Source organism: Syntrophales bacterium, assembly GCA_035363115.1.
Classification (GTDB): domain Bacteria; phylum Desulfobacterota; class Syntrophia; order Syntrophales; family PHBD01; genus PHBD01.
The window spans coordinates 1-45,116 of the sequence record DAOSEM010000013.1 but is presented as its reverse complement, the minus strand read 5'-3'; the positions used below and the strand labels follow the sequence as shown (position 1 = coordinate 45,116).

At 62.3% G+C, this 45,116-nt stretch carries 35 protein-coding genes; 5 read left to right on the top strand and 30 right to left on the bottom strand.

All coding sequences use genetic code 11. The annotated features are described in order from the left end of the window. A partial coding sequence (locus PLO63_17365) for a fatty acid--CoA ligase (protein HOI75913.1) occupies window positions 1-245 on the top strand: 245 nt, incomplete at its 5' end. Between the two features lie 108 nt (window positions 246-353). On the opposite strand, the gene PLO63_17360 is transcribed toward PLO63_17365, so the two are convergent. The 3 genes from PLO63_17360 to PLO63_17350 form a co-directional block, all read right to left on the bottom strand. Continuing rightward, window positions 354-1,013: a hypothetical protein gene (locus PLO63_17360; protein HOI75912.1), complete on the bottom strand. Its 660-nt coding sequence runs from the start codon at window positions 1,011-1,013 to the stop codon at window positions 354-356. Window positions 1,014-1,176: 163 nt separating this feature from the next. Continuing rightward, window positions 1,177-1,623, bottom strand: a complete 447-nt coding sequence (locus tag PLO63_17355) for a MaoC family dehydratase (GenBank protein HOI75911.1) — start codon at window positions 1,621-1,623, stop codon at window positions 1,177-1,179. Further along, window positions 1,623-3,542 carry a PAS domain S-box protein gene (locus tag PLO63_17350; GenBank protein ID HOI75910.1) on the bottom strand — a complete coding sequence of 640 codons (1,920 nt, stop codon included), beginning with the start codon at window positions 3,540-3,542 and terminating at the stop codon, window positions 1,623-1,625. Before PLO63_17350 ends, PLO63_17355 begins: the two co-directional genes overlap by 1 nt. Window positions 3,543-3,664: 122 nt before the next feature. Between PLO63_17350 and PLO63_17345 the strand changes: the two genes are divergently transcribed. Continuing rightward, on the top strand, window positions 3,665-4,048 hold the full coding sequence (locus tag PLO63_17345; GenBank protein ID HOI75909.1) for a hypothetical protein: 384 nt from the start codon (window positions 3,665-3,667) through the stop codon (window positions 4,046-4,048). Between the two features lie 30 nt (window positions 4,049-4,078). On the opposite strand, the gene PLO63_17340 is transcribed toward PLO63_17345, so the two are convergent. The 22 genes from PLO63_17340 to PLO63_17235 all read right to left on the bottom strand — a co-directional run bounded on the left by PLO63_17340 (window position 4,079) and on the right by PLO63_17235 (window position 32,971). Next, complete coding sequence (locus PLO63_17340; protein ID HOI75908.1) at window positions 4,079-4,984, bottom strand: glycyl-radical enzyme activating protein; 906 nt, start codon at window positions 4,982-4,984, stop codon at window positions 4,079-4,081. A gap of 21 nt (window positions 4,985-5,005) precedes the next feature. Then, on the bottom strand, window positions 5,006-5,449 hold the full coding sequence (locus tag PLO63_17335) for a hypothetical protein (GenBank protein HOI75907.1): 444 nt from the start codon (window positions 5,447-5,449) through the stop codon (window positions 5,006-5,008). A 25-nt stretch (window positions 5,450-5,474) separates the two neighbouring features. After that, a complete protein-coding gene (locus PLO63_17330; GenBank protein HOI75906.1) occupies window positions 5,475-6,641 on the bottom strand; it encodes an acyl-CoA dehydrogenase family protein in 1,167 nt (388 codons plus the stop codon). 43 nt (window positions 6,642-6,684) lie between these two features. Then, entirely contained in the window at window positions 6,685-8,052 is a 1,368-nt protein-coding gene (locus PLO63_17325; protein ID HOI75905.1) for an MmgE/PrpD family protein, read from the bottom strand. A gap of 204 nt (window positions 8,053-8,256) precedes the next feature. Continuing rightward, a complete protein-coding gene (locus PLO63_17320; protein ID HOI75904.1) occupies window positions 8,257-9,057 on the bottom strand; it encodes a CoA-transferase in 801 nt (266 codons plus the stop codon). A gap of 105 nt (window positions 9,058-9,162) precedes the next feature. After that, window positions 9,163-10,098 (bottom strand): CoA-transferase, encoded by a 936-nt coding sequence (locus PLO63_17315; protein HOI75903.1) that lies wholly within the window; start codon window positions 10,096-10,098, stop codon window positions 9,163-9,165. 37 nt (window positions 10,099-10,135) lie between these two features. Next, window positions 10,136-12,517, bottom strand: a complete 2,382-nt coding sequence (locus PLO63_17310) for a formate C-acetyltransferase/glycerol dehydratase family glycyl radical enzyme (protein HOI75902.1) — start codon at window positions 12,515-12,517, stop codon at window positions 10,136-10,138. Between the two features lie 76 nt (window positions 12,518-12,593). After that, window positions 12,594-14,048: an aldehyde dehydrogenase family protein gene (locus PLO63_17305; GenBank protein HOI75901.1), complete on the bottom strand. Its 1,455-nt coding sequence runs from the start codon at window positions 14,046-14,048 to the stop codon at window positions 12,594-12,596. A gap of 69 nt (window positions 14,049-14,117) precedes the next feature. After that, window positions 14,118-15,299 (bottom strand): iron-containing alcohol dehydrogenase, encoded by a 1,182-nt coding sequence (locus tag PLO63_17300; GenBank protein HOI75900.1) that lies wholly within the window; start codon window positions 15,297-15,299, stop codon window positions 14,118-14,120. Window positions 15,300-15,308: 9 nt separating this feature from the next. Further along, complete coding sequence (locus tag PLO63_17295) at window positions 15,309-16,145, bottom strand: SDR family NAD(P)-dependent oxidoreductase (GenBank protein HOI75899.1); 837 nt, start codon at window positions 16,143-16,145, stop codon at window positions 15,309-15,311. A gap of 70 nt (window positions 16,146-16,215) precedes the next feature. Then, a complete protein-coding gene (locus PLO63_17290; GenBank protein ID HOI75898.1) occupies window positions 16,216-17,202 on the bottom strand; it encodes an NAD-dependent epimerase/dehydratase family protein in 987 nt (328 codons plus the stop codon). Between the two features lie 42 nt (window positions 17,203-17,244). Continuing rightward, complete coding sequence (locus PLO63_17285) at window positions 17,245-17,778, bottom strand: PadR family transcriptional regulator (GenBank protein ID HOI75897.1); 534 nt, start codon at window positions 17,776-17,778, stop codon at window positions 17,245-17,247. A gap of 272 nt (window positions 17,779-18,050) precedes the next feature. Then, complete coding sequence (locus tag PLO63_17280) at window positions 18,051-18,503, bottom strand: YiiD C-terminal domain-containing protein (GenBank protein ID HOI75896.1); 453 nt, start codon at window positions 18,501-18,503, stop codon at window positions 18,051-18,053. Between the two features lie 66 nt (window positions 18,504-18,569). Then, complete coding sequence (locus PLO63_17275; protein ID HOI75895.1) at window positions 18,570-20,501, bottom strand: FAD-dependent oxidoreductase; 1,932 nt, start codon at window positions 20,499-20,501, stop codon at window positions 18,570-18,572. Between the two features lie 349 nt (window positions 20,502-20,850). Beyond that, complete coding sequence (locus tag PLO63_17270; GenBank protein HOI75894.1) at window positions 20,851-21,477, bottom strand: TetR/AcrR family transcriptional regulator; 627 nt, start codon at window positions 21,475-21,477, stop codon at window positions 20,851-20,853. A 272-nt stretch (window positions 21,478-21,749) separates the two neighbouring features. Further along, complete coding sequence (locus PLO63_17265; protein HOI75893.1) at window positions 21,750-23,267, bottom strand: FAD-dependent oxidoreductase; 1,518 nt, start codon at window positions 23,265-23,267, stop codon at window positions 21,750-21,752. A gap of 81 nt (window positions 23,268-23,348) precedes the next feature. Further along, window positions 23,349-24,893, bottom strand: a complete 1,545-nt coding sequence (locus PLO63_17260; GenBank protein ID HOI75892.1) for an AMP-binding protein — start codon at window positions 24,891-24,893, stop codon at window positions 23,349-23,351. A 95-nt stretch (window positions 24,894-24,988) separates the two neighbouring features. Then, on the bottom strand, window positions 24,989-26,341 hold the full coding sequence (locus PLO63_17255) for an FAD-dependent oxidoreductase (GenBank protein ID HOI75891.1): 1,353 nt from the start codon (window positions 26,339-26,341) through the stop codon (window positions 24,989-24,991). 14 nt (window positions 26,342-26,355) lie between these two features. Then, window positions 26,356-27,912, bottom strand: coding sequence for a class I adenylate-forming enzyme family protein (locus PLO63_17250; GenBank protein ID HOI75890.1), 1,557 nt, complete (start codon window positions 27,910-27,912; stop codon window positions 26,356-26,358). 112 nt (window positions 27,913-28,024) lie between these two features. Further along, window positions 28,025-29,860 carry an acyl-CoA dehydrogenase gene (locus PLO63_17245; GenBank protein HOI75889.1) on the bottom strand — a complete coding sequence of 612 codons (1,836 nt, stop codon included), beginning with the start codon at window positions 29,858-29,860 and terminating at the stop codon, window positions 28,025-28,027. 196 nt (window positions 29,861-30,056) lie between these two features. Beyond that, window positions 30,057-31,184 (bottom strand): NAD(P)/FAD-dependent oxidoreductase, encoded by a 1,128-nt coding sequence (locus PLO63_17240; protein HOI75888.1) that lies wholly within the window; start codon window positions 31,182-31,184, stop codon window positions 30,057-30,059. Further along, on the bottom strand, window positions 31,181-32,971 hold the full coding sequence (locus PLO63_17235) for an FAD-dependent oxidoreductase (GenBank protein ID HOI75887.1): 1,791 nt from the start codon (window positions 32,969-32,971) through the stop codon (window positions 31,181-31,183). Before PLO63_17235 ends, PLO63_17240 begins: the two co-directional genes overlap by 4 nt. A gap of 553 nt (window positions 32,972-33,524) precedes the next feature. Here PLO63_17235 and PLO63_17230 point away from each other — a divergent pair. The 3 genes from PLO63_17230 (at window position 33,525) to katG (ending at window position 37,276) form a co-directional block, all read left to right on the top strand. Next, window positions 33,525-34,178 (top strand): TetR/AcrR family transcriptional regulator, encoded by a 654-nt coding sequence (locus tag PLO63_17230; GenBank protein HOI75886.1) that lies wholly within the window; start codon window positions 33,525-33,527, stop codon window positions 34,176-34,178. A gap of 309 nt (window positions 34,179-34,487) precedes the next feature. After that, window positions 34,488-34,952, top strand: coding sequence for a Fur family transcriptional regulator (locus PLO63_17225; GenBank protein ID HOI75885.1), 465 nt, complete (start codon window positions 34,488-34,490; stop codon window positions 34,950-34,952). A 113-nt stretch (window positions 34,953-35,065) separates the two neighbouring features. Next, entirely contained in the window at window positions 35,066-37,276 is a 2,211-nt protein-coding gene (gene katG / locus PLO63_17220) for a catalase/peroxidase HPI (protein ID HOI75884.1), read from the top strand. 107 nt (window positions 37,277-37,383) lie between these two features. On the opposite strand, the gene PLO63_17215 is transcribed toward katG, so the two are convergent. From PLO63_17215 to PLO63_17195, 5 genes are all read right to left on the bottom strand, one after another. Beyond that, window positions 37,384-38,907: a class I adenylate-forming enzyme family protein gene (locus PLO63_17215; GenBank protein ID HOI75883.1), complete on the bottom strand. Its 1,524-nt coding sequence runs from the start codon at window positions 38,905-38,907 to the stop codon at window positions 37,384-37,386. Between the two features lie 281 nt (window positions 38,908-39,188). Further along, a complete protein-coding gene (locus PLO63_17210) occupies window positions 39,189-40,664 on the bottom strand; it encodes an aldehyde dehydrogenase family protein (GenBank protein HOI75882.1) in 1,476 nt (491 codons plus the stop codon). A 17-nt stretch (window positions 40,665-40,681) separates the two neighbouring features. After that, window positions 40,682-41,146 (bottom strand): hypothetical protein, encoded by a 465-nt coding sequence (locus PLO63_17205; protein ID HOI75881.1) that lies wholly within the window; start codon window positions 41,144-41,146, stop codon window positions 40,682-40,684. A 90-nt stretch (window positions 41,147-41,236) separates the two neighbouring features. After that, complete coding sequence (locus tag PLO63_17200) at window positions 41,237-42,454, bottom strand: iron-containing alcohol dehydrogenase (GenBank protein HOI75880.1); 1,218 nt, start codon at window positions 42,452-42,454, stop codon at window positions 41,237-41,239. A 306-nt stretch (window positions 42,455-42,760) separates the two neighbouring features. Next, the gene (locus PLO63_17195) at window positions 42,761-44,758 is read right to left on the bottom strand and encodes a sigma 54-interacting transcriptional regulator (protein HOI75879.1); all 1,998 of its coding nucleotides are present in this window, start codon (window positions 44,756-44,758) and stop codon (window positions 42,761-42,763) included. Window positions 44,759-45,116: the final 358 nt, after the last annotated feature.

Here is a 45,116-nt window from a genome sequence, read left to right as displayed (position 1 = left end):
TCTTCTCCGCCGTCATCGGCGTGCCCGACGAGATCTACCAGGAGGTCGGCTGGGCTTTTGTCATGCCCATGCCGGGCCAGGAGGTCACGGAGGAGGAGCTCCGGGAATACTGCAAGGGGAAGATGGCCAATTACAAGGTCCCGAAGAAGTTCATCATCCGTCCGCTTCTGCCGCTCCTGGCCAACGGCAAGGTGAGCAAGCTGGCGCTGAAAGACGAGATCCGGGAGATGATGAAGGAAAAATAGGACGGATTGTTTGCCGCGCATCAAAAAAATATCGAAAGAAAATGGGGGTCGATTTGAAATCTGCCCCCATTTTTTGATGCAGTGCATAAACACATCTGACCGGTTGTTTCATTCCTTGTCCGGGCCGACCCAGGGGGCGGCCGGGCCGATGACCAGGAAGGGGGCCGGGTTGATCGAGCCGCCGCCGAGCCCCATGTAGCCCATCCCCAGCATGAGGTTGTCGTTGATCCTTCTCAACTCGTCGTGCATGGAACGAACGGTCCCCGCGTTGTAGGGACTGTAGTCGAGGTGAAACGACTCTTTCCCGTCGATATTCGACTTCCCGATGCCGGTATTCATTTTCCTGGTTCGCGCGATCGCTTCTTTCCCGTCTTTTCCCTTGCCCGAGAACAGATTGTATCCCCACCCCTTCTCTTTCTCCGCCGGGAGAAAGGCCTTCCCCACCCAGCGTCCGGGGCCAAAGAAGTTGTGCGTGTAGAAATCGGCGGATGCTGCCAGGATTCCCACCGGGAGCGTTTTCGCGTTGTATTCGCCCTTCACGTCCTCGAATTTCGGCGCCGGGGCGGCGTAGAAGAGCTGGAAGACGGCCGCCTTGTCGAGCTTCTCGATGTCCTTGTCCGTGGCCTTCGCCGGATCGACGCCGAGGATCTGCTCCATGGTCTGTCCCTTGTAAGGTCCGCCCTTCTGCCAGATGTTGATGCCCGTCAGGGCGAGCTGAACGACGACGAGTACGACGACGAGCGCGAGAACGATTTTCAGTGCTTTCAAGAGATTTCCTCCAACGGATGATTTGCTGGGACTGGAATGGAGAGACGCTTCATGGACGACGCCCGCGGAAGAGCGTCCACGACGGCGGAAGCCCCGTGGCAGCCCCAGCGCCCCGACGCATCCATCCGGTGCGCCATTGCGGCCTCTGATCCTGTGACCATTGTCATTCGGATTGGACCGGCTGTCGGCGAATCATCAGGTTGCAGACGATCGTCTGGACGGTCTCGCTGCGCTGGTTGAGCGTGGCGATCCTCATGCGAACGATGCCGCGGTCCTGGTGGGAGCGATGGGGTTTCGTCTCGAGCACTTCCGCCATCGCCCGCAGCGTGTCGCCGGGACGGACGGGCAACAGCCAGCGCAGCTCGTCGAAGCCGGGCGACCCCAGGTTGTTCTTGAGCACGCCCGTCATCAGGAAGAGCCGGAACGTCACGGCGATCGTGTGAATCCCGCTGGCGATGAGACCGCCGTAGATGGACTCCTTCGCCGCTTCCGTATCGAGATGAAAGGCCTGGGAGTCGAATTGCAGGGCAAAATCGATGATGGAGCTCTCCGTCATCGTCAGACCGGGCGATTCGAAGCGATCCCCGACGTGGAAATCGTCGAACCGCATCAGGCAAGTGCCTCGCGGATCTTTTCCGAGAGCATCTGCAGCGTATACGGTTTGTTGATGAAGCCCCTGCATCCCCGGCCGAGGATCTGTCTCGCCTCGCCGTCAATGCTGTATCCGCTGGAGAGAATGACGCGGACCGCCGGGTCCATTTCCTTGAGCCGGTCGAACGTCTCCCCGCCGCTCATTTTGGGCATGATCATGTCCAGCAGGATCAGGTCTATTTCTCCCTTGCGGCTGGTAAATACTTCCAGCGCCTCGTTTCCGCTTCTCGCCACGATGACCTGGTAGCCCAGGTGCTCCAGCATCTCGCTGGCAACCGTTGCGACAACCTCTTCATCGTCCACGATGAGCACCGTCTCTCTTCCCTTCTTCGTCTCTTCGGTCATGACTCTCTCTTTCTCCTTTGCCGCCCTGCCTTCGGAGGCAGGGAAATAAATGTGAAAGCTGGTGCCATGTCCCTTCTCGCTGTAGACCTGGATCGTGCCGCCATGGCCGGTGACAATGCCGTAAACGGTGGCCAGGCCCAGCCCCGTTCCCCTGCCCATCTCCTTCGTGGTGAAAAAAGGCTCGAAGATCCTCGCCTTGGTTCTGTCATCCATCCCCATGCCCGTGTCGGTGACCCCGATCCGTACATACCTGCCCGCGGGCAGACCGAGGGCCTGGGCCTCCTCCTGCTCGAACTCCATGTTATCCGAGTGCAGGTACAGGCTTCCCCCGCCCGGCATGGCCTGCGAGGCATTGACGTACAGGTTGAGGAGAACCTGCTCAATCTGGTTCCGGTCCACGTTCGCTGACCAGAGGCCCGTTCGAAGATTCGTGTGAATCGTGACCTCCCGTCTCGTCCGCCCGAACATGGAAGAAGTTTTCTCAATGATGTCGTTTATATCCGTCAGGATGACCTGGAATTTCCCGCCTCGCGCGAATTCGAGGAGCTGCCTTGCCAGGTCGGCGCCGTTCTTTACCTGCCTCTCGATCCCCCGCACCCGCTCCCGCAACGGATTTTCCTCTTCGAGCTCCTGCAGGATCAGGGAGGCATAGCCCTGGATGCCCATGAGCAGATTGTTGAAATCGTGCGCGATCCCTCCGGCAAGCGTTCCGATGGCCTCCATCTTCTGCGCCTGGAGCAGGCGTTTCTCCAGTTCCTTCCGGGGCGAGATGTCCCGGATGAAGCAAAGCGCCCCCGGCCGGTTCTTCCACGTCACCGGGATGGAGTTGATCTGCACATCCAGTTCCCGGCCCTCCCGGTTGACGGCCCGGAACTCGTACAGCGAGGGCGCCTCCTCCTTCTTGAGCCTCTTGAGATACCGCCCGTAGACAAGCTCGCGATCGTCGGGATGGATGAACTCGACAAACGGCAGTCCGGCGATCTCTTCCCGCGTGTAACCCAGGACGTCTTCCGCCATACGGTTGGCGAATTTCATCGTTCCATCCTGGACGACAAAGACCGCGTCCAGCGCGTTTTCCACAAGGAGGCGGTACTCCTCCTCCGAATCCTTCAGTGCTTTCTCCATCTCTTTTCGTTCCGTGATGTCCGTAACGACCCCTTCGCAGTACCGGATCCGCCCGCCTTCATCCCGGACACAACAGATACTGACGGAGATCCAGATGATTTGTCCGTCTTTCCGGCAGGCCTTTGTCTCCAGGCTCACAGGACCGTCCGTCTTCTCGACGGCCTCCCGGAGTCTCTTCCCTTCGGCCGGATCGACGAAGAGTTGCCCGGCCACGTCCATGACGGTCCGCATCATCTCTTCCGGTGAATCATATCCGAAGATGCGGGCCATGGCAGGATTCAGGAGCAGGTATCGGCCGTTTTCCGCGATTCGGAAAAACCCCTCCCGGGCATTCTCGAAAAACTGTCGAAAATCGTCTTGATTCCGCTCTGTTTCTGAAGATATCGCCGGAAGACCGTCTCGATCCATCGCTGCTCCATAAAACGTGCCATATTTTATATCGGAAACGAATCAAGGCGTCAAACACGCCTTGCGGCCATTTCCAGAACGGCGGATTCATGGTAGGAACAGGGAAAAAAGAGAGGGATTCCATGAAAACCCTTACCACAGCGGTCCCAGTGTTCCTGCTTGTCCTGTTCCTGGCACCCCTGCCCTGCCTCGGGCTGACGCCGGATCAGGTCCTGAAGCTGAAAAAGGCCGGCGTCAGCGACCGGACGATCCAGCTCATGATCGAGCAGGAACGGGAGGCGAAAGAAAGTCCGTACGATACGATGGGAGTCCGGGAGATCACAGACAAGAGCGGGAAGACAGTGGTCGTCCATTCGACGGGCCGGTCGAAGATCGACCCCGGCGAGGAGGAGCGGAAAAGAGTGGAGAAGGCCTGGGAGATCCTCCGGAACATCGTCGTCGACGACCGCCGGAGGGAGCCGGCGCCGCCGGCAACGGCACCTTCCTCGGGAACGACCGCCCCGTAGACAGGAAGGGGAGATTCCTCCTTCATCCGTTCAGCGTCCGATGGACGAGGCGACACCCTCCGCTTCGACGATGCGCCGGAGCCTCTCCACGCGCCGGTCCGTCGGCCGCCTTCCTTGAAATCCTTCGATTCTGCGACCGATCTGCCGGTTCTTGTCCCGTCCCCCCGGATGGTACGGGAGCAGGCTGATTTGTTCCACCCCCAGCTCCCGCGCCAGGGCCGCGATCCCGCGAATCTCATCCTCTCCGTCGTTCACGCCCGCCACGAGGGGGACCCGGAACCAGGTCCGGACCCGGCTGGCAGCGAGCCCTGCATTATCGAGTATGAGGGCGTTCCCGACGCCTGTGCATGCCCGGTGCCGCCCGTCGTCCAGCGTCTTGATGTCGTACAGGACCAGGTCGGCATGTGCGATCACCGCCCGCAGAACGTCGGGATCGGCGCATCCCGACGTGTCCAGGGCCGTATGCAGCCCTGCTTCCCTGCAGCGCGCCAGCAGGCGGACGGCAAATTCGGGCTGCAGGAGGGGCTCTCCCCCGGAGAGGGTCACGCCGCCGCCGGAAGACTCGTAAAAGGCGCGGTCCCGTTCCAATTCATTCACGATCTCCCCGACTGTTGCTTCCCGGCCGGAAATGGAGAGTGCCCCCGTCTCGCAGGCCTCGACGCAGCGGAGACACTGCGTGCATTTCTTCCAGGCGATCCGCCGGCGACTTTCCTTCGTGATACGGAGGGCCCTCTCCGGGCAGGCCGCCAGGCACCGGCCACAGGCGGTGCACCGGCTGTCCCGCAGGAGGAGCTGCGGCAGCCTCTCCTGCGACTCCGGGTTGGCGCACCAGGCGCAGCGGAGGGGACATCCCTTGAAGAACACCGTCGTCCGGATCCCCGGCCCGTCGTGGACGCTGAACCGCTGGATGTCGAAGATCGTTCCCGTTTCGCCCAACGTCCCGCTCCCGCCGCCCCCTCAACCCTTTTTCGAGATGACGAGATCCTGGTATCCCAGCTCCCGCAGGATCACCGGGAACATCTGGAAGGCCGGCTTCACGACGGGCAGGAGCTTCATCATGGCGGTGATTTTGCCGCCCTGCTTGACCCTGCCCCGGGTGACCGCGGCGACGGGATTCTCCAGGCCGTGCCAGAAGCTGTGGGAGAAGTCCGCCGCCTGCTTCGACCAGACGTCCTCCTTGAGATCGCAGGGACCGAGACGGTAGGACCCGTAATATCCGGGCTTATCCGGCGGGTTCTTCAGGTCGATGGTGATCTCGGAATCGGGGTCCGTGTATATAAAGCGGATGATGATCCCCGCCTTGGCCATCTTCGAGCCGATCTTCTCGTCCGTCAGGATCCGCTCCATGAAATATCCATAGATCTCGTACAGATGATCCGCATCGCGATAATAGGTCCCCATGGTCCCCCCTTTCGTCTCCCTTCGCTTATTTTCCCCGGCGCTGGTCGAAGCGCCGGCCGTACAGGACGCTGGCCAGGGTGATCCGGAGCATCTGCACCGTACCGCCGGCCACCCCCCAGGCCCGGGCATCCCGTAGCATCCGCTCGACGGGAAACTCCTTGCTGTAGCCGTACCCGCCGAAGATCTGCATGGCCAGGTTCGTCACCTCGATCACCATCTCGTTGGCAAAACACTTCCCCATGGAGGCATCATAGATCGAGGGCAGGCCCTGCCCCGCCCCGCAGGCCGCCCGGTAGACCAGGAGCTTCGCCGCCTCCAGTTTCATCGCCATGTCGACGGTCATGAACTGGATCGCCTGGAACTCGCAGATGGGCCGCCCGAAGGCCTGGCGGGCCTGGGCATAGGCGATGGCCTCCCGCAGGGCCCCGCCCGCCGTGCCAAGGCACATGGCGGCGTTGCCGCAGCGCTCGATGTCGAATGTCCACATGAGCCTGCTGAAATCCCCGGCCTTGATGACGACGTTCTCCTTCGGGACCCGGACGTCCTCAAAGACCAGCTCGCAGGACGGCATGCCCCGGAGGCCCAGGAACTCCTCCTGTTTCCCGAAGGTGAAACCGGGCGCGCCCTTCTCCACGAGGAGGCCGCCGATGCCCTTGTAGCCCGACGTCTCGCCGAAGCGGGTATAGACCATGTAGTGGCTGGCGTGGCCGCCGCCGGTGATGAAGATCTTCCGGCCGTTGAGGATGTACGAGTCCCCGTCCTCCACGGCCTTTGTGGAGAGGGCCGTCAGGTCCGAACCGGCCTCCGGCTCGGTCATGCAGACGGAGACGCTCCGCTCCCCGCGGCAGACCCCGGGGATGATCGCCTGCTTCTGCTCCTCCGTCCCGAACAGGTCGATCACCCGGACGGGCCCCACGTTGGACTCGAAGACGGGCGCCGCGATCATGGGGCTGTACTTGGCCAGTTCCTCGATGGCCAGGATGGCGTTGATGGCCGGCTGACCGCCGCCGCCGTGTTCCGGCGACAGGGTCATGCCCAGGAGCCCCATTTCGGCGTACCTTGCCATCAGGTCGAAGGGAAACTCACCCGTCCGGTCGATCTCCGCGGCGCGCTCCCGGAACTTCTCCCGCTCCCCCATGGACTGCAGGGTTGAAAGGAGCATCTTCTGTTCGTCGTTCAAGGAAAAATCCATTCGCTCTACTCCTTGTTCCTTCTTGTGAAATTCCGCCCGGTCTTCAGACCAGGCCGATGAGATCCCGGATGTCCGGAATCGTTTCCAGGTTGAGGATCATCCCGATGATCCGCTCCGTCTGTTCCTTTTCCCGGGAGCCTGCGAAAAACCGGACCTTGTCGGCCAGGTCGGCCGCCTCCATGGGGTCCCGCGGGTCGCCCTTGGGGACGTCCACCTGTCGGACAAGCCGCCTGCCGCTCCGGAGCAGCATCTCCACGCGGCTGGAGGTCTTGTCGGGGTAGACGCCGTTCAACGCCTCGTCCATCAGGACGGATACTTTTTTCGACAACGCGAAGAGGGCGGGGTCGGCCATCCGCTTCTCCGTGAGCTGCAGCGGCCCCAGTGCCCCGTCGAGAATGCAGACAGCGGTGACATAGGGAATGGAGAACTGGGCGTTCACGAAGGTATCCCTCTCCGCGACTCCCTTTCCCACGGCGATGACCGCCATGCCATAGGTGAAGACCTCGACGGCGGCAATGTCCGCCGGATCGGGCCTTTCCTCCTTCATCAGCTCCAGCGTCGCCTGGGCAGCGCCGTGGGTGTGGCGGCAGGCCGTGTAGGGCTTGAAATAGATGTCGCCGATCGTGTAGTGCTCCCCGAGCGCCTCCGTCAGCCTCTCAAACTTCGGATCCATCCGCGTCGTGATCTGGGTGAATCCGCCCTTCAGCTCCGACCCCTCAAAGACCTGCCGGTCCCCGGTGATCCCGGCACCGGCCAGCCCCGCCGCCATCAGCCCCGCGAGGGCCGCCTGGCCACCCTGGACGATCTTGACGGTGTACCCGCCCATGAGCTGCTGCGCCATGGAGAGGGGCACCAGGTAGCCGGCACATCCCAGGGCGTTCAGCATGCCCCCGGCGTCGCATCCCCTCAACCGGGCGGCCGCCGCGGCCGCGCCGAAGGTCCCGCAGGTCCCCGTGGGAAGGAATCCCCCCAGGGTGTGCCAGGGATGCATCGCCGCCGCCGGCCGGTCCGCCGCCTCGTACCCGGCGACGACGGCCTCGATGACCGCCTTCCCGCCCAGTCCCTTCTCCTCCGCCACGGCCAGGGCGGCGGGAATCACCGCCGTCCCCGGGTGGTTCCCGCCGAAGCGGAGCCCGTCCTGGGCCTCAATGGCCTCCGCCGTCGTCCCGTTCAGGAACGCCGCATGGTGAAGGTCCGTCCGGAAGCCGCATCCCAGGACGGTGGCCCGGGGCGGCCCGCCGAGGGAGCGGATGTAGTCCACCACCCCGGAGACGGCCTCCAGCTCCAGGGAGCCGTAGACGTTGGCGACATAGTCCAGGACGCACAGCTTCGCTTTGTGGACGATCTCCGGGGGAAGCGCATCGAAGGTGATCCCCGCCAGGAACGCCGCCAGCTTCTCCGTATGATCCATGAGCACCCTCCTCCTCTTCGGGTCCGGTCACGAAAACAGGTCCATTTTTTTGATCATCGACCGCCGGCGTCACGATTTCCGGCCGTTCAAAAGGGGTTGGACGCAAGGCTCCCGAAGCCTCTGAGCCGCGAACCGCATTTTTATATACGCCGAGCGGCGAGGTACAAAGAACATGCAGCAGACGATCCCCTTTCAACGTCCGCTCTACACATAGCCCTTTGATTCATAGATCTTGATCATCCGGTGCGGATCCAGGACCTCGCGGATGACCCGCAGCTCCTCCGCCCGGGGCGGCTCCGTCTCGTGGACGTCGTCAGCCACCTGAAGATCCCAGCCGGTCATGCCGCGGATTTCGTCGATGGTGCAGCCGGGATGATAACTGGCCAGGCAGGCCTCCTTCGTCTCCGGGTGAAAGCGGAGGACCGCCTTGTTCGTAATGATGACCTGGGGACCCGTGCCGGCAGGCAGGTTCCACCTCTCCCTGGCCCCGGCTCCGTCGATGTATCCGGGCGTCGTGATGAAATCGACGCGGGCCGGAAGGCGGCGCGGGTGGTGCTGGGCGATGATGAGGACGCGCTTCGCCATGGACCCGATGGGATTGGCGCCGCCGCTCCCCGGCAGCCGGCTTACCGGACGGTCGTAAGGCCCGATGCAGGTCGTGTTGATGTTCCCGAACCGGTCCACCTGGGAGCCCGAGAGAAACCCGACGTCGATCCATCCTCCCTGCAGGAACATGCCCATGATGTCCACGAGACCGCCGATCATGGCAGCTCCGGGATTGAGGCAGGCGTCGCCGACGGACAGGGCGGGCCTGCGGGGCCGGGCGTCGTAGACCCCGGATTCCTGCATCATCACCGCCTTCGGGGCATGGGTGTATTTGGCGATGTTTGCCGACATGGTGGGGAACCCCGTGCCGACGACGACCACGTCGCCGTCCCGGATCTCCCGCGCCCCGCAGCAGGCCATCAGCTCCGGCTTGATGTAGTCGTTCGGGTGCTCCGTCATTGCTTTCCGCCTCCTTGGAGAAGGGGATGGAATTCATTCCATCCCCGCGCCGCATTGTTTCCCCCGGAAGGGGCATGCTCTGCCCCCCTCATCGGGCCGGGCGCTTCAGTATTCGTAGCTCACCGGGTAGCCGTAATCGAACCGGGCCTGCAGGCTCCTGAAGCGGGCGTATCCGAACCGGTCGATGAAATGCTGGATGTAGGCCGTCCGGTCGGGGATGTCGTATACCCACTCCCGGAGAAAGGCCTCGAACCCTTCCACCGTGCCGGAGGCCTCCTTGTAGAGGTAGCCGAAGCCCAGGTCGAGGTCGTAGAAACCCGGCGTGTACCCGGGGTGCGAGGCGAAGGGCTCCTCCACCACGGCGACGACCTTGAAATCCGGCACGATGGTCCGGGAGGGGTCCTTCCCGATGGTCTCCCGGCTGACGATCCGCTCGCAGGAGACGATGACCTTCTTCGAGGCGTTGGCTCCGTACTTGCAGTCCCCGCCGATCCCCCAGATCTGGGCGTTCCCGTTCTCGTCGGCCTGCTGGACGTGGATGATCCCCACGTCGGGATTCAGGGCCGGCACGAGGAGGACCGGCCTGCCGTCGAAGGGCGATTCGATCAGCCGGTATTTGTTCTCCCCCAGGAATCCCCGGATGTTCAGCAGGTCCGTCCCCACCATGTCCTTCACGGGGACGAAGGGCATCCCCATTGCGCCCGCCATGAGCATCATCGGGAGGGAGAGGTTCGTGTACTCCTCCACCTCGATCCGGTGGGGAATCCCCTTTTCCAGGGAGCGCCGGTAGCAGCGGGCGAGGCCGTAGAGGCCTAATGAGATGAACGTGGAGACGAAGCGCTTCACGACGCCGGCGCCGATCAGCATGTCGAAGTCGTCCGCGGCGTTCCCCCGGGTGATCGTCAGTCCCGATTTCCGCTGGCGGATGATCTCGTGGACGGCGGAAAAAGGCGTCCTGCAGATATAGCCCCCGATGAAGACGAAGTCGCCGTCATGGACATGGGTCTCCACGGCCTCCTTCATGGTCATGACCTTGCTCACGGCATCCCTCCCTGTTCTTCCTTTCCGGAACGCCGATTCAGACGGCGTATTCCATGCGCTGGATGATCTCGTCCTGCGCCGTGTCGCTCAGGTCGACGAACGTCACGGAGTATCCGCTCATCCGGATGACGAGATCCTGGTACCGCTCCGGGTGTGCCTGGGCGTCCCGGAGAACGTCCGTGTCGATCATGTTGAACTGCACCTGGACGCCGCCCTTCTTGAAATATGCCCGGACCAGCGCCGCGAGGATCGCCGGGTCCAGGCGCTTCCCGGAGAAGCGCATATTCAGGTTGACGCCGTTGGTCGCCATCTGAAGGGGCAGCTTCGTCACGGAGTTCATGACCGCCGTCGGCCCCCGGAGGGCTCGGCCGTTGGAGGGCGTAATGCCGTTGCCCAGGATGTCCCCGGCGCTCCGCCCGTCCGGCGTGGCCCCGGTAAAGGACCCAAAGGCCAGATGGAACCCCACGGAGAAGATCCCCGGCCAGAAGGCACCGCCCCGGAAGTTCCGGTGCGGCTCGAGGCGCTCGCAAAAATGGGCCATGACCCTCGCGGCCATGGCGTCGGCTTCGTCGTCGTCGTTGCCGTACTTGGGCAGCTTCTCCAGGAAGAACAGCCGTTTGTTTTCCACGTCCGTCCAGTCGTCTGAGAGCCACGCGGCAAGCTCTCCCATGGTGCAGCGCCGGTCCTCGAAGACGGCCTTCTTCACCGCGGTGAAGCTATCGGCGATGTTGGAGAAGCCCATGAGCTGCACCCCTGTGGCGTTGTAGACGGCCCCTCCCCGGGTGAGGTCCAGGCCTTTTTCCAGGGGACCGTCGATCATCGCCGACGCGAAGGGGGATGGCACCCGTTCCGCGATGGCCTGGTCGAGGACGGCCATGCCCTTCACCACCTGCCCGAGGAAGTGCTCGACCTGTCGGTCGTAGGCGCTCCAGACGTCGCCGAAGGTGGTAAAGGATGCTGGATCTCCCGTCTCGATGCCAGAGAGGTAGCCGAAAATGTTGTCGATGCCGTTGGACAGGGCGAACTCCAGGCACTTGATCCCGTTGAACTGGACGGCGAAGGTGGAGCAGAAGGACTTTCCCTGGGCACTGGGTTCCAGGCACCCCACGACCCCGTAGTCCCGGGCGTCCTCCAGGGTGTGTCCCGCCTGGACGAGGGCCGGAACGACGGCCTCGTCGTTGAAGAAATGGAGTGGGACGGCGTCCTTAGCGTACCCGGCGGCCTTCATGACGAAGGATTCCGGGGTGCCGGCAGAGAGCCGCACGCCGAAGTTGGGCTGCACGGTCCGGACGTCGGCGAAGGCGTCCAGTCCTATCGTGCTGAGGGCGTTCGTCGCATCCTCCCCCCGGGCGTCCACCCCGCCGACGGTGACGTTCTGGGTCGTCTTGCCCTCCGTCCCCTCACCTCCGGGGATGAAGGCCTCCTCCAGGACGTTCCAGATCTCGTTGGTCTTGACGAAGAGCAGGGCCAGGAGCTCCCGGGCCTGCTCCGGGGTGATCCGGCCGGCGGCAAGGTCCGCCTCGTAGTACGGCAAGAGGATCCGGTCGATCCGGCCGAGCGAGATGGAATTGCCTCCCGACTCGATCTGGGAGAGCAGGTGGATGAAATACACGCACTGGATCGCTTCGCGGAAGGTACGGGCCGGGTGCTCCGGCACCCGCTCGCAGACCCTGGCGATTTCCAGGAGTTCCGCCCGCCGGAGCGGCGCGGCCGCCCGCTCCGCCAGTTCCCGGGCCAGCACGGCATAACGGTTGGCAAAGGCGACGGCCGCCTTCAGGGACAGGATGACCGCCTCGTAGAAAATCCCCTTCTCCCCTTCCCGCTCGGCCTTGGAGAGAGTGCCTTGGCGGAGGCCGATGTCGGCGATCACGCCCGCCAGTCCCTGCCGGAGGATCCGGGGGTGGTTCATGGTGAAGTGGCCGATGCCGTAAGTGATCTCCAGCATCATCGTGAAGATGTACTTGTCCATGTCCTCGGCCACGTCCTCCGGCAGGAGGGCCTCGAAGCGCTCCTCCGCGGTCCGTCCCTCCCAGAAGGGCAGGATGTCCTCCCGGAGCTCCCGCTTCTCCTCCTCCGTGATCAGGGCCCGCTGGAGCACGCGCCGGTCGAAGCTTTCCAGGTCGCCCGCGATCCATCGGCTCTTGTTTTCCGGGAACAGGGGCGCCCCCTTGAGCTTTGACGTCCGGCAGCCCACGATGAGCTCGTCCTCCCGGATGACGACGTCGATATTTGCCAGGATGTGCTCGAAGGCAAGGGACATGCGGGTCAGGGGGTGCCGGTCCCAGTGGCGGGCCATGGCCTCCGTCAGGTACCGGGCACGCTGGATGCACACCTCCTGGGGGGCGTGGACGATTTTCTCCCGGAGGCGGCCGACGCGCGTCGCCGGCACCGCGTAAACCGGACTGGTCTGGGCCTTCATGTGTCCCTCCCCGGGGCGACCGCCCCGTCAGACTGGATTGGGGTCATCCTTTTTTTTGCCTGCCTCGATGTCTCCATCAGGAAGGATTGTGACCAATCAATGCCTTGATTTCCAGGTATTCTTCGAGGCCGTACTTGCTACGCTCCCGGCCGATTCCCGACTGCTTGTAACCTCCCGCCGGGGCATTGATGTCGAAATCGGCACCGTTGATGAACACCTGGCCGCTTCGGATCCGCTTCGCCACGCTTCGCGCCCTTTCGGGATCCCCGGACCAGACCGATCCGGAGAGCCCGTATACGCTGTCGTTGGCGATCCCGATGGCTTCCTCCTCGTTTTTATAGGGAAGTATGCACAGGACCGGTCCGAAGATCTCCTCGCGGGCGACGGTCATGCCGGTGCGGACGTCGGCCAAGACGGTCGGCCTGACGAAATAGCCCCTCGGCAGGTGCACCGGCGGCTCTGTCCCGCCTGTCACCAAGGTTGCGCCCTCCCGGATCCCCGTCTCGATGTAATCCCGTACCGATGCAAGCTGCTGGCGGTCCACCATGGGTCCCATGTAGACGCCGTCGGCGAAGGCGTCGCCCACGACGACTGATTCGGCCGTCGCCCCGGCGAGCGCGACGACCTCGTCCTGCCTGTCCGCCGGAACGATCATCCGGGAGAGGGCGATGCAGGTCTGGCCGGCGTTCAGGAAGCACTGGTACACGCCCTTGAGTACCGCCGTGGGAAAATCCGCGTCGGGGAGAAGGACATTGGGGGACTTTCCACCCAGCTCCAGGGTCACGCGCTTGATCGTCCGGGCAGCCGCCTGGGCCACCAGGACGCCGGACTGCGTGGAGCCGGTGAGGGAAACCATGTCGACGTCCGGGTGCGACGCCAGGGCATGCCCCACCTCCGAGCCCGCTCCGGTCACCAGGTTGAAGACGCCCGGGGGAAGCCCGACCTCCTCGATGATCTCGGCCAGGATAAAGGCGTTCAGCGGGGCGAGCCGGCTGGGCTTGACGACCATGGTGCAGCCTGCAGCGAGGGCGGGGGCGACCTTGCCGATGATCTGGTGGAGGGGGTAGTTCCAGGGCGTGATGAAGCCGCAGACGCCGATGGCCTCCTTCACGATCCGGGTCCGGCCCATGTCGTATTCGAACGGGTAGTTCTCCAGGATGGGAACAAAGCTGTTCAGCGTGGCAATGGGGAGTCCACCCTGAATCATTCGCGACCAGGGTGCCGGCATTCCCATCTCGGTGGCGATGGTGTCGCCGATCTCGTTCTGCCGGGCGGCCATGGCCGCGGCGATCTTCGCGAGAAAGCCGGCCCGCTGTGCAACGGAGGTCCCGGACCACTCCGGAAACGCCGCTCGCGCCGCCCGGACGGCCCGGTCGACGTCCTCCCCGTTCCCCATGATCACGCTCGACACCTGCTCTTCCGTGCAGGGGTTGACGACGGGCGCCCTGCCGGTTCCCTTCGGCGAGACCCACTCGCCATGGATGTAAAGGCGGTTTCGCTCCTTCACGTTCGCTTCCGATTGCATGGTCATGTTCGTCTTCTCCCTGGCTGTTTCATTGCGGTTCACCGTACCGGCGATTGATGGCAGCTCCTGTGGTCTTTATCCCTCGCAGGCCGCTTCGAGCCACCGGGTCATCTCCTCCTCTGACGGCCTCCTGGGGGCCAGCATGTACCAGGTGCCGGAGGTGCAGTGGTGTACGATCTCCTTCATGTCCGCCGGCTTCATCCCCAGGTTCTTCAGCGCCGGGACACCGCAGGATGTTAAAAATCCGCGGAGGGCGTCTCGGACCGCCGCGCCGGTCTCGGCGGGCGATCTCCCTTCCGCGTCCACGTTCAGGAACGCCGCCAGCCGCGGCAGCGTCCCGGGAATGCATTCCGCCAGGAATTCGACGTTGTACGGGAGGATGGAGGCGCACAGGAATCCGTGATTGTGGATGCCGCTCACCTCCGCGATGGCGTGTCCCATGACGTGTCCCATGCTGTACCCGCTGGTGCTCCCCAGCATGGCCAGGAAGGCCGCGTAGGACATGTTCGTCCTCGCCTTCATGTCCTTCCCGTCGCGGATCGCCGTCTCCAGGTTGTTGAGGACAAGTTCGATGGCGGTCAGGGCAAACCCCTCCCGCATGGGGGAGGGCATCATCAGGGCGAGGCCGCTCATGAGACCTTCGACGGCATGGGCCAGCGCATCCACTCCGGTGGATGCAGTGATCGCAGGCGGCAGGCCGACCGTCAGCGCGGGATCGATGATCGCCATGGTGGGCATCAGGTTCGGCGCGATGATGGACAGTTTCAGTTTCAGCTCGTCGTCCGTCACCACCGCCCCCTGAGACACCTCGCTGCCTGTCCCGGCGGTCGTCGGGAGGGCATAAAGCGGCAGGAGCGGCTTCTCGAAGGGAAAGACCTTCAGGCCGTTGAGAAGAATGGCATGCTCCTTCAACGTCCCCGGGTTGGTCAGGTTCGCGTTGACGGCCTTTGCCGTGTCGATGGAGCTGCCGCCGCCGATCGCCACGAAGGCATCCGGCTTCATGTCCACCGCCCTTTTTGTGCACTCCTCGATCATATCCAGGGGCGGATCCGGCAACACCCCGTTGAATCGCTCAACCTTGAGGCCCGAGGCCTCCATCGTTTCAATCAGCGGAGCGACGATTCCCGCAGCCTCGACGCCCCGGTCGCAGACACAGAGGACGCGCCGGGCTCCGCTGCCGGACACGATCCCGCCCAGCTGCCCGGAACATCCCTCGCCAATGATGATCTTGGTCGGCAGATCGAACGTATAGCTCATAAGTCCCCCCTATTTGATGTCCATGTGGCTCAGGAGTATCGCATCGCGGACCCTGACGGGCAGGATCCGGTTGAGGAAGAGAAACAGCGTGCTCATGAAATCCACCTGGTTGTGGAAGGCCGGCCGGTCCTGCCGGACGATCCGGGCGATCTTCTCGGCCGCCTCGTCGGGTGTCGGCGCCGTCTTGATGAGGACGTTGTCGCGGGTGATGAAGCGCCGGGCCCGCTCCCGGTAGGGAGAGCCTTCCGGGGGCAGCTTGTGGATCTTCGCGGCGAAGGACGTCGAGACCTGGGCGGGCTCGATCAGGGCCACCCGGATACCGAAGGGCTCCACTTCGTACCGGAGGGACATGACCATTCCCTCGATGGCAAACTTGCTGGCCGAATAGATCGATTCGAAGGGAAACGGAATCTGGCCGACCAGGGAGGACATGGCGATGAGCTTTCCGCCTCCCTGTTTCCGGAGGGCGGGGATGAAGGCCTGGAACACGGCCGCGGCGCCGATGACGTTGATCTCCAGGCACTTGAGGGCCGCCTCCAGGTCCACCTCCTCGAAAGGCCCGAAAAAGCCGATTCCCACGTTGGACAGGACGGTGTCCACCCGGCCGTATTTCGCCAGGACCTCGTCCCGGAAGTGCCGGATGCCCTGGCGGTCGGTGATGTCGAGCGGCACGAGGCAGTGCTTCCCGGTGGTGCCGGAAATCTCGTTCAGCTCCTTTCCCAGGGAGGCGATGCCTTCCGCGGACACGTCAAACCCGGCGATCGTATCGCCGGCCCGTGCAAGGATCTTTGCCACTTCCCTTCCCATCCCGTCGGCCAGACCGGTAATGACGACCACCTGTCCCATGTTGTCCCCTCCTTGATTGGTGAGACTTCCTTTCGTCCTGAAAACATTCCCCGGCGCCGCGGGCCGGACGTCAGCTTCCCGCGGCCGCCCCGCAGGTCTTGAGCTGCTCCATGGAGGTCCTGAAGTCCGGGTAGATCAGCCGGTAGCCCGTGGCCTTGAGCTTCGTGTTGTCCACGATGTAATCGTCATAGAGGTAACAGACGGCATCGTACTCCAGGTCGGGGATGCGGCCCCGGCGGGCGGCCAGCCGGCCGTCGATCCGGGATACAATCTTGAGGAGCCCCAGGGGAAGATGAAGGGTGGGCGGTTTCGTGCCGAAGGTCTTCGCCGCCAGGGTGAGGGCCTCCCCGACGGTCGGGTAGGTGTCCTCCGCGATGTTGTAGGCCTGGCCGACGGCCTCGTCCCGGTGGGAGAGGTACTCCACCGCGGCGGCCACGTCCTCGGCACGGATGTTGGAGAGCCGCTGCCGGCCGTGCCCGGGGATGGCGGCGATGGACGAGGGGCGTGAAAAGGCCTTCCCGGCTCCGTCGTTGCAGCGGGGTCCGTAGACCGTACAGGGCCGCGTGATGACCGCCCGCAGCCCCTCCCGCATGCGCCGCCAGACGACGTCTTCCCCGTCCCGCTTGCTGCGGCCGTAGTCGTCCTGGGGAGTCCGGGGGGCGTCCTCATGAAAGGGGACGCCCTTGTATGGCCCATAGACGCTCGTGGACCCGACGTGGACATACCGTTTCACGCCGGCCTTCAGGGCCAGCCCCGTCAGGTGTTCCACGCCGGCAACGTTGGTGGGATGGAGCTTCTCGTAAGGGGTGGAAAAATTGCAGATGGCGCCAAGGTGAAAGACGCGGTCCACGCCGCCGGCAAAGAGAGGCGGCAGGGTCTCCGGCTTTGTCAGGTCGGCAGGGACGAACTCGACGCCCAGGCGGTCGAAGAAGGAAGTGTCCCTGCGCGGGCGGGCGGTGGCGCGTACCCGCACCCCCAGGGAGACGAGGTGCTCGACAAGATGGCTGCCCATGAATCCGGCAGCCCCGGTAACCAGTGTGATCCCCGTGTACGCCATGGTCCCTCCTCCACGGACGTGAAAACGACGGTCAGTTTCCGATCACTCCTCCATCCGCTCCAGGATTTCCTGTCTCGCCCTTCTGAGCCAAGTCACGTACATGGTGTTGAACTCCTCGCCGAGCTCGGCGACGAGGCGCACGTACTCCCCCTGCTCCTGCCACCGATCGAGAAGCTGCCGGCGGCGCTCCAGCTGGCTTTCATAGATCCGGAGCTGATTGTCGATGATGGCCAGGGCACGGTCCCGTTTTCCGAAGCCGAAAAAGATGAACCGCATGAGGAACGGGTCGCGGAGAAACATCCGCGAGTCCTCTTCCTTCTCCAGCCACCGGCCGAATTCCTCACGCCCCTTCTCCGTGACGGCATAGAGCTTCCGGTGGGGACCGCCCTTCTCCGACGGCGAGACGTCGGCCAGGGTGATCTGGCCCTCTTCGACCAGGGTTCGGAGGTTCGGGTAGATCTGGCCGTAGTTGATGGTCCACATGTGACCGAAGTGGCGCTCGATGTGCCGCTTGATCTCGTACCCGTGCATGTTCCGGTAGTGAAGGAGCCCCAGGATGGCATAGCGTACAGACATGGCGGTCACCTCAAAGGATCGTCCGTTGTACGGGACCGGAACCGCGACGGCGGACCGGCATGCCGGCGCTGCAGCAGGGGAAGGCTGCGAACAGGAATGCTTCGTGTTGTATGGCGGGAAGGATATATATTAATTTAATATAGGTCAAGAAGAATGTTTCCGCCCCGGGAAACCACCGTCGGCCGGCCATCCGGATGACGGCTGCATCGGCAGCCGGACTGGAAAAAAAAAGGGAGGCGACCGTCGCCTCCCTTCCAGGATCATCCGGAAGGTCAACCGGCCTTGCGGATCTGAAAACTTCCCCGGGCCATGCAGCAGACGGTCCCGCTCTCGTCCTTCAATTCGAACTCCTTGACAAAATCGGCCTTGCCGACGCTGTCCGCCGTTTTCCTGAGTTCGTCGATCTCGGCCTGCGTAAAGGACGTCTCGATGGTCATGTCGGTCATGGCCGGGCGCCGGTAGACAATCGACGCCTCCTTCAGGATGGGGATGTATTTCATCAGGTCGAAGCAGGAGCTGAAGAGGACGCCCCCCGTGAAATCCGCCAGGGAAAAGAGGGACCCGGCATAGACCATGCCGACGTGGTTGATGTTCGGCTCCTTCGGCAGGCGGACCTTCACGTCTCCGGGATCGAACCGCTCGATCTTCACTCCCATCTTGCCGACGATCTTGATGATGTTTTCCAGCGCCGCTACGGTTTCCTTCCTGGACTCGCTGATGGCCATCGGTTCCTCCTTTTCGGGGTTTGGACTCCTGTACGGATTCCTTCTTCCGGCATGCCGGAAGCGAATTCACACCTTCAGGCCGGCGGCAAGTCCCTCCTGCATGGCCTCCTTGATCATGCGGGGCCGGACGCAGTCGCCGACGACAATAACCTCCGGGGCCATACCCCGGAACGCCTCCACCGCTTTCAGGTCGACCCGGAGGCCTGCGGCGAGAACAACCCAGTCGGCCTCGATGAATTCGGGGGTCCCCTGCCGGTTGACCTTCACGCCCCGGTCGGTGATCTCCTCGACGGTCGTCCGGTTCTCCAGGCGGATGCCCAGCATTTTCAGCATCCCGAGGAAAAACGGGCGATAACTGGTCGAGACCGTCGGTGCCAGGCGGTCCAGCATCTCCAGGACGGTGACGCCCTCGATGCCTTTTCCCTTTGTGACCAGGAATTCCGCCGTCTCGCAGCCCACGAGGCCGCCGCCCAGGACGACAACCTTCCCCGGGACGGTCTTCTTCCCGGTCAGGACGTCCTCCGCCGAGACCACGCGGTCCGAGCGGATGCCCGGGATATCCGGGACGATGGGCACGGCCCCGACCGCCACGATCAGGACGTCGGGTTTCCCACTCTCGACGGTCGCGGCGTCCAGGGCGGTCCCCAGGCGGATCTCGACGCCGGCCTTGCGCGCCCGCGCGGCCAGGCTCCCGGCCAGGTTCCGGATGTCCTCCTTGTGGGGCGGCAGGCATCCCACCCGGAGCCAGCCTCCCGGCTTGTTTTCCTTCTCGAAGAGCGTGACCCGGTGCCCCCTTTCAGCGGCGATGAGGGCCGTCTCCATGCCCGCGGGACCGCCGCCGGCCACGAAGACGTTCCGGGGCCTGTCCGCGGCCGCGGGAACGAAATCGAGCTCGTGGCCCGCCAGGGGGTTGACCGTGCAGGAGACCGAGGCGGGGCTGTGGGGATCCTTGTAGATGACCAGGATGTCGGAGAGGCAGTTGCCGCAGGCCAGGCAGGGAACGATCTCCCCGACTCGCCCTTCCCTCGCCTTGTTCGGCAGTTGCGGATCCGCGATGAAGGCCCGGCCCATGCCGACGAAGTCCGCCTTTCCCTCCGCCAGGATCCGCTCGGCCGTGACGGGATCGTTGATCCGGTTCGCGGCGATGACGGGAATGCCGACGGCGCCCTTGATCGCCCCGGCGAGGTCCGCAAAGCCTCCCTTGGGTACGAAGGGGGCCACGGTCGGCACCCGCGACTCGTGCCATCCGGTGTACGTGTTGATGAAGCTCACGCCGGCTTCTTCGAGCACCCGGGCCACGCCCTTCGATATCTCGATCGTGTGCCCCCCGGGCATCTGCTCCTCCACGTTGAGGCGCACGCCCAGCGGGAAGTCATCCCCCGCCTCCTTCCGGATGGATGCGACGATCTCCAGGAGGATCCGCATCCGGTTTTCCAGGCTTCCACCGTACTCGTCCTCCCGCTGGTTCGTGATGGGCGAAAGGAAGCGGTTCAGGAGGTAGCCGCCGCCCACGATGAACTCGACGGCGTCGAATCCCCCCTCGCGGGCCCGGCGGGCCGACGTTCCATATTCCCCGACGATGGAATGAATCTCCTCCACCGTGAGCGCCCGGGGAGTCTGCCGCAGCATCTGGTTCAGCACGGGGGAGGGACCGACCAGCTCGGCCGGCCCGTCCCCGAAGGACACGTGATAGGAAACGATGAGCTGGCAGGCGCTCTTCGCCCCTTCCGCACGGAGGGCGTCCGTGAGCCGCCGGATTCCCGGCAGGTACCGGTCGTCGTATATGGCCGGTGCCAGGAACGACCCGACGTCGAGAGGCGAAAAGGGGATCATGATCAGCCCGGCGCCCCCTTTCGCCCGCTCGGTGAAATAGGCGATGAAGCGGTCACCGACGGTGCCGTCGGCCTCGGAATAGCCCATGGTCATGGGCAGCATGACGATCCGGTTCCTGATCTCCAGGTTTCCGATGCGTCCGGGTGCAAACAGATGCGGAAACATGTCCTGCTCCTTTCGTAAAGGTTCCTTCTCCGGGTCTGGCTACCGGCCTGTCAGCCCGACGGCACGGGCGGGACGACCGCTGCGGGATCTCCTGTGGATGGGTCCTGCCTTCCCCGGGAATTCTTCGCAAAACCGGTGCCAATGGGCTCATTATCTGCATTGTTTATCATATCGTACATTTACGGAAAGACAGGAATGTCTGTTTCCCCATTTTGATTGGTCAGAAGTCAGAATACGGACTGCACCCCTGACAACGGCCGTGGACCGGCTGTTCCCGATCCCGGTCTGTCAGGTAAATCATGGAGGCGGGGAAAGAATAGGAACATGTACATTGAATCGGCAACAACACTCAGTGTGTCCGCAGGCCGTCAATGAAGATCTCGATATAATCCAGCGTCGCTTGCCGGTAATCCTTCTTCCCCTGTTTCATCCGATTCTCCTGGAACTGGATCATGCCGATGAAGGCGCTCCAGAAAATGACCGCGCCGGCGTATGGATTGACGTCTTTGAAAACCCCCTTCTCGATGCCCTCCCGGATGACGATCTCCCCCTGCTTCAGGTTGCATCGCATGATGCACTTGAAGCGCTCAATCCGGTCCTCCGGCAGCAGCTTCGAGTATTCTTCCTCGTTGTAGCGGATCAGGAGGTAATAGGCATCCGTGTCCTTGTCATAAAACTCGTAGATCGCCCGGGCGAGGCGTCGTATGCGGTTGTCCGGGCCGTCGTCCTTGTCTTCGGCGATCTGGATCAGGCGTTTGGAAAGGCATTCGAGGGCAGGCTGGACCAGGCAGAAATATAGATCGGACTTGCTCTTGAAATACAGATAGATGGTTCCCTTGGCGATCTGGGCGCGGGCCGCGATGTCTTCGATGGTCGAATCCCGGAACCCCTTTTCCCGGAAGACGACCGCCGCGCTGTCGAGAATCAGCTTGATCCTGGTATTCTTTCCCGGCTCTTTTCTTTCCGCATTACCCATATAATATCCGATATGTATCTTGATTATGCCGGTGCATCATGGTTCACTGAACGCGTTCATTCAATTAGATCACGGCCGTTCCGGTGTCAAGAATTATGGAATCTTTCTTCTCGTCTATGCTTCCGAATGGATTTCTTTGTTGTCCTGTCTTCCTGTTAAAACGCCCATCGACGGATGCCGACGTTTCCCATAAAAAGAGAAGGCCGGAACATCGGGACCGTTCCGGCCGTTTTCATAATTCGTGATGGGAATTCGTGCCTGTACGTGCGCGCTCAGGCGACGCCGTAGTCCTTCCCGGTGATCCGGGAGGCGCAGATGAGGCCCGCCGCCACCGCGCAGTCCATGGCCACGCCGTAGCCCTTGACGGTGTCGCCGGCGAAGTACAGTCCTTCCACGCCGGGGGCCTCGACGGGGGCCTTCAGGGTTCCCGCCTGGGTCTTCGATTTCGCCACGCCCTCCAGCTTCCAGGCCGTCGGGAAGAGGGCCCAGTCCATGCTCTTCCTGAACCCGGGGTAGCGGCGCTCCAGGTAGTCGATGATGAGCCGGCAGGCCTTGGCCATCAAGTCCTTGTCCTTCGCCTCCTTTTCCGTCACCGGGGCGTAGGCCGTCATCAGGTGCTTTCCGCCGGGGGCGCAGGAGGGATCCGTCTGGGACTGGATGTTCCAACACATGTAGACGTTGTACTCGAAGCCCTCCTCCTTTGGGATGACGTACGTGTCCTTCACGCCGACCTTCCACTCCCGCTCCGGCAGGACGAGCCGGTTCAGTCCGAAGTAGGGCGCAATGGAGCCGTACCCGTAGAGTCCCTCCATCCGGTCGGCCCACTCGGTGGGAAAGGAGCCCTTGTCGGCCACCTTGAAGGTGTCCTGGATGGGGATGTTGCTGACCACCCGGGAGGTCTTGATTCTCCGCGCGGCGCCGGTCCAGTCCTCGACCATGATGCCGACGGCACGGCCGTTTTCGATCAGGATCTCCCGGACACGGGTGTTCAGTGCCAGGCTCCCGCCCATTTCCATGAAGCGGTTCGCCACGGCCTGGCTCCAGCGCATGATGCCTCCGGTGGTGAACCCGGAGGGCCACTTCGCCCGCCCGGCCTTGAAACGGGGGTTGATCACCGTCCCCATGTAGCGGAAGATGTCGCCGATGGAGATGTCGTCGGGATCGTTGATCGTGGTGATCAGCGTGGACACGGCATGGATCATGCCGAAGATCGTCTTGTTCTCGTAGAGCCCGTTGTCCTTGCACCACTGGGTGACGGAGACGGACTCCAGGCGGTCGAAGTCCTCGTCCTTGAGCCTGGCCGCCGCGAGATAGAACTTGACGAAGGGAATCTTGTTGTCCTCGGCGATCTTCTTCAGCCGCTCGTCCATTTTCCCGGCGTCGAAATCCAGGTACCATTCGTCGCCGATATACGTGCTGTTGACATTCCCCACCATGGGAACACCGGTGCCGATCCGCTCGTCCAGATCCAGGAAATACCCGTCACCGTTGAGGGCCACGCCGTGGTAACCCACGTCCAGCGTGTACCCTTTCAGCATCTGCCGGGCGATGATGTCCTCCAGGGACGGCTCGGCACAGGGAATCCAGGTGTACTGTTTCGCCAGGAGCGACTTGTACCAGGAAGCCCCGTGCCAGAGGATCTCCTCCCCGCGGATCGTCAGGGCCCGTCCCCCGACGCGGTCGCACTGCTCCACCAGGAGCGTCTTCAGCCCTTCCTTCGCGGCCAGGGACGCGACGGTCAGCCCGCCGACTCCGGCTCCGACGACGATCACATCATAATGTTCTTCCATGTCTCCATCCTTATCCGGTCTTGAAAACCTTCATGCACAGCTTCCATCATGCATCTTGAGGTATTGAATATATTAATTATTTCACTCCTGCTTCAGCTTCTTGTTGATGATGTCCCGGATCTCCCGCTTGAGAACCTTGCCCAGGGTTGTTTTCGGCAGCCCGTTGAAGAAGAAGATTCGCTTCGGTGCCAGGAATGATTTCATGTTTTCATTCAGATAGGCCAGGATCTCCTCTTCCGTGGTCTCCATTCCCGGCTTCCGGGTGATCGCGGCGGCCACTTCCTCCCCGAACTTCTCGTCCTTCATTCCGACAACGGCGCACTCCATGACGGCGGCATGCCTGTATAGGAGACCCTCGGCGACCCCGGGATCGATGTTTTCGCCTCCCTTGATGATCAGGTCCTTCTTGCGGCCGGTGATGTAGAGCTCCCCGTCCTCGTCCAGCCGCCCCAGGTCGCCCGTGTGGAACCAGCCGTCTTTCAGGACTTCGGCCGTCTCCTGCGGCTTGTTCCAGTACCCTTTCATGACGACGGGGCCCTTGCAGACGACTTCCCCCTCCGTTCCGCGGGGAACCTCCCGGTCGTTGTCGTCGACGATGAGCAGGCTCATGGAGGCGATCGGAAACCCGGCGCATCCTGTCTTCCGGGGCCGTTCGTGATGCTGCCGCGTGATGGTTCCCGCCGTCTCGGTGCACCCGTAGGACACGCTGATGTCGGCCTGGAACAGCTTCATCGCCTGGACCTGCGTCTCCACGCTGAGGGGGCCGCCGGCGGCAATAAAGGTCTTCATTGACGACAGGTCGTCCTTCTTCGGATCGAAGACCATCATCATGTAGACGATCATGGTCGGGACCAGGGGGATGAATTCGACCCTGTACTCCCGAATGGCATCCAGCACCTTGCGCGGATCGAAGGGCTGCATCATGTAGGTGACGCTGCCGACGTAGTTGCCCTCCAGGCAGGTGAGAACCCCCAGGATGTGGTTCATGGGGACGACGACCATCACGACGGACCCGTATTCGCAACCCGTGTAGACCACGCCGTTGCGCATCTGTGCTTCCATGTTGCGGTGGGTGATCATCACCCCCTTGGGAACGCCCGTCGTGCCGGACGTGTACATGAGGATGGCGACGTCGTCCGCGTCGACCGTCTCGATGTCCCCTCCGCCCTCGGCCTCCTTCAGGAGATCCGCGTAGGAGACCGTATCGTCGCGGGTCTCGCCTCCGATGACGACGATCTTCCCGACCGACGCCACCCCCTTTGCGGCCTCCAGGATCTTCGGCAGCAGCATCGTCTCCGTGATGATCACCCGGGAGCCGGAGTCTTCCAGGATGTAGCGGATCTCCGCCGCCGTGAGCAGAAACACCACGGGCAGGTAGATCGCGCCGCACCGGTTGATGCCGTTGATGATCTCGGGAATCTCCGGCACGTTGCTCACGACCGTGCAGATGGAGTCTCCCCGCTTGATTCCCGCCTTCTTCAGTCCCGCGGCCAGGGCCTGCGCGCGGCTGCGGATCTCCGTGTTTTTGATCCGCCGGGGTCCGTCGTTTCCCAGGAAAATGAACTGCTCGTACTCGCCGTAGGTCTCGATGTTGCGGTCCAGAAAGCGCGCGATGTTTCGATTCATATGCAAAGTCCCCCCCTTTGGAATGATCGGATGAAAGGGGGGGCGGAGGGCCCGCAAGGCCCCCTGCCCCCGAATGAACCTGAATTGGAATGCGGCTACTTTCCCTGCCGGGCCAGGATTTCTTCCGCGCAGATCACGGCGGAGCTGGCGGCCGTGTTCATCCCGACGCCCCGCCCCGTGTAGCAGTCGCCGGCAAAATACAGCCCCGGGACCTCGGGCAGGAAAACGGGAAGCCGGTAGCGCCCGGTCATCCCGGGCGAGCGGCTCAGGCCGTCGATGCCGATGGTGAAGCCGTCCTGCCTCCACACCAGGTCCCGCTCCACGTTGGGGAACATCTTTTTGACGACCTCCCAGAACTGCTCCAGGGTCTTCTTGCGGAACTCCGCGTTCCCGATCTGCGCCGGCGTGCCGCAGGCCCCGATGAAGGCGATCATGTGCCCCGGGGGCGCAATCGTGTCGTCGAAGTTCGTGTGCCCCAGGATCTGCAGGGGCAGCCCCACGCCGGGCACGCGCCAGGCGGAGAGGTAGCACTTGTCATCGAACAGGGGCGCCCTGGTCCCGATGGTGAAGCCCGTGGATGCGCTGGTCTCGAACTCGCATTCCTTCATGCGCTTCGCCCAGGCCGGGGCGAACTGCGCCATCTCGTCCATGGAAAGGAACCGGAGCACGTTCCAGATGGGCGCGGCGATGACGACGATCGGCGCCGAATACGCGCCGTCATCCGTCACGACCTCCGTCATCTGCCCTTTCCGGACGTTGACCTTCCGGATCGGCGTTCCCAGGTTGAGCGTTCCCCCCCTCTCGCGGTAGGCCGCCTCCATGGCCGCCATCATCGTCGCGACGCCGCCCAGGGGCATCCGCACCGCGTTGAAGGGAAGGTCCGGGCTGATGGAGACGCGGATCTGGTCCCGGTAGATGTGGATGAACTCGCCCGCGGAGATGATGTCCGACTCCGTCAGGGTCGTCTGGACCATGCCGACGGTCTTGCAGAACTCGGCGATCCTGGGCGACTTCACCTTCTCTTCGAGGAGCTTCGTCAGCGAAACGTTGTCGTAGTGGTCGATGATCTCGTCCGTGGCGGAGCCGATCCACTTCTGCAGGTCCAAGAGCTCCTGCTTTTCGCCCGCCGTGAGGTTGAGGTACTCCATCATGGGCTTCCATGTGCCGTCCTCGTCATAGAACATGAAGCCCTCCAGATTGTGGGACCAGGGGATCTCCTTCCCCAGGACCTGGAGCAGCTTGTTGCAGGACGAGTGGATGCCCTGGTCGACACAGTGCGTTCCCATGTCGATCCTCCAGCCGCCGGGGAGATCGAAGGTTCTCGAGCGCCCGCCGACGACCTTGCTCTTCTCGAACACCGCCGTCTTCAGGCCATTGCCCTGGAGAAGGCTGCCGACGCCGAGGCCGGCGATGCCGGCCCCGACAACGATTGCATCGTACGTTCCCATAACTTCCTCCGTTCTTATTTCCCCAGTTCCTTCTTCATCTCCTGGTAGAGATCGAGCTTCTTGACCTTCCCCAGCGGCGTCAGCGGCAGCATGGGACGGACGATGACGTCCTCGGGTAGCTTGAAGTGGGAGAGCTTGTCCTTCAGGAACTCCTTGATCTCCTCCGGGGTCGGGTTCTTTCCGGGCTTGGGCATGACATAGGCCCTGCCGACCTCGCCCCACTTCTCGTGGGGACGGCCGATGACCGCCGCCAGCATGACGTCCGGGTGCTTGCATATCACGTCTTCGATCTCCGGGGGATAAACGTTTTCTCCGCCCCGGATGTACATCTCCTTTTTCCGGCCGACGATGACCAGCGACCCGTCCTCCTCGAACCGGCCCATGTCTCCCGTGTGCAGGAAGCCGTCCTTATCGAAGACCTTCGCGTCCTCTTCGGGCCGCTTCCAGTAGCCCTTCATGACGACGGGGCCCTTCACGCAGATCTCGCCTGCCCCGCCCTGGGGAACGATGTTCCCGTCATCGTCCTTGAGGACCATCTCGATGCAGGCAATGGGCTTGCCCACGGAGTAGGTCAGCTTCTCCTCTCCGTCGCTCTGGTGCGTGAAGGTGATGGCGGCGGTGCACTCCGTCAGGCCGTACGCGTTGAGCGGGATGACGCCGACGACCTTCTTGAAGGCCGAGATCAGCTCCGAGGGGCATGGCTGGGAGGAGACGATGGGGATCTTGAGCGTACTGATGTCGTACTTGCCCAGGTTGGGGTGGGCGAGCTCCATGGCATACATGGCGGGCACCTGCCCCAGGGTCGTCGCCCTTTCCTCGGCGACCAGGCGCAGTGTCTCCTCCGGGTTGAACATGTCCATCATGACGACCTTATTCCCCGCGTTGAGGTTGCAGGTAATCCCCATGACAGCGCCGCCGACGTGGGCGAAGGGGAGATTCAGGACGATGCTGTGGCCGCGATGGTATTCCATGCACTCGATCTGCGCATTCGTGTAGGTAATCAGGTTCCTGTGGGTCAGCATGGCCGCCTTGGGGACCCCCGTCGTGCCCGAGGTGTAGATGAACAGGGCAGGGTCGTCCTCCTCGGTGGCGTCCGCCGCCTTCTTCAGCGCCGCCGCGTCGGGCTCCGCCAGGAACTTCTCCCAGAGCAGGATTCCGTCCGCCTCCCTGTCGAAGCACACCACGTGCTTGAGGGTCGGCATTTCTTTCCGCACCGCCTCCAGGTTCGCCAGGAAGTCCGCTCCCATGAAACCGCTCGGCATGAACAGGACGGAGATCTCCGAGTCGTTGACAAAGAACTTGAGCTCCGGCGGCGTGGTCCGGACGCTCAGGGGTACGCCGATGGCTCCGATCTTCGTCGCCCCGAAGTGGGCCATGACGATTTCCGGCCACAGCGGACCGTAGATCCCGACCCGGTCTCCCCGCCGTGCGCCCAGCTTCAGGAGGCCCATGGCCACCCGGTCGGTCATCTCGTCGTACTCTTTGTACGAAATCCGCCGCTCCTTGAAGACCAGCGCCTCGTCGTTCGGAATCTCCTTCGCATGCTTCTTGAAAAGGTCTCTTAAAATCATGCTGCATCCCCCTTTCCCATCCATGGTTGTTTCCCCTCCTGCAAGAACGGCGACGGGAGGTAGCCTCCCGCCGCTGCTCCACGAACGCGATTGGCCGGGCCACCCGATAAAATCAGGATGCGAAGCTCTCCTCGGCGATCTCCAGGATCGACATGTCTTCCCGCCGGATGGCCTTCACGGTGCCCTCGATCTCGGGCAGCACGTTTTTGATGAAATAGGCGGCACCGGCGATCTTGCCGGCGTAGAAGGCCGCCTCCCGGTCCTCCTTCGCACGGGCCTTCAGGGCCTTGCGGTCCGCCGTGTCCACGCCCATGGCAGAGAGCTTCTCCGCGGCGATGCCGGCCTGCCAGAACAGGAACCAGGCGCTGACCACCTTCCCCATCATCATCAGGAACGGATAGGCGTTGACGAGGGGGACCGTGAACTTGCCTTCCTTGCCGCACTGGCCGAAGTACAGGACCGTGTTTACGAGGGTCTCCACGGCGCCGTAGACGTCGTCCACGATGTCCGGGCAGCGATCCTTGTAGCGGTTCAGGACCTTGTTCATCTCCTCGATCAGCTCCATGAAATAGGCCCCGCCTTTCATGCCCAGCTTCCGTCCCACCAGGTCCAGCGACTGGATGCCGTTCGTCCCCTCGTAGATGGACCCGATCTTCTCGTCCCGGAGGATCTGCTCCACGGGGTACTCGCTGCAGAAGCCATATCCGCCGTAGACCTGGATGGCCGTCTCGCAGATCCGGAAGGACATGTCGGAGCAGTAGGCTTTGCAGATGGGGGTGAGGACCTCCAGGAGGCCTTTCCACTTCGTCTTCTCCTCCGGGTCGTCGCTGATTTCGCCCCGGTCGTGGCAGGCGCCGGAGAAGTAGATGAGGGCCCGCATGGCCTCGACGTGCGACTTCATCCACAGGAGCATGCGCTTGACGTCGGGATGCCTGATGATCGGCACGCTGCCGTTGCTCTTGCCCAGCAGGTTCGTCCCCTGAAGACGCTCCCGGGCGTATTCCAGCGCCTGCAGGTAGGAGAACGACGCCCCGGAGAGGCCCTGGACGCCCACGCCCATGCGCGCCCCGTTCATCATCATGAACATGATCTTCATGCCCTCGCACTCCTTGCCGAGGAGCTCGCCGACGCAGCCGCCGTTGTCGCCGAAGTTGATCACGCAGGTGGCGCTGCCGTGGAGCCCCAGCTTTTCCTCGATCTTGGTGACCCCCAGGTCGTTGTGCGCCCCCGGGTTTCCGTCGCCGTTCACCCGGAACTTGGGAACCAGGAAGATGGAGATGCCCTTCGTCCCCTCGGGATCGCCCTCGATCCGCGCCAGGACGGGATGGATCATGTTGCTCACGTAGTCGTGGTCCCCGCAGGAGATGAAGACCTTGGTCCCCTGGATCAGGAACGTGCCGTCGGGTTGCCGGATCGCCTTGGTGGTGAGCGCCCCCACGTCGCTGCCGGCCCCCGCCTCGGTGAGGCACATGGTGCCGCCCCATTCGCCGCTGAGCATTTTCGGCAGGTAGCGATGCTTCTGCTCCTCCGTGCCGTAGCTCTCGATCAGCTCCGCCGCCCCGCTGGTCAGGCCCGGGTACATGGTGAAGGCGAAGTTGTGGAAGAACCAGTCCGCGCAGGCCAGGTACAGGACCATGGGGAAACCCTGGCCGCCGTGCTCCTGGTGGTTCATCATGGCGTTCCAGCCGCCCTCGCAGAACAGCCTGTAGCCCTTCCGGAACGCCTCCGGGCCGTAGACCTGCCCGTTCTCCAGGCGGCAGCCCTGGTGGTCGCCGTCCTTCAGGACCGGGAATATCTCCTCCTTGGCGAATTTCTCCGCCTCCGTCAGGATCATGTCGAAGGTGTCCCCGGCAAAACTCTCGAAGCGCCCCCGGCAGATGCTCTCCACTCCCAGCATCTCGTGCAGCACGAAGCGCTGGTCTCTCGAATCGACGATCAAACTGGACATGCAATCCTCCCCTTTATGGATAAATATTTCCTCGGAAGTTTATTCTCCATCCGCTCCAACAGGATGGCGTTGGCGTTGCCGAGGCCGCCTCACAGGGTTGCCACCCCGTTTCTCGCCTGCAGGGAATCATCTTTCACGATGTGGAATTCCGGCGCCCCGGGCATCCGAATCATCTCTCTTCCGGATGACGTTCCCGTCAGCCGAACATCTTCTTCAGGGCCCCCGGATTGGCTTTCAGGCCGTGGAAGGTTGCGTTGAGAAGCTCGGCGTTTCGGGCGACCAGGGCCATCTGCTGCAGCGCATCGAGACGGGGCTTCATCTTCTCCTCCCAGCGCTGCTGATATGCCGAAAGGAAGGACTCGGAGAAGTCGCCCTTCTCCAGCGCCTCCAGGGCCGTCTGCACGGCAAAGCCGCCGCTCCGAACGCTGTTGGCGATGCCCTCGAGGATGAACGGATCGACGAAGCTTCCGGCATCGCCGATGAGCATCGCGCCGGCGGCATAGGTTTTCCCGATCTGCCCGGCGCTCGGGACGCGCCACCCCATCCAGTCGCTGACCTGCCGGGCCCTGCGCAGCTTCTCCCCGAAGGGGCTCGTCTCGATGAATTTCCAGGTCAGCTGCTCGACATCCTCCTTTGCCCGGATGTACGGCGTCATCTGGTAGCCGATCCCCACGTTGACCACGTCCCCGTAACCGGGATGCGGGCTCAGGCAGACGAAGCCCGGGAAGAAATAGGGATCGTAGTGCACCTCCATGGTCCGGAGGGGGGGATCGCAGTCCGCGAAATAGGCCCGGCCGGCCAGGAAAACCTCGTCGTAGTCGTCCCGGAACAGCCCCAGGCGCTTCGCCACCCAGCTGTGGCTGCCGTCGGCGCCGATGACGATCCGGGCCGGGTACTCGACGAACTTTCCTTCGTACTTGGCCTTGACGCCGACCACCCGACCGCGGTCCGTCATCAGGTCGTTGACCCAGAACTCCTCCAGGACCCTGGCTCCGCGACGGGCGGCCGCCTCCTTGAGGATGTTGTCGCCGATCCGGCGGGGACAGGTGAGGCTGAGGATGTTCGGGCCGCGGATCTCCGTGTAGTCCGGGGAGGTGAGCGCCAGGTCCGGGAACAGGAATCCCTTCTCCTTGAGCTCGTCGTAGGCGCCGATCTCCTTGTAGGTGTCGGCGCCGTAGCGCCCGTAGATGTCCGAGCAGGGCTTTTCCCGGGGGAACCGCTCCTTGTCCACCAGAAGCACGTCGCAGCCCGCCATGGCCAGCCTGGCGGCGGTCGTGCTGCCGCCCGGTCCCGCTCCAACCACGATGACGTCCCATGTCTTCATTTCCGCACCTCCTCGCCCGGCAATGCTTTATCCCCGGTCTGCGGCGCCTCCAGCCGGATCACGTCCCCCCTCGGGCACGCCGCGGCACAGGTTCCGCACCCGATGCAGAGCTCATGGTCCACGTCGACGTAACCGCATTTCATGCATCTCCGGGCGTCCTCCCGGGCCTCGGCGACGTCCAGGACGCCCTCCACCTCGTCAAAACAGGCCAGGGCATCATCCGGCACCAGGGCGGGAATGCCGGCGACGCTCAGCTTCTCCAGCCGAACGGGAAAGATCTTCTCCTCCAGGGGCGCACCCCGGGGCGGTTTTTTCTTTTCGACGGCACGAGCCCGCCCTCTCAGCCAGGCATCGATGGAAGCGGCGGCCCGGCGTGCCGAGGCCACGGCCTCAACGACGGAGCTTTTCGCCTCGACCACGTCCCCCGCGAGGAAAACCCCCTCCAGGGTTGTCATCTGGGTGTCCGGATCGATCCAGACCCGCCCTCCCCCGTTGATCTCGATGCCCGGCGTGTTTTCAAATACACCCCGGTCCGTCTTCTGTCCGACGGCGAAGACGACCGTGTCGGCATCGAGGAGAAACCGTCCGGCGCAGTCGGTGTCGCACTTGATTCCGTTCTCGCCGATGGAAAACCGGGTGACCGGGTCCATCTCCACCCACTGGACCTTCTGCCAGTCGCCACCGATCCGGACCGGCAGGGCGGAATGGATGAACGTCACGCCTTCGCTCCGGGCTTCCTCGATCTCCCAGCTCATGGCCGGCATCTCGCACTCCCCTTCGATGCAGGCGAGGGAGACTTCCGTCGCCCCCAGCCGGAGCAGCGTTCGGGCCACGTCGGTGGCAACACTGCCGCCGCCGATGACCAGCGCCTTTTCTCCGATCCGGATGGGAATTCCGGCCTTGACGGAGGTCAGGAAATCGACTGCGCTGAAAACGCCCATGAACTCGGCGCCGGGAAGCGAGAGCCTGGCTCCCCTGGGGGCGCCCGAGGCCACGAGGATCGCGTCGAACTCGCGGCCGAGCAGGTCGGCGATGGAAGGGTTCTTTCCAACCTCGACGTTCGGCCGGAAGGTGATTCCCCTGTCGATGATGGTGTTGAAATCCCGCTCGATCGCGTCCGCGGGCAGCCGGAACGACGGCACCGTCCGGGTGAGCATGCCCCCAAAGCTCGGCGAGGCGTCGTACACCACGACATCATAGCCCGCCACGGCCAGGTAGTGCGCCGCCGCCATGCCCGCCGGCCCGGCACCGACCACGGCGATTCGCTCGTCGTATTTCCGGGGGTAGCGTCCCTTCTCCACCCATCCCTTTTCGTGGGCCATGTCGGAAACCATCCGCTTCATGGCCCGGATGGGCAGGGGGGCGTCGATCAGCTTTCCCCGCTTGCACGCCTCCTCGCAGGGACGCGAGCAGATCCGCCCCAGAATGGAGGGCATGGGATTCACGGATGCAATCAGCCTCCACGCCTTTTCGAATTCCCCGTCGGCGACCATGTTGACATAGCCCTCCGGGAAGTGCCCGATGGGGCAGGCCCCGGCACAGGACTCCGCCGTCAGCGCCTCCATGTCCCGGGGGAACATGATGGGGCTGTCGGCGCAGTCTGGGCACAGCCTGCAAACCTGCCGCTGGAGCTCATGAATCGCCCCGGTGGGACAGGCCCGGAGGCAGGCGCCGCAGTTGACGCACACCTCCGTCCTCACGACCGGGGAAGCGACTTTCTTCAACCGGGCCGGGGTACCGTCTTCCTGGATGATTTCAAGATCAACGGGTTCCGCTTGGTTCGGCATGAAAAACCTCCATTTTCCATTCAGGCCGGCAGGTTCAGGGCTCCACTCACCACATCCATCCCGCCGCATTATTGGCAGACGATGGGTGTCGCATGTTTCTCACGAGTTATCTCTATGAAATGATTATTGATTGACTCTGCCGGAGCAGCCGTTGGAGACGCTGCTTCACAGCGGCTTTGGTGGGCCTGAAAAATCATATAAAACTGCATGGTTTAAAATAGTTATCTTTCCCTGACATCTTGGGAGGATACAATCACATTCCCAAATAAAATGTCAAGTTATTATTGAAATTGGATTCTAATAATTGTATTTGATTTCAAGTCAACGAGGGGTTATCTGTTTCAAACCCGCTGCGACAGGCATTTCGGGGTTTTTCGTCCTGTACCGGTTTGACAATTCGGTTGACGTGGAGGGAGGGCCTCTCTATATTGCCGTCAATTCATCAATGATCCATTATAGTTTGCAGATACAAGGAACCACCGCCCACGGTCATGGGTATCATGGAGCGCATGGCGGCGGAGCGCGGGCTTCGATGAAAAAGGAAATTGGCAATATGAAAAAGAAGAAACCAGGTGTCCTGTCCAGGGCAGGACAGAGAAGGCAGCGGGAGAAGGAGGGTCGGCGCGATGCCATCCTGAAGGCGGCAATGGCCCTGTTCGCCTCCGAGGGCTACCGGCAGGCCAGCATGGAGCGGATCGCCGATGAGGCCGAGGTGTCCATCGGCACGGTCTACATCAACTTCAAGAGCAAGGAGGAGATCCTGGCCCACCTGATGGACGAGATCGCCTACGAGATCCGGACCATCGTCGGCGAGAATTTCAGAGCCTCCGAAAATCCTTACGAAGGCATGAAGAAGTCGGGCATCGCCTTCATGACGGAATTCTGCCAGAAGTACCCGGAAAAGATCATCATCCTGTACCGGGAGTCGGTGGGGAAAAGCCCTCTCCTGGAAGCGCACCGGGAGAAGATGCACAAGCAGTTGATCAACGACCTGCAGGGCGCCGTCGAAGCGCTGAAGGAGAAGGTCGGCTTCTGCTTCCGAAGCGGCCTTTCCTCCGAGATCATCGCCACCTGCATCGGCGGGATGTATGAGCGGATCGCTTACCAGTTCATCATCTGGCAGGATCGCACGGACGAGCTGGACGAGGCGAGCGAGGAAGTGGTCGATTTCCTGATCGGAGGGATCGACAGCCTGCGGGAGAAGTAATTGCAGCGGGACGCGGTTTTGTTCGCCGCCTCTGCATAGGCAACCCTCAACCATGGCTTCCTGAAGCCGGTCTTTTGTCTTCTCGACGAATCCTCATCCTGGCCGGCTGCATTCACAGTTCTCCGAAACCAAGGCACCATCGCCGCACCTGAATCATCAAAAAGCAATCAACGATACAAAGGCCATGGATCCCGCAATTCCATCATTGCCCCCATTGACCTTCGCCGGCCGGCTTCGACGAAAGAAATCTTGACAAGAGGAGGGTGCTCTGCCAGAAGGCAATCAGGAATGGTTCCGAATTTAAGGACAATGGAAAAAGAAACGATCATTCAGCGGTTGAAGGAGAAAGGCCTCAGCATCACAAGTCCGAGACTGGCCATCATCGACGTGCTGGTTGAGCAGGGGCACCTTCATCCGGGCGCGTCCTTCATCTACCGCGAGGCCAGGAAGAAGCACAATAGCCTCAGCCTTTCGACCACATACGCCACGATCAACGAGTTCAATCGGCACGGCATCGTCAAGGCGCTCGAGTTCGACGGAAGGGAAAATCGATGTGAAGTCAATCTTGACGATCACATCAATCTCATCTGCGACCGGTGCGGAAAGATCATCGATTACCAGCCTCCCCTGTCCATCGACCGGACGGATGTGGCAAAGACGACGGGTTTCATCATCACCGGGAACCGCACGGAATATTACGGATACTGTCAGGACTGCGGTAACGATCGGGACAGCGCGTCTCCCTCGGGAAAGCGGCGCAATCGTCGGTCCTGAGGGGAGTCAAATTTTTTTTGCATCGGATCTGGAATCATTCCTGATTTTGCAACCAACCCGACAACAAGTCCACAAACCCATGGAAAACAAACACGATGAAAGGAGGAAGCAGGATGAATGAAGACAGCAAGTCCCCGTCAACGGGCAGTGAGCGTAAACCCATGGCCGGCAGAGGCACGACGAACCGGGACTGGTGGCCGAACCAGTTGAACCTCAGGATTCTTCACCAGCAGGATACGAAAAGCAACCCGATGGGCGAGTCGTTCGACTACGCGGAGGAGTTCAAAACGCTCGACCTGGCGGCGTTGAAGAAGGACCTCTACGCACTGATGACCGACTCGCAGGACTGGTGGCCCGCCGACTGGGGTCACTACGGGGGCCTCTTCATCCGGATGGCGTGGCACAGCGCGGGCACCTACCGCATGGGCGACGGCCGCGGGGGGGCGGGATCCGGCTCCCAGCGCCTGGCGCCGCTCAACAGTTGGCCCGACAACGTGAACCTCGACAAGGCCCGCCGCCTGCTCTGGCCGATCAAGCAGAAATACGGCCGGAAGATCTCCTGGGCCGACCTGATGATCCTCGCCGGCAACTGTGCCCTGGAGTCCATGGGATTCAAGACCTTTGGCTTCGCCGGGGGCCGTGTGGATGTCTGGGAGCCGGAAGAGGATATCTACTGGGGCTCCGAAGAGGAATGGCTGGCGACGAGCGACAAGCCCAAGAGCCGCTACAGCGGCGACCGGGATCTGGAAAACCCCCTGGCGGCCGTACAGATGGGCCTGATCTACGTCAACCCGGAAGGCCCGGACGGCAACCCGGATCCGGTCGCCTCCGGCCGTGACGTCCGGGAGACCTTTGCCCGCATGGCCATGAACGACGAAGAGACCGTCGCGCTCGTCGCCGGGGGCCATACCTTCGGCAAATGCCATGGCGCCGGTCCGGCGACCCACGTGGGACCCGAGCCGGAGGCCGCCTCCATCGAAGAGCAGGGTCTCGGCTGGAAGAGCAGCTTCGGCAGCGGCAAGGGCGGCGATACGATCTCCAGCGGCATCGAGGGCGCCTGGAAGCCGAATCCTACCAAATGGGACCTGGGCTACCTGAGGGTGCTGTTCCAGTACGAGTGGGAACTGGTCAAGAGCCCGGCCGGTGCGAACCAGTGGCTGGCCAAGGATGTCAGCGACAGGGACATGATCGTCGACGCCCACGATCCGTCCAAAAAGAACCGGCCGATGATGACCACGGCAGACCTCTCGCTGCGCTTCGATCCCGTCTACGGGCCCATCGCGCGGAACTACCTGAAGAATCCCCAGAAATTCGCCGACGCCTTCGCCCGGGCGTGGTTCAAGCTGACCCACCGCGACATGGGCCCCCGCTCGCGCTACCTCGGCCCGGAGGTCCCGGCGGAGGAGCTGATCTGGCAGGACCCCATCCCGGCGGTCGATCACAAACTGGTCAACAAGAAAGACATCGCCGCCCTCAAGGCGAAGATCCTGGCCTCCGGCCTCTCCGTGTCGGAGCTGGTCTCGACCGCCTGGGCCTCGGCGTCCACCTTCCGCGGCTCCGACATGCGCGGCGGCGCGAACGGAGCGCGCATCCGCCTGGCGCCTCAGAAGGATTGGCAAGTCAACGAGCCGGCCCGGCTGGCGAAGGTGCTCAAAACCCTGGAGGGGATCCGGAAGGAGTTCAACGGTGCGCAGTCCGGCGGAAAGAAGGTGTCTCTCGCCGACCTGATCGTCCTGGGCGGATGCGCCGGCGTCGAGCAGGCGGCGAAGAACGCCGGCCGCAAGGTGACCGTCCCCTTCTCTCCGGGACGGATGGATGCGTCGCAGGAACAGACCGACGCGGCCTCCTTCGCGGTCCTCGAGCCGAAGGCGGACGGTTTCCGCAACTACCTCAAGGCCAAATACAGCGTATCGGCGGAAGAGCTGCTGGTCGACAAGGCGCAACTGCTGACGCTGACCGCTCCGGAGATGACGGTTCTCATCGGCGGCCTGCGCGTCCTGAATGCCAACTTCGGGCAGTCCCGGCACGGCGTATTCACCAGGCGGCCGGAGGCTCTCACCAACGACTTCTTCGTGAACCTGCTCGACATGGGCACGGAGTGGAAGGCGGCATCGAAAGACGGGGACCTGTTCGAAGGGCGCGACCGCAAGACGGGAGAGTTAAAGTGGACCGCCACCCGCGTGGACCTGGTCTTCGGTTCGAACTCCCAGCTCCGTGCTGTGGCGGAAGTCTACGGATGCAAGGACTCCCAGGAGAAGTTCCTGAGCGACTTCGTCGCGGCATGGGACAAAGTCATGAACCTTGACCGGTTCGATCTTGCCTGATCGCCGCACAAACGGCTTCGAGGGTTTTCGACGGAGCAGCGGGGAAAAACGGTACGGGCCGTGTGATCCGGTCAATTTCCGGATCACACGGCCTCAGGTTAAACTCATTACCGGAAGAGCTGAATCAGAATCCCCTTGTCGATCTTCATGGAGGCGTTCTTCGGCATGGTCTCCACAAATTTGATCACCCTCGGTTTCTTGTAGCCGCTCAAATCCTTCCGGCTGCTGCAGTAATCAAAGATCTCCTGCTCCGTCAGACTCGCATCCTTTTTCACGATCACGGCGGCCACCTGCTGCCCCCAGTCGTCATGCGGAATTCCGAGGACAAAGGCCTCCGCCACCTTGGGATGGCTCGCCAGGACGGGAATGATCTCGCCGGGATAGATATTCTCACCCCCACTGATGATCATGTCGTCCACTCTTTCCTTGAAGAAGAGATAACCGTTCTCGTCCTGGACGAAAACGTCTCCCGTATGCTGCCAGCCGTCGGAGGCAAAAAGCTTTTTGGTGTCTTCCGGTTTGTTCCAGTAGCCGGGCGTAATGTTGTCGCCGATGACCACCAGCTCCCCCGGTTGCCCCGGAGGTACTTCCTTCCCTTCCGAATCAACGAGCTTACCCTTCATAATCTGGGTCAACAGCTTCCCGACCGAACCGGGTACCCGGGTGTCATTGGAGTCATAGTTGATCGATGAACCGACATGCTCCGTCCGTCCGTAAAGCTCCAATGTTCTGACTTTGTATTTGCTTTCAAACTTCGCATACATCGCCGCCGGAATCGGTGAACCGCCGAATGCGACATGGTGCAGGGAACTCAGGTCATACTTTTCCAGATTTTCTACAGTGGCCAACTGGGCGCCCATCAGACCCACCAGGAATGCCCAGGTCACCTTGTTCTTCTCCACAGTCTCCAGGAATCCCGTCGGGCTCCATCCACCCGGCGTAAAGACCACGGCGCCGCCGGTAAGAATGGCCGCCAGCGAAGCGATCGTACCGCCGACATGAAACAAAGGCGCAATACAAAAGAATCTGTCGGTTGAGGTGATCCGCTGCGTATACGCAAATCCCTCCGCACTGACGATGTTGTTGCGGTGGGTCTGCCGGACGCCTTTTGGACGTCCCGTCGTGCCGCTGGTATACATGATCATGGCCAGATCATCATCCAGTGCCGGGTAGATCTCGGTTTCGCCGGAGTATTCAGCAACGATGTCCTTCAATAAGATCGTCCCCGATTTCTTGTCGTCTCCATCGGCGACGACGATCTGCTGAATATATCCTTCCTCCTTCTGCAATTCGCTCATGACGGCTGCGTGCTGGCTCAATGTAAAGACTGCCAACGCGCCCGAATCCTTCAAGACATACCGGAGCTCTTCCTTCTGAAATCGATAGTTCAATGGAATCGGAACAATTCCGGCCTTCAGGGCGCCATACATGAAATAGAAATATTCGGTACAGTTGGGCAGATAAATAATACCTCTTTCCCCCGGCTTGATCCCCGTTCCCTTCAACCAATTGGCAACCTTATTGGATATCTCCTCCAATTGATTATAGGTTGTTTTCCTGTCGCCATCGATGGCCACCAGGTTGTTGCCGAATTCCCGGGCCCTCATTCTGTAATAAGTTGATAAATTCATTTATCTTCCTCCTTATTGATGTAGAGGTATTATCTTTCGGTCATTCACGATCACATCCACGCACCACATGCCGCTCCTGGCGACGCTGTTAATCGCCGGTCCCCGACCTGCATGGGTGCACGGATACTTCCCGAACTCGTTATACCTGTTTCAGCTTTCCTGGATAATCAACTATCCTCAGTTCCTCCGATCGATTCAAGTAAATATTTTCGCATCGAAGCCAGCCATACCGAATGCCGCCCCGGCCCGAACCGGCGGCATCGGGAAGCGGCGCCCGAACGTCAATAGGCCCCCATCAGCTCCTCGCTCAGACTGATCATGATGTTCTTCTGCTGTGAGTATGCGTCGAGAACCATGATGTGGTTCTCCCGCCCGATGCCCGACTGCTTGTAGCCCCCGAAGGGAGCGTGTGCGGGCAGCAGGTTGTAGCAGTTCACCCACATGCGCCCCGTCTCAACGGCCCTGGACACGCGGATGGCCCGGTTGATGTCCTGGGTCCAGACGCCGCCCGCCAGTCCGTAAATGCTCTCGTTGGCCATCCGGATCACGTCTTCTTCCGTTTTGAATTTGATGAAACAGACCACCGGCCCGAAGATCTCCTCCCGGGCAACGCGCATTCCGTTGTCCACGTCGGCCAGGATCGTCGGCTTCACGAAAAACCCCTTCGCGAAATCCTCGTCCGCAACGCGGTAACCGCCGCAGGCCACCCTTGCGCCCTCCTTCCTGCCGACCTCCACATACTCCAGGACCTTCTTCAGCTGAGCCTCGTTGGCGAGACACCCCATCTGCGTTCCGATGTCCCAGGGCATGCCGAGAATGACGTTTTCGAACGCCTCCACGCAATCCGCCAGGAAGCGGTCGTAGATGTCTTCATGCACAAAGACACGCGATCCCGCACAGCAGACCTGCCCGACGTTGAAAAGGATCCCCAGGACCGCCCCTTCGACGGCCTTCTTCCAGTTGCAGTCCGGGAAGAAGATGTTGGCGGACTTGCCGCCCAGTTCGAGCGTCGCCGGAATGAGCCTGTCCGCCGCGGCCCCGGCGACGGTCAGACCGACCTCGGTGGAGCCGGTGAAGGAGATCTTGCGGATGCCCTCATGGGCCAGGACGGAATTTCCCGTCGTCGATCCCCGTCCGGTGACCACGTTGACGACCCCCTGCGGCAGGACCTGCTCCATGAGCTTCGCCAGCTCCAGGAGACTCAGGGACGTCTCCGACGACGGCTTGATCACCACGGTGTTCCCCGCCGCCAGCGCCGGCGCCAGTTTCCAGGTCGCCAGGGCAAACGGGAAATTCCAGGGCACGATGAGCCCCACGACGCCGATGGGCTCCCGGAGTATGAGGCTCAGGGTCGTCTGGTCGATCATGACCGCCCGGCCCTCTTCGGTCCGGACGGCGCCGGCCATGTAGCGGAACTGGTCCGCACCGAAGGGGATGTCGATCCAGGAGGGCTCGCGGATGGCCTTCCCCGTGTCGAGGGACTCGATCTCCGCCAGGTGGTCGCCGTGCTCGTCGATAAGCCTGGCGATCTCCATCAGCATGGCGGCCCGATCGGCCGGATTGACGTCCTTCCAGTTTTCATAAGCCTTCCGGGCGGCCTGGACGGCGCGGTCCACGTCCGCTGCGGCGGCATCGGCAAAAGTCGACAGCAGTTCCCCGTTTGCGGGGCAGCGGGACTCCAGCGTCCTGCCTTCAACTCCATCGACCCACTCGCCGCCGATGAACAGCCTGTAGCTGGTATCAGCCGGGTTATTCATGGAAACAAATCCTCCTTTCAGACCGCCGTGCCGTCATCGTCCGTCTTCGAGAATGCATAGTCGCAGGCGACCTTCGCGTTGTGCTCGTTCCAGGAATTGAGGCCCGGCATCATTTTAAAAAGCTGGGTCTTCTTGCCTTCGACCTTGTATTCCGGGGATGCCAGGGCCTTGAGCGGACTCATCTCCCCCCGGTTGAGCCTGGCCATCATGTCGAACGGACAGGAAAACCGGGTCACGAAGGAATCGTCATAGGAAGCTTCCCTCAATTCCTTCCAGGGCGCCGGTTTCGCTTCGAACGTGACGCTCGTGCATTTGCCGTTCGCAAAGTCCCAGACGGCAATCCGATCCTTCCCGTCCGGTCCGTCCCAGACCCGGAACATGAATTTCCCGTTCAGCTTGGCGGCCTTCTTCAAATGTTCAGCCGATTCGTTCAGGTTTTTCCGACAGGCTTCAAGCCAGGATTTTCCGTAATACGTAACCATTCGATCGTCCTCCTTTGGATTTTTCGTTCTCTGTCTTCCCCGTCACCCGACGCGGAGATACGGACGGATTCCTCTCCCCGGAACGGCTTCTCAGATCCCGATGCACCTTCGCACGAGGGTCTCGAAGGCCGGTGTCCTGCTGATGCCGACGGGATTGAAGGCCATGCAGGCATCGTCCATGCTCTGCTCGATCAGGGCCTCGGCGGTCGCCTCGTCCGTCGGGAACCCGTAGTCTTTGTAATTGAACTTCACTCCCACCCGGGCGTAGAGCTCCCGGAGCCGCTCGATGGCCTTCATCCCCAGGACTTCATCCGGCAAGCCGTCGTCCTTCACGCCCAGTGCCCTTGCCACCGTGGCATAGACATGCGGCACCTCCTTCATGTTGAATTCCATGACGTAGAGGTTGGCGATCGCCACGGCCAGCCCGTGGTGGAGATGATGCAGGGCGCCCGCCGTGTGGCCGATCCCGTGGTCCGCCCCGGGGAGGGCGGTCTGGAAGGCGATGCCCGACATGCAGGAGGCGATGAGCATCTTGGATCGGACATCGAGGTTCTCCCCGTTCGTGTTCCAGGCCTCCTCGACGTTGTCCGCGATCATCTCGACGGCTCGGAAGGCAATGGCATTGGACAGGTCCTGCCGGTCCCCGGACGCCAGAGCCCCGATGGAATGGGTCAGGGCGTCCAGGGCCGTGGCCGCCACAAGATTCCGGGGCAGGCTCTTCGTCAGCTCCGGGTCCAGTACCGCGAGCTTGGGGATGAACTTGTAGTCGCCGATGATCAGCTTCTTCTTCTGCGCCCGATCCATCACGACGGCTCCCCAGGTCACCTCCGACCCGGTACCGGCGGTGGTGGGGATGCAGATGATGGGCTTCGTCTCCGCCGGGACCAGGTAGAGGCCGACATAATCCTCCAGCTCGCCGCCGTTCGACTCGAGAACGGCGGCGGCCTTGCAGGCATCCATCACCGATCCGCCGCCGAGGGCGATCCAGAAATCGGCCCCGGCGTCCGCCGCGACCCCGGCAATCTCGTACACCTGCTCCCGGTCCGCCTCCTCCAGCACCCGGTCGAAGACGGCGGCCACTTCGATCGCGCTTCCCTTCAGGGATTCCAGCAGGTAGTCCAGGAGCCCCGCTCCCTTGACGCCCTGATCCGTGACGACACAGGCACGGCTCTTGCCCTCGAACTGCCAGTCCAGGCCAAGGTCGTCGGCCAGGTCGCGGACCTTGCCGTTGCCGAAGATGATCCGGGTCGGATTCCACCACTGGAAATCCATGTTATGCAATGGGACGTTTCTGAAGATCTGGCTCATGCGGATTCTCCCCTCCTGTCTGTTTTTCTCAACGCTCCGCGGCGGCCGCCCGATCGGAATGCAACCCTCATTGCACCGACCGTGCCGAGCGCGTGGAAACACCGGGGCCATGCTTCCAGTCGGCATGCCACCCGGGACCGGTCATCGTGAACGATAGTGATATTGGAGAGTTACTAATCGCGGAAGGAGGGAACTGCATTTCCCGGAGAGGAATCGAGGGAGGGGGAACCGATAAAGGGAAGGCAGAGGCGGCAAGGCACCTGCATCAGGACAATACAGGTGCCTTACCGTAAGACAGGTGTCCGGTCATTCGACGGACTTCTGAACGGTCATTTCGTACTTCTTCATCTTTCGATACAGCGTGTCCCGGGATATCCCGAGTTTTCTGGCCGCTCCCGAAACGTTTCCCCCGCTTTCTTCCAGGGCGGTTCGAATCATGGTGCTTTCAACTTCCGAAAGCCGGATGGAGTATGTTTGCCGCGGCCGGGCCGGTTCCGATTTTTCCATCCGGACGGCTCTTCCGCCATCCTGTTCACGGGAGAAATCCTCGAGGGAGAGAACGGTATCCTCCGCGAGGGTGATCGCCCGCTCAATCCAGTTTTTCAGCTGCCTCACGTTTCCCGGCCAGGGCTGGTTCATCAGGTATTCCATTGCGTCCGGAGTGATCTCCGTCACGTCCTTCTTCAGCCGGTTGCCGATTTCCTCCATGAAGTTTCCGATCAGGATCTCGATGTCCTCCCTGCGCTCCCGCAAGGGGGGAATATCGATCTCGACTACATTCAGCCGGTAGTACAGATCGCTTCTGAAATTGCCCTTCTCGACCTCCTCTTCGAGGGGCCGGTTCGATGCGGCGACGATCGTGGCCTCGAGGGGAATGCAATGCTTCCCTCCCAGCCGCAGGAACTTCCTTTCTTCCAGGACTCTCAACAGCTTCGCCTGCATGTCCAGGGACATGCCGTTGACCTCGTCGAGAAACAGGGTCCCCCCGTTGGCGAGCTCGAATCGGCCCGGCTTGCCTGAAGCCAGCGCACCCGTAAACGTGCCGGCCTCATACCCGAACAGCTCGCTTTCAATGAGTTCGTTGGGGATCGCGGAGCAGTTCAGGCCGAGGAACGGCCCCCCGGATCGTGGCCCATGGTTGTGGATGCTCTGCGCCAGCATTTCCTTCCCGGTTCCGGACTCTCCGCAGATCACGACATTGGAGCCGCTTTCGGCGACTCGCTTCGCCAGGGCAATGGTTTTCCGGATGCCCCTGCCCGTCCCCCGGATATCGGAAAAGCGGTAACGGGCGTCGAACCCGGCAACCTGTTTCACCAGGCTCTGAACCTTCTTGAATTCCCTGAGCACGATCAGGCTTCCAATCTTCCCGGAACCCGGATCGACGATCGGATGGAGGGTCAGGAGACACCGTTCCCGTCGGCCCGGCTTTCCCAGGATGATCTCGTGATCGTCGAGCGGCCTGTCCGTTTCGACGGCGTCCAGGATCTCCCCCTCCTCCAGGATCGAGCGGATGCTCTTTCCGCATGCCGCACCGGACCGGACGGACAGGATCCGTTCCGCCGCCCGGTTGATATGCGTGACATCCCCTTTTTCGTCGAGAATGACGAGGCCGTCCGCCATGGTCTCCATGGCGGATCTCAGGTATTGCGAGGCGATCTGCGCGGCCCGCAGCTCCTCCGTCACGCGCAGCTGGTTTTCGATGGCCCTGGCCGCGGCGACGATCATCCCAAACGTGTGTGGATGCCTTTGGGCGGACTCGTAGGTCGAGGTGATGTCGAGGGTTCCGATGATGTTGTTGAACTTGTCGTGGATGGGAGCGGCCGCGCAGCTTGCCAGGTGGATCACCTGAAGGTAGTGCTCCTCGGCGGCGATCTGATACGGCGTACCCAGTTTCAAGGCCAGGCTGGGCGCGGTTGTCCCGAAGTTCGCCTCGCTGAAGCAGTTGCCGACGACGGCATTGTTCTTCCGGCAGTATTCCCAGATCTCCCCCTCCCCGATGGCGTCCAGGATGAACCCGTCGCGGTCGGTGAGGAAGAGGACCATCTGAAGCCCGGTGATGAGCCTGGAAAGGCCCTCCAGGAAGGGGCGAGCGGCATCGATCAGGACCCTGTTCGCCTTCAGGACCTTCTCTTTTTCCGTTTCCGTGAGACGGCCCGGTACGGTCTCAGACCGCGGATCGAGCCCGTCGGCCCTGCATCGCTGCCAGGACAGGAGGATCTCGTCCCGGACGGCCCCGCCGCTCACGGTACCGGTGGAGACGAATTCATTCCAGGCGGCCTTCAGCCTCGCTCTGTCGACGTCCATGTTGTTCCCTCAATTCCTCAATCCGTTGAATCGGGTAACAATATGCAGCGGATCGTCCGCGGGCAACGCTCCATATGCTGCCGTGAGCACGGTTCCAACCGGAATCAAATCATTGGAAGATATTCGATCCCCTTGCCAGGCGTCACAATGCCCTGTTCTCGATGAAGTCCCGCCGTTTGGTCCGGGCAATCGGCAGCGTGGAGGGGATCCGGGAGCAGACGGGCAGCAAAGGAGGGAGAAAAACCGCCCGCCTGCTCGTCCCCGGATATCCGGAGTTTCATGATCTTCTCCCGCCTCTCCTTTTCCGCCCCGGACCGCCCGCGAGGCGGTCCGGGGCGATGTACGGCCCTATTTCGCG

Coding starts and splice junctions, on each gene's coding strand:
- PLO63_17355 (HOI75911.1), bottom strand. CDS start 1,623: ATGCGGTTCGACGATTTCCACGTCGGGGATCGCTTCGAATCGCCCGGT.
- PLO63_17350 (HOI75910.1), bottom strand. CDS start 3,542: ATGGATCGAGACGGTCTTCCGGCGATATCTTCAGAAACAGAGCGGAAT.
- PLO63_17345 (HOI75909.1), top strand. CDS start 3,665: ATGAAAACCCTTACCACAGCGGTCCCAGTGTTCCTGCTTGTCCTGTTC.
- PLO63_17335 (HOI75907.1), bottom strand. CDS start 5,449: ATGGGGACCTATTATCGCGATGCGGATCATCTGTACGAGATCTATGGA.
- PLO63_17330 (HOI75906.1), bottom strand. CDS start 6,641: ATGGATTTTTCCTTGAACGACGAACAGAAGATGCTCCTTTCAACCCTG.
- PLO63_17325 (HOI75905.1), bottom strand. CDS start 8,052: ATGGATCATACGGAGAAGCTGGCGGCGTTCCTGGCGGGGATCACCTTC.
- PLO63_17320 (HOI75904.1), bottom strand. CDS start 9,057: ATGACGGAGCACCCGAACGACTACATCAAGCCGGAGCTGATGGCCTGC.
- PLO63_17310 (HOI75902.1), bottom strand. CDS start 12,517: ATGAAGGCCCAGACCAGTCCGGTTTACGCGGTGCCGGCGACGCGCGTC.
- PLO63_17305 (HOI75901.1), bottom strand. CDS start 14,048: ATGACCATGCAATCGGAAGCGAACGTGAAGGAGCGAAACCGCCTTTAC.
- PLO63_17300 (HOI75900.1), bottom strand. CDS start 15,299: ATGAGCTATACGTTCGATCTGCCGACCAAGATCATCATTGGCGAGGGA.
- PLO63_17295 (HOI75899.1), bottom strand. CDS start 16,145: ATGGGACAGGTGGTCGTCATTACCGGTCTGGCCGACGGGATGGGAAGG.
- PLO63_17290 (HOI75898.1), bottom strand. CDS start 17,202: ATGGCGTACACGGGGATCACACTGGTTACCGGGGCTGCCGGATTCATG.
- PLO63_17285 (HOI75897.1), bottom strand. CDS start 17,778: ATGTCTGTACGCTATGCCATCCTGGGGCTCCTTCACTACCGGAACATG.
- PLO63_17280 (HOI75896.1), bottom strand. CDS start 18,503: ATGGCCATCAGCGAGTCCAGGAAGGAAACCGTAGCGGCGCTGGAAAAC.
- PLO63_17275 (HOI75895.1), bottom strand. CDS start 20,501: ATGTTTCCGCATCTGTTTGCACCCGGACGCATCGGAAACCTGGAGATC.
- PLO63_17270 (HOI75894.1), bottom strand. CDS start 21,477: ATGGGTAATGCGGAAAGAAAAGAGCCGGGAAAGAATACCAGGATCAAG.
- PLO63_17265 (HOI75893.1), bottom strand. CDS start 23,267: ATGGAAGAACATTATGATGTGATCGTCGTCGGAGCCGGAGTCGGCGGG.
- PLO63_17260 (HOI75892.1), bottom strand. CDS start 24,893: ATGAATCGAAACATCGCGCGCTTTCTGGACCGCAACATCGAGACCTAC.
- PLO63_17255 (HOI75891.1), bottom strand. CDS start 26,341: ATGGGAACGTACGATGCAATCGTTGTCGGGGCCGGCATCGCCGGCCTC.
- PLO63_17250 (HOI75890.1), bottom strand. CDS start 27,912: ATGATTTTAAGAGACCTTTTCAAGAAGCATGCGAAGGAGATTCCGAAC.
- PLO63_17245 (HOI75889.1), bottom strand. CDS start 29,860: ATGTCCAGTTTGATCGTCGATTCGAGAGACCAGCGCTTCGTGCTGCAC.
- PLO63_17240 (HOI75888.1), bottom strand. CDS start 31,184: ATGAAGACATGGGACGTCATCGTGGTTGGAGCGGGACCGGGCGGCAGC.
- PLO63_17235 (HOI75887.1), bottom strand. CDS start 32,971: ATGCCGAACCAAGCGGAACCCGTTGATCTTGAAATCATCCAGGAAGAC.
- PLO63_17230 (HOI75886.1), top strand. CDS start 33,525: ATGAAAAAGAAGAAACCAGGTGTCCTGTCCAGGGCAGGACAGAGAAGG.
- PLO63_17225 (HOI75885.1), top strand. CDS start 34,488: ATGGAAAAAGAAACGATCATTCAGCGGTTGAAGGAGAAAGGCCTCAGC.
- katG (HOI75884.1), top strand. CDS start 35,066: ATGAATGAAGACAGCAAGTCCCCGTCAACGGGCAGTGAGCGTAAACCC.
- PLO63_17215 (HOI75883.1), bottom strand. CDS start 38,907: ATGAATTTATCAACTTATTACAGAATGAGGGCCCGGGAATTCGGCAAC.
- PLO63_17210 (HOI75882.1), bottom strand. CDS start 40,664: ATGAATAACCCGGCTGATACCAGCTACAGGCTGTTCATCGGCGGCGAG.
- PLO63_17205 (HOI75881.1), bottom strand. CDS start 41,146: ATGGTTACGTATTACGGAAAATCCTGGCTTGAAGCCTGTCGGAAAAAC.
- PLO63_17200 (HOI75880.1), bottom strand. CDS start 42,454: ATGAGCCAGATCTTCAGAAACGTCCCATTGCATAACATGGATTTCCAG.
- PLO63_17195 (HOI75879.1), bottom strand. CDS start 44,758: ATGGACGTCGACAGAGCGAGGCTGAAGGCCGCCTGGAATGAATTCGTC.